Here is a 57,671-nt window from a genome sequence, read left to right on the forward strand (position 1 = left end):
CGGGAATCGCTGGCGGATATTTGGCAAAATATGTATTGGGTTCCAGCGTCAGATGATACAGCGACAAATGCGGCGGAGCGAACGACTGCGCGGTCGCAATATCCTGCCTGACTTCTGCCAGTGTCTGCCCTGGCAAGGCAAACATCAGATCCAGATTAAAATTTTCAAAATGGGTCTGTGCAATATCTATCGCACGTCTGGCCTGATCGCCATCATGAATTCGCCCCAAAGCAGACAAATGCCCCGAATGAAAACTCTGAATACCGATCGATAATCGGTTGATCCCGCTGTTCCGGAAAGCGCGGAATTTTTCTGCCTCAAAGGTTCCCGGATTCGCTTCCAGCGTAATTTCGGCAGCACTGTCTAAAGGAAGCAGGCTGCGGATATCCGACATCATCCGGTCAATGCCTGCGGCTGATAACAGGCTTGGGGTACCGCCCCCAATAAAGATAGTGTAAATTTTTCTCCCCCAGATCAGCGGCAAAGATGCCTCCAGATCTGTGCGCAGGGCATTCAGGTAGGCTTCTTCATCAAAACTGCCCTTCACTTCATGCGAATTGAAATCACAATATGGGCATTTTTTGACGCACCAAGGGAAATGCACATACAGAGACAACGGTGGTAAAGCGTTTAAATGCAGGTCACCGGGCGTCAGGAACTGGCTGGTAACAAGCTGGGGAATATCTGACAAACTGGTTGCCTGCTGTACTGATTCCGTTTGTGGTGATAAAGGTTTAATCGGAATCATTTTAATTTTTCAAACAGGGCTTTTAATGCTTGCCCGCGATGCGATTTCTGATTTTTTTGCTCTGGTGTTAATTGTGCGACAGTCATTCCCAATTCCGGAATCAGGAAATACGGATCATAGCCAAATCCGCCGCTCCCCCTCGGCTGATCGAGGATTTCACCTTTCCAGACACCGTCTGCAATCACTGGCTGCGGATCATTTTCTGAGCGAACCAAAACCAGTACGCAGTAGTAATAAGCAGTTTTATCGGTTTCGGATTGCAGTGCCGCAACCAGTTTCTGATTATTCCTGTCATCTGATTTCGGCTCTCCCGCAAATCTGGCAGACAATACGCCAGGTGCACCGCGCAGCGCATTCACGCAAATGCCTGAATCATCCGCCAATGCAGGCAAGCCCGTCAGTTTTGCCGCATGACGCGCTTTAGTTAGCGCATTCTCGATAAACGTACCATACGGCTCTTCTGCTTCCGGAACCTGAAATTCTGACTGTGCGTGCAGCTCTATTCCCAACGGCGAAAGTATTTGATAAAACTCTTTCAGCTTTCCCTGATTATTGGAGGCTAATACAATTTTTCTGCTCATGATGCTGTTCAGTTTCCGAGTAAGCCGAGTACCTGTTTTTGCAAATCAATCAGATCGCTGATGCCATTCTGCGCCAGATCCAGTAACTGATTTATCGTGTTGCGATCAAATGCCGCACCTTCCGCCGTGCCCTGCACTTCGATAAAATGACCTGCCTCAGTCATGACCACGTTCATATCGGTATCGCAACCGGAATCCTCAACGTAATTCAGATCCAGCACAGCTTGCCCCTGATATACCCCGACCGATACCGCCGCCACAAAATGCCGCAATGGTACCTGTCCGATAAGCCCACGCGCTTTCAACTGAGAAAAGGCATCGTAAGCGGCGACCATGGCGCCCGTAATCGATGCTGTGCGTGTTCCGCCATCCGCCTGAATCACGTCGCAATCCAGATGCAGCGTCCGCTCGCCAAAGGCTTCCAGATCAAAGGCGGCTCTTAAAGAGCGTCCAATCAGGCGCTGGATTTCCTGAGTACGTCCAGACTGCTTCCCTTTCGCGGCTTCACGATCCATGCGCGTATGCGTTGAACGCGGCAACATGCCGTATTCTGCAGTCAACCATCCCTGCCCTTTGCCTTTCAAAAAACCGGGCACTTTATCTTCGATGCTGGCGGTGCAGATAACCTGCGTGTCACCAAATTCAATCAATACGGAGCCTTCAGCGTGTTTCGTGAAATGGCGGCTGATCACGATGGGACGCAAAGCATCCGTTGCGCGCCCATCAGGGCGTTGGGTAATAGACATAAATTTTAAGTTTTTGAAGTAATACGGGAAGACTTGTGAATGGCATTGCGTATTTCAGCAATGGCTTTTTCAATCTCGGCATCGTTGAACATATCCGGCTCACCATTTTCAACCGGAATATCCGGATCAATCTGGGCCTGAATCGTCGTGGTGATAGAGCCGATTGGCAAGGTGTTGGTGGAAATAATGGATGAGTCCTCAAGGCGGTCATCTCCTTCCCACATCATGGCAAGCGCTGTCGTATTGTCACTCTGTTTGCCGGCAATACTGACGGCAGAACGAATCAGTTCAGGAATCGCACGGACAATCGTATTTTCGTGCAGTTTTTGCGCCAGCATATAATCTGGCAACATCGACCACAAACCATCAGAGCACAATAAAATCAGGTCGCCCGGTTGCAATGCCGCACGGCGGGATAATTCAACAATCGGGGAATTCGGCGCACCGAGACAATTGAACAGCTTGTTCCGGTCAGGATGCGTATGGCGCTCAGCCGGATCTACTTTTCCCTGCGTAATCAGCGTTTCAAGCCGGGAATGGTCTTTGGTACGCAACAGGATCTGCCCCTGGCGCATCCAGTACAAACGGGAGTCACCGCAATGCGCCCAGTATGCGTAACCATTCTGAATCAGGCAGGCGACAATGGTGGTTCTCGGTGTTTCAGGGAGATTATTCATCGCCCGGTAGCGATGGATTTCCTGATGCGCGGCTAAAAAACTATCTTCGAGAAAACGTTCCGGACGCGCAATGAATGGCTGCGCCTGCTGCTGGAATAAAGATCCGATCGTCTGCATAGCGATCGCCGCAGCCATTTCTCCCAGAATATGTCCGCCCATGCCGTCTGCCAGCAGCAGCAAAATAGCATCACGGGTAAAGCTGTACCCCATCCGGTCCTGATTGACTTTACGACCGCCGATGTGGCTCTCTTGATAAACGGAAAAACGCATGGATAATCAGACTGAAAACAATGGGGTCAAATTAAAAATTTCAGGATAATGATCTTTACAGTCATCCCGTACAACGGGAACCTCAATCTCATTTCAGTTCAGAGTGCTTTCCTGTATGGTTGTGTGATCGCCATCCTGTCTTTTCTTTTTGTCCCGGCGGAACAATGATGATACAGCGATCCTGGCTTTTTCCAGCATGCCTGGTTCGGGTTGAGGCTGCGCCTTGGTTGCCAGTGCTTTTTGCAGCGCAAAAACACTTTGCGGACGTTCAAGCGGATCCATCTTCAGGCACCAGCGGACCACTTCGATCAGCTCGGGCGAATACATCCCTTCCAATTTACGATAATGCGCCTCCATTTTATCCTGCGTCTTGCGCTGATCGGAGGGTTGCGGCGGAGCGCCTATCATACAGGCAAATATAGAAGCGCCTATGCTGTAAATATCCGTCCACGGTCCCAGATTTCCATTTTTTTGATATAGCTCAGGTGCGGCAAAGCCAGGAGTATACATGGGGTACAACTTGGGGATATCCGTTTTCAAAGTCTGGCGGGCAGCGCCAAAGTCGAGCAAAATCGGTGTTCCATCCAGGCGCAGATAAATATTCGCAGGTTTCAGATCAAGGTGAAGCAGTTTATTAGTATGCACTTCACGCAAACCGTTCATCACCTGATTGAACATCCTCCGGATAAAACGTTCTGACACTAGCGGCTTTTCGCCTTTATCGCGCCGGCGCAGGATGTGTTCCTGCAAAGAGCGGCCAGACTCGTATGCCATGACCATGTAAACAGTTTCGTTGGCGCGGAAGAAATTGATAACGCTCACAACGTTCGGGTGAGAAATACGCGCCAGTGCCCGTCCTTCCTCAAAAAAACATTTCAACCCGATCCGGTAAATCGGCAAATTTTCATTGGAAATAGCGGGAACCAGTTCCCCTTGCTGGCGCAGTGCGAGCGAGCTCGGCAGGTATTCCTTGATTGCCACCGCATTTCCATCTTCATCCGTCGCCAGATAAACGATACTAAAGCCACCGGAGGCAATTTTCTTTACAATGCGGTATCCGGCAATCTCCAGCCCATCTGGTAAAGGTGCGTTGTTTTGTGCGGCCATTGCTGTTCCAATCCTTTAGACAAGGGGGATTGTGTTGATAATTGGGGTATTTGTAAAGACTATATCTTGTTTTACAACAACTGCTTTCAATGCCTCTCCACTCTGGTCACTCATAAAATATTACACAAATTTCCAAAGGATACATTTTGAGTATTTACAGTATGACTGGTTATGCTACCAGCACCCGGGAAACCGAAGCGGGAACCATGACAATTGAAATCAAGAGCGTGAATTCCCGCTTCCTTGATCTGCAGTTCCGCATCAACGATGATTTCCGTTCTGTAGAAAATCTGTTCCGGGAAACCGTCTCACGGCGCGTCGTCAGGGGAAAAGTTGAATGCCGCTTCAGCTTTGGCAAAAAAAATAATGAAAATAACAATAAAGCACTCAGTCAATCCCTGCTGACGCAACTGGCCGCATTCCAGCAGGCACTGCAAGACCAGTTTCCACAGGCAACGCCATTGAGCGTGAATGAACTGCTGCGCTGGCCCGGGGTGATTGAAGAGGCTGAAATCAACACCGAACATTTGCAGCAGGCGATCAGCCAGACTATCCAGCAGACGCTTGATCAATTCATCATCAGCCGTGAGCGCGAAGGCGCGGCACTGGAGCAGGTTTTATTAAACTGCATCACCGCAATGGAAGCCATCGTCGAAAAAATCCGGCCATTGCTACCGCAGGTCTTGCAGCAGTTCCAGCAAAAATCCATTACTCGCCTTGAAGAAGCATTAGGATTAGCCTCCCTCGACGGTAACTCAGCCGCCATTTCGCGCGAAGAAGCGATGGACCGGATCCGGCAGGAAGTGACGCTGTACGGCATCCGCATTGATGTCGCAGAGGAGCTGTCCCGCTTGTCTGCTCACCTGACGGAAACCCGGCACATCTTGCAAAAAGGCGGGCAAGTCGGAAAACGCCTTGATTTCATGATGCAGGAACTCAATCGTGAAGCAAACACGCTGGGCTCCAAGGCAGCGCTGAAAGAACTCGCAGACGCCTCAATGGATTTAAAACTGTTGATAGAACAAATGCGTGAACAAGTGCAGAATCTTGAATAAGCGCGTACATTTGCTTATACTCCCGCCGATATTTTAACGGCGGAAATATTCCCCAATCCAGAGAAAGCGGACCATCCGGCCATTTTTCGCCGGAAACTATCGTTCCTCAAAGGTTACCTATGCTTCCCATCACTTCCACGCCCGGCAGTCTCTTTATTGTCGCTGCACCATCCGGCGCCGGCAAATCGACACTGGTCAATGCATTACTGAGCCAGGAACCGCAAATCAAGCTCTCCATTTCATACACCACACGCCCGCCCCGGCCTGGTGAGCAGAATGGCCGCGAATATCATTTCACCACCCCGGAAGACTTCCTGGCCAGAAAAGCGCAGGGAGAATTTCTGGAATCTGCCGAAGTACATGGCAATTATTACGGCACTTCCCGTCTGCAGATTGAAAAACAGATGCGTGCAGGCACCGATGTGCTGCTCGAAATCGACTGGCAGGGTGCGCAGCAGGTGCGCAAGCAGTTTCCGGATGCAGTTGGAATATTTATTCTCCCGCCATCGATTCCCGCACTCGAAGAACGTCTGAAGAAGCGCGGTCAGGACGAACCGCACATCATTACACGCCGGATTCTGGCGGCAGGCGGCGAAATGGCGCACTCTCCGGAGTTCGAGTATGTTATTATTAATCAAGATTTTGCCACTGCGCTCTCAGAGTTAAACGCGATTGTCAAAGCAACACGATGCCGCTTCACCCAGCAATCTGCCCGTAACAGCGCACTGTTTGCACAGCTCGGCATACATGCGAACCCCAATTAATTCATCCATATCAGTCATTAGGAAACATCATGGCACGTATTACTATTGAAGACTCTCTGAAACAGATCCCTAACCGCTTCCAGCTGACTTTGTGTGCGACTTACCGTGCACGCCAGCTGCTGCAAGGCCATACGCCGAAGGTGGAGTCCAAAGACAAGCCAACCGTGATCGCACTGCGTGAAATCGCGCAAGGTAAAGTCGGTATTGAAATGCTCAAGAAAGTCCCTGTTTAATCTGGCTGTAACCGAAGTACCGCATAGTATTACTGGCCGGGAGTCGCATCATGAACGTCGCCGAATCTGCTCCGTCGTTGACTGCCACTCCGGCTGCACCGGTGACTGCGTCTGCCGATCCGGATGCAGCTGAGGGTAACACCGCAAAGTCTGCCGCCCGTAGCTCTAAAAAATCCGTATCCGTTAGCTCCCCCGCTTCACCTTCTTCTCAATCTTCGTCTCCCATTGTTGGCGTTGCTTCAACCAGTGCGCTCAGCGCCCGGCTGGCAGAATATATGTCGCCGGCTGATCTGAAACTGGTCAAGGAAGCATATCGTTTTTCTGATGAAATGCACCTGGGGCAGGTCCGTAAATCCGGCGAACCTTATATCTCGCACCCGATCGCGGTTGCAGAAATCTGCGCTGAATGGAAGCTGGATGTGCAGGCCATCATGGCTGCGTTGCTGCATGATGTGATGGAAGATCAGGATGTCCAGAAGGAAGAACTGATTGAACGCTTTGGCGCGCCCGTCGCCACGCTGGTCGACGGTTTATCGAAACTGGAAAAAATTGAGTTCCAGAGCCAGATTGAAGCGCAGGCCGAAAATTTCCGCAAGATGCTGCTGGCGATGGCGCGCGATGTGCGGGTGATTCTGGTCAAGCTGGCCGACCGGTTGCACAATATGCGCACGCTGGCAGTCATGTCGCCGGAAAAAAAACGTCGCATATCACGGGAAACCATGGATGTGTATGTTCCGATTGCACACCGTCTCGGGCTCAATAATATTTACCGGGAACTGCAGGATCTCGCATTTTCACATCTCTACCCGATGCGCTACCGGACGCTGTCCAAAGCAGTCAAGGCAGCGCGCGGTAACCGGCGTGAAGTCGTCAATAAAATTCTGGAAGCAGTTAAAATTGCGCTGAAAGAAGCCGATATCCGCGCAGAAGTCTATGGTCGCGAAAAGACGCTGTACGGTATTTACCGGAAAATGCATGACAAACACCTGAGTTTTTCTCAGGTACTGGATGTCTATGGCTTTCGCATCGTGGTCGACAATTTCCGCGAAAGTTACTATGCGCTGGGAGCGCTGCATGCGCTGTACAAGCCTATGCCGGGCAAGTTCAAGGATTACATTGCGATTCCGAAAACGAACGGCTACCAGTCACTGCACACCACGCTGATCGGCCCTTACGGCACCCCGGTTGAATTTCAGATCCGCACTCAGGATATGCACCGCGTCGCCGAATCTGGCGTGGCCGCACACTGGCTGTATAAAGATGACGATGGCAGTCTGACCGATCTGCAGCAGCGCACCCATGCCTGGCTGCAGTCGCTGCTGGATATTCAGAAGCAGACTGGTGACTCGGCTGAATTCCTGGAGCATGTCAAAGTTGATCTGTTTCCCGATTCAGTCTATGTATTCACACCAAAATCCAAGATTATTGCCCTCCCGCGCGGAGCGACAGCATTGGACTTCGCCTACAGCATCCATACCGACATCGGGGATCAGGCGATCGCTACCCGCATCAATCATGAACCGGTACCACTCCGCTCTGAACTGAAAAACGGCGATATCGTCGAAATCATCACTTCGCCCAATTCACGACCGACACCCAACTGGCTGACCTATGTGCGTACCGGTAAAGCGCGCTCCGCAATCCGGCACTATCTGCGGACCATCAATCTGAGCGAATCCACCGAACTCGGCAAACAATTGCTGGCGCAGGCGATGGTAGCGGTCAGCCTGAACCCGGAATTGCCGACCACACTGATCGACAAATTGCTGAATGAATCGACTGCCAAATCGATGGATGAAATCTATACCGATATCGGCATCGGCAAACGCATGGCGGCACTGGTGGCACGCCACATTCTGGATCTGGTTGAGGATGATGCACCCTTCCCATTCCAGCAATTCGGAGACAAACACGCTTACAAACGTGATCCGGTCATCATTTACGGCAGCGAAGGTTTATCGGTGCAACTGGCTCCCTGTTGCCTGCCGATTCCCGGCGACGGCATTGTCGGCCAGCTGAAACGCGATCAGGGGCTGGTGGTACACAGCGACGACTGCGAACATGCGAAACGCCTGCACATTAAAGAACCCGATCGCTGGATTGATGTGACCTGGGGGGAAGAACTCAATCGCAGTTTTGACACCCGGATCGAGGTCACCGTGACCAATGAACGCGGCGCGCTGGCAAGGATTGCCGCTGAAATCGGCGAATCGGAAGCCAATATCAGCCATGTCAACATGGAAGATGGCGATGCCAACGACATGACCCATATCCACTTCACGATACAAGTTGAAGACCGCGCCCACCTCGCCCGCATCATGCGCAACATCAAGCACTTAAGCGGCGTGTCACGCATTCTGCGTGAACGGGGCTGAAGTCTGCTACCCGGTCAGGTCAGACCATCAACAATATACTCCCCTCGCTTTTAAGAAAAAACACCCTGATGCCCTGAAGAACAAAGGGCGTTTAAATATACTCCCGGGGAGTATATTTAAATGACTGGATACCATCCTCTCAGCATCGGCTCACAGATAGCCTCGCAACACTTAATGCAGACTTTTGTGCATTCTTCTCAAGCCCCACCAGACAGCCAGCGCAATCACAGGAATCAGCAAACCTGTCAGCAGATCTGGATTGATATTAACGCCCAAAGCTTTGAGTCCCTTCCCGGCGTAGGAAAATAATCCGGCCACGTAATAACTGATTGCCGCTACCGACAAACCTTCGACCGCCTGCTGCAAACGCAATTGCTGGGCTGCGCGCTGATTCATGCTTTGCAGAATTTTCCGGTTCTGCTGTTCCTGCACGATGCCGACACGGGTGCGCAGCAGATCATTGGTATGTGCGACCCTCGCCGCCAACGCCTCCTGCCTTCGCACAATCGCTTCGCAGGTGTGCATGGCCGGAGCCAGCCGCCGCTCCATAAATTCAGCAATCGTCGGAATTCCTTCAATCCGACTTTCGCGCAACTCCTCAATCCGCGCATTCACCAGACTGAAATAAGCTTTCGATGCGGAAAAGCGATAGCTGTTTTCCAGTGCCAGCTTTTCGATCCGGGCTGCCAGATCAATGATTTCCCGCAGCATTTTCTGCTCGGCATCCGTATCACTCAATTCGCCTTGCTGACCGCTCGCGACTGTCATCGCAGCAGTCAGCTGCACCAGTTCGTTCTCAATCGCACTGAGTACCGGCGCAGCGGCCTGCGCCTGCGGCAAACCGAGCAATGCCATCATGCGGTAAGTTTCAATTTCCAGAATACGTTGTATTGTCCGGCCCGGCTGCTGATCCAGAAAATCCTGATCACATACGATGAAACGGCTGAAGCCATCCGCCTGAATCAGGAAATCGGTCCAGACCTCACCACGCTCAATCACCTTGCTGCCGACCAGCACTCCTCCTTCGAACACACCGTGCAGCAGATTTGCCGGTCCGGCCCAGAATTTGGTCGCGGAAATCAACGCCACATGCGCCGCCACCATCACTTTCCCTTCCAGGGAAGCCAGCCATTGCTGCGGAACATGGCGCAACGGCACCTGATCGAAAATCCGGTCAACCTGCTTTAATGAGGGCGCCGCTTCAGCTCCGGATTCATCCGCATTATCCAGAAAGCTGTAGGTGGCAAATTCAGTATGACATTCCCACTTCAGCCGGAAGCGCCCAAAATCATGGAAAAAATATTTGGCACCGGCAGCCGGAGCGGCAACACCGAAATGCGTGCAAAAATCCGTCAGGATCGACAGTTGCTGCGACAGATTATCTGTACCACCTTCCCCCTCGCCCGGCGTGAAAATCGCAAAATGGGTCAGCAATTCGGGAGAGCGCAGACGCAACGATGGACGGGAATGAATCTCCGCTGCCAGCGGTATGCGCAAAGGATGATTGATATGCGTGTAATTCAGCGCCATGATGATCCGTTTCAAAATGAGAAATCAGCCCGGATAACTCACATCCAGTATCGTCAGTTCATCGGTTCCCAGCGGAGTTTTCAGCGTCACCACATCGCCGATGCGTGCTTTCGTCAGTGCCCGGGCGACTGGCGAAATCCAGCTGATTTTTCCCTGCAAAGGATCAAATTCATCCACGCCGACAATCGTCACACGCATCTCTTCTCCTTGCAGATTTTCATAAACCACGGTCGCTCCAAAGAAAATCTGATCTGATCCATGATGGACGCGCGGATCAACCACCTCTGCGATATCCAGACGCGTGCTCAGAAAGCGGATACGGCGGTCAATCTCACGCAAACGACGTTTACCGTAAATATAGTCGCCATTCTCAGAGCGATCGCCATTCGACGCTGCCCAGGAAACGATATTCACCACTTCAGGTCGCGCCACGTCAATCAGATGCAGAAACTCATCTTTCATGCGCTGATGTCCCTCCGGGGTCATGTAATTTTTGGAACCGGCCGGTATGGGCGGCGCGCCGGCTTCCTCATCCTCGTCCGCTTCCGTTTCTTTGATAAATGCTTTGCTCATGTTGATATTTTATCGGAGTCCGTCAAATTTATGAGTATCTTCTCACCACCACAATGTCATCCCTTATAAAATAAGCGATAAGGCGGCACCGATCAACGCGTGCAGCAACCGGCATGACCCGATCAGGATTGTTCACGCACCCTGTTGCGTCAAAACACTGCTGATCTGAAACAGAAATGGACCAGGCATGAATGAATATGCATCAATAAAAATCATTATTGCAGACGACTGCGCCATCGTCAGGGAAGGAATTAAAAGTATTATCGCAACAACCAGCGACATGACATTAACAGGTGAAGCCGGCTCAGGGGGTGAAGCGATTCGCCTGTCACGCCAAACGGATTACCAGGTTTTATTGCTGGATATTGCGCTGGCGGATAAAAATGGCATTGAAGTGCTGAAACAGATTAAAACAGAAAATTCCGCCATTCAGGTTCTCATGTTTTCGCACTATCGTGAAGATCAGTATGCCATACGTTGCCTGAAAGCCGGCGCATCGGGTTATCTGAATAAAAACTGCGCGATTACCGAATTACTGACGGCAATCCGGCAGGTGGCCGGCGGACTGAAATATATCGGTCCTCAGCTGGCGCAGGCACTGGCCAACAACCTGAATCAGGAACACGAAGACGAGCCGCACAAAACCTTGTCAGACCGAGAATTTCAGACCATGACAATGATCGCTTCCGGCAAATCTGTGAGCGACATTGCCAAAGAACTATCTTTATCCGTCAAAACCATCAGCGAATACCGTTCCAGAATTTTGCTGAAGATGAAATTGCGGCACAATGCAGAACTGACACATTATGCGATTAAAAATCAGCTTGTTGATTAATTCGATTCACGATGAATGGCAGGGCAACCATGTCCAATAAAATCCCACCTTCGCAATCCAAAAGCCCGACTGACATTGCCCGGGAAACCTTCCGCCAGCTCGCTATTCAGCGTATTGCGCCGACACCGGATGCCTATCGCAAACTGTATAACGAAATTGCCGGCATCCCGGATGAAAATCCGGCGACGGACACAGATACGACACAGCATGCAGACAACGGGCAAACAGAAAAAACCGTCTCCGAAGCTGAAAACCTGTTGAGCAGTTTTGCTGCCAGCCTGCAAAACTCGAATAGTGATTTATCCACCTTTGGACATCGTTTCAGCCGTGCCGTCAAAACAGGCAACTGGGAAGATTATGCCAAAGGTCTGGAACTGCTGACCCAGCACATCACCAACAGTAACAGTCCGGCAGCTTCCGGCACGGCAAATTCTGCTAACATCACGCCCCCTGTTTCTGCTGCGGTTTCCAGTGTGGCCGCTGCCGGCATATCGCTGGTCGATGCGCCGGCAGAAGACCCGCGCCAAAAACTGCTGAAAGATTTACTTTACCGGACGCTGACGCTGGCGCTGAGTTCTCTGCTGAAGCCCAATCCACCGCTGGCCAGCGAATCCGAAGCATTGGGACTCGCCGTCAGGGATGCCGACACCGAAGCAGCATTAAATCAGGTCGGCAGCCGTCTGAAGCAGCTTTGCTTTCAGATTGAACTGCAAAGTGGTGACAGCGCCGAACAGCATGAATTGCTGTTGCGTCTGTTCGATCTGCTGCTGACGAATATTCACGATCTGCTGGACAACGACAACTGGCTGCGCGGCCAGATAGAGGTCGTGCAAAACCTGATTTCCGGTCCAATCGACCACCGCGCATTGCAGGAAGCAACCCGCAGCCTGAAAGACGTCATTTACAAACAGGGTGTCCTGAAAAACAGCATTGCCGAATCCAAGACCTCCGTCAAAAACATGATGGAAGCCTTCATCGACAGGCTCAACACCATGGCGGCCAGCACCGGTGCCTACCAACAAAAAATGGATGCCTATGCCGGCAAAATCAGCGCGGCGCGCGATGCGAATGAAGTCACCAACCTGATCAGTCATATCCTGGCGGAAACCAGAGTCGTCCAAAATGAAACCATGCGCTCACGCGACATCATCATCGCGGCGCAGAAAGAAGTAACTGAAGCCGAGACCAGGATCAAGGAACTGGAAAACAAACTGGCGCACATGAGCGAACTCGTGCGCGAAGACCAGCTGACCGGCAGTCTGAACCGGCGCGGCATGGAAGATATTTTTGAACGGGAGGCAGACCGTGCCGACCGGCGTAATACACCGCTCTGCATCGCATTGCTGGATCTCGATAATTTCAAAAAACTGAATGACACCCACGGCCATTCGGCCGGGGACGAAGCGCTGGTGCATCTGGTCAGGATCGTGAAGCAAACCCTGCGCTCGATCGACGTCATTGCCCGTTACGGCGGCGAAGAATTTGTCATCATCATGCCGGAAACCGGCCTGGACGAAGCAGCACAGGCAATGACCCGCGTACAACGCGAGCTGACCAGACACTTCTTCACTGCGAACGACCAGCGCCTGTTCATCACATTCAGCGCCGGGGTTGCCATGCGCGCGCCAAGAGAACCTCAGGAAGTCTTACTGAAACGCGCAGACAAAGCCATGTATGAAGCTAAACAAACGGGTAAAAACCGGGTGGTGAAGGCCATATGAACAACGTCTTTCGATAAGCTTACTCCAACACCGCCCAGGCACAGTAAGGTTGATTCGGATCTCGCCGTAATCTGAGCTGATTTAATCCTATCGTTTCCATCAGGGCCAAGGTCTCCCCAGGGAAGCGCGGACAATTCAGTTCATCAAATACCAGCAACGACCCTTTAACCAGTCGCGGCAATATTTGCTGTAAAACATCTTTAGTCGGTTGATAAACATCCATATCAAAAATTGCCATAGAAATCACAGCATGCGGATTAGCTACCAACCAGTTTTTGATGGTAAGTGAGGCGTCGCCTTTAATCAGTTCAAATTTTTTAATATGGCTGATCGGTGATAAACTCTCATGCAGGTTAAGGATTTCCTCCAGTTGTTCTGCATAATCATCCATGCTGGAATAATCTCCTTTGGCGACAGCAACACCATCCTTTTCGTGCGGAGATTCAAAACCGGCAAAGGTATCAAAGCCAATGATTTTCCTGGAGTAGTTATACGGTTCGATAATTGCGCGCAAATTCGACAGCAGTGCCAGTGATGCTCCCCATTGCACGCCAAATTCGCAAATAATACCCGGCACATCCTTAATCAAGGAATACAGTTGATTGAAGTATAAAATCCGTGACAGTGAAATCCGCTTAATAAACAAATTGGAATGCAGATTCCAGTGTGGCCCCATGTGTGGGACAATCTCGTCGCGCAATACCTGCAAACGCTCATCCGAATTCTTTTCCAATTCACTACGATTTAAGGATTCACCGAGATTTGTTTTCATGTCGCACACTCAAAGGATGGATAAAGCCGGGGTAGCTCTGATAGAAAATATTTTTCTTGTCACCTGTCGGACACCCCGCCTCCAGAAATCCGGGGTACGCCAGATCAGAAATTCTGATCTGCGCAGTCCACCTGACTTTCCCTGACATATTTGGCAGACTTCGATGCAACATCATTTGCTTGAACAAAATGAGATCGCCAGGATCAGCCTCCACCGTTACAGGGGCAGATGTAACATCCTCATCAATCGATAAATCCCGTTGCAAAAACTGACGCTGCTCTTCAATTGCCTTGTCGGATATTTTTTTGTAAGGATGGATCCCAACCTGATGACTTCGGGGTATTAATTGCACAGTTCCGTGCTGCTCATCAACTCGGCTGAACGGTATCCAGGCTGTCACAGCATTAACGGAGCCAAGCAAATAGAGTGTATCTTGATGCCAGTCAAATAAATGTTTTACATCGTGTGGGCGGTCATAGCGCATATTGCAACACCCCATCAGTACGGGTAATGTCACACCCAGCTCCCGACATGCTGCAAGTAAGTCGAGATTCCCTGACAACCGACTGAGACAAGGTAAATAATGCAGGCGGTCATAGAGTTGTGACTGTTTTTCCGGAGTCATTATCTCTGGTTGATAGGTATCAAAATCAAACTCTTTTCCAATGATGAATTGACCGATTTGATTAATTTCCTGCCTGACTTCATGGAATAAATCGGTATTAAAAAATTGAGGCAAAATAATATAGCCATTTTCCTCAAAGAATTCTTTTTGTGAGATATCCATGTTTTACCCTACTTTTTCATCCTGGTATTGAATTGCGGAATAAAGCACTATCAATCTATCCGGTGCAATTAAGCAATCCGTTTCAGGAAACCATCCGGTGCGACGGTAATCTGCAATTTATGTTGCATTGCCTGGTCAATCATCCATTCAGGGTGAGACTGCAGATAGGCATGAACGGCTGATTTAGGACTATTGCCCGGATGCCACGGACGATCATCAAACACATCTGCCGGCACGTCCTCGACAAACGTATCAAATACTACGCAATAGCTGTCTTTCGTTACCAGCGGTGCATATGCATTCAGTTCCGCCAGTACATGTTCATGGGTGTGATTAGAATCGAGAAACACCATGATTTTCTGTTTGCCTTCAGCCATTTTCTTTACCTGCGCGACGATATCCTCTGCCACACTGGACCCTTGCAACATCGTGATGCGCCGTGACATCGGATGCTGCAAAATCGCCTGCCGGTTATGTTCGCGGATATCGATATCGATGCCGATCACTTTTGCATCAGGATTACCGCCGCAGGCAGCGATCAGCTCCAGCATAGAGGCGGAGAAAATAATGGAGCCGCCATGTGCAATGCCGGTTTCGATTACCAGATCCGGCTGCACCTGCCACAACAATTCCTGCATCGCGATCATATCAATCGGATTCTGAATAATCGGGCGGCCCATCCAGGAAAAGTTATACACGTACTGCCGGCGCATGCTCTGCTCAAGCCAGTCGCGTGACTGTGCCTGAAACGCCTGATCCTGTCCAAGTTTCTCGATACGCTGCGCTCTTTCGAGTTCGAATTGTTGCGTCGGATTATTGGGATTCATGATTCCTCGTGATAGAAAGAAAAAAGAGCCGGCAAGTCTTTCTCCAGCCCGTGTTGGGCAACACCGAATTCGGTGAATAATTTGCAGGTATCAATCACCGGGAAAGTCAGTACAGGAGCATCCGCAATAAATTCGCACCCGACACCCTGTGCTTCAAGAAACCCGGCAATACTGGCGTGCGTCATATTGCTGCCGCTCGCCAGATTGTAAATGGACTGGCTGCCATTCAAGGCAATTAACGGTAAATAACGAACCACATCCTGCACGGAAATATAGTCTTTTTGCGATTGCCTGGCGCTGCGGAACAACACTCTTCCGGTTTTGGCCGATTCGCGCAATATCTCCGCCAGAAAATTCTGTGCGGGCATCTGTGTGCCATAGACGTTCGACAAACGGACAATGCGCACGGGGCGCTGACTCGCAAGGCACAGGCTCTCCCCCATTAATTTAGAAAGGTTGTACAGGTCGCCCGGCACATCAGAGCGCACATGCAGGGTTGCATTTTCACGGGTGCTTTCCGCTCCGGAATAAACGCGGGTGCTCGACAGGTAAGTCAGGCTGGTAAATGTACAGCACTGTAATACCTGCGACAACAGGCTGACATGCGCCTCCACTGTTGCAAATGGATGCTGGCGAAAATTGGCAGTCAAGCCCGCACAATAAAAGACATGACCAAGATCTTCTTGTTGCGGGATAGGATCATTTTTCCCGCAGACCCGATAGTGCCATCCGGCCTGGGTCAGTGCCGTCTGCAAATGTCTGCCGACAAAGCCATGGCCGCCGATCAGCGTTGCCTGCGGTGATGCACTCATTGCCGCATTCCGATCTGACGCAATGGATTCCCGGCATGAACTGTGTATGCCGCAATCTCGCCACGGACAATCGCGCCGGCCCCGATAACGCATCCCTGCCGCAAAATAGCGCCATCAAGAATGACGCAATTTGCGCCGATCCACACATCATCTTCAATCACGATGCCGCCTTTACCCGGCAAGAAACCTTGTTGATTAATACGACGACTTTTATCCTGATAGGCATGGTTCACGGGAGCAAAAGTGCAGTTGGCAGCAATCGCCACGTCGCTACCAATACGAATGCCATTGCCAGTGTATAAAACACAGCCGGAATTGATCACGGTACGTTCACCGATCAGAACGTCTCCACTGCCACCGGCAGGTTTAAACTTAACGAAGCTATCAACCGCTGAACCAGCACCGATCAGTATCCGGGTTCCCCGGACCGAATCCTCGATATCTGCTAAAGGAGATATTCTTGCTTCAGGATGAATTTCTATCATGCCATCGACCTTATCATCCGCACATTTTTATAACAATCGCATTTCCGGTATGGCCACCGCAAAACGCCCGCCCCAACTGCTGATCTCTTGCAGGTCATGCCGGATTTCAGCTTCCAGATTCCACGGCAAGATCAGCACCACATCTGGTTGTTCACGCATCAGATGTGCCAGGCTGACGATAGGAATCCTGCTGCCGGGCATATACTTGCCCTGTTTATGCGGATTGATATCCACCACATAAGGAAGCAGGTCTGGCCGGATACCCGCAAAATTCAGAAAGGTATTCCCTTTTGCCGCAGCACCATAGGCGGCGACTTTGCGCCCCTCGCGCCGGCATTGAAGCAAAAACTCCAGCAAGGCGAATTTAGCCTGTTCGGCCGCCGCCTGCGCTCTGATATAAAACGCTGTGGTAGTGACTCCGGCGTCCTGCTCACGGACCAGCATCCGGGCGACAGCTTCAGTGACGGGGTGATTTCCGGTATCACTGCGTTGCGCCAGCACCCGCAGACTGCCGCCATGTGTTGGCCATTCCTGGACATCAAACACCTGCAGCCCCTGACCTGCAAAAATATGCTGGACAGCATGCAGCGACAAATACGAATAATGCTCGTGATAGGCTGTATCAAACTGGTTTTGCTGAACCATATTTAGCAAATGCGGAAATTCGAAACTGGCAACGCCATGCGGCTTCAGAATAGTCCGGAACCCCGACACGAAATCATTAATATCCGGTACATGCGCCAGTACGTTGTTAGCGACCGTCAGATCAGCCATCATCCCTTGTTCTGCAAAAGTCTTTGCTAAAGACTGTCCAAAAAATTCCTCATGAATCGTGAGCCCAATGGCACGCGCAGCTCCCGCAGTGCTGGCGGTCGGCTCAACGCCGTAACAGGGAATGCCAGCCTGCTGCACATATTGCAGCAAATAACCATCATTGGCAGCGACTTCCAATACCCTGCTTCCGGAATTCAGATGGAATCTTGTCTGCATTTCCTGCACAAAGCGCCGGGCATGCGCCAGCCAGCTGGATGAGCAGGAACTGAAATATGCATAATCGGCGTCAAACAGATTTTCCCTGCCGGTAAAATCCAGCGTCTGCACCAGCCAGCAATGCTGGCAAACCATCAGTTTCAGCGGCAGCCAGATTTCTGCCTGCTGCAATGCTTCAGGGCGCAAATAAGCATTCGATGGCGGTGCGCTGCCCAGATCAAGAAAACCTGCCGTTAATGGTTGCTGACAATGGCGGCATTTCATATGCTGACTCCTGCAAAATCATCAGGCAGCCACGCCGTTGCGGCATCCTTCTCAGACTGCACAGTAAATGGCAGCGGCCAGCTGATCGCCAGACGCGGGTCAAGAACATGTATTCCGACTTCACTCTGAGGCACATAAGGCTGGCTGTGGCAGTAAAGCATTTCCACATCGTCCGTCAGAGTCTGAAATCCATGCGCAAAACCGGCCGGAATCAGATACGAACAGGCCTGCTTTGCAATCAGATGCACGGCGTGCCACTGCAAAAATGTCGGCGACCCTGCCCGCATGTCAACTGCCACATCCCAGACTTCACCACGCAGGCAGGTAATCAGCTTGTCCTCGGCATGAGGCGCCTTCTGCATGTGTAAGCCGCGGACGCTGCCCCGTTCGCGGGTCAGCGTATGGTTGATCTGGGCGACGGGATGATTCCAGCCAAACATCTGCAGATCTTCTGCGCAGAACAGGCGTTGCAGAAAGCCGCGGCTGTCCCCGAGTAGCTGACGCTGTATCAGATGCAACCCTTTCATCGGTGTTTCAATCAGTTCAAAGCGTTCTGTCATCATCACCTTTCGCCCTGATACCTGGAGAAAATATCCGTTAAAATCAGATACTCCCCCCGCGGAACAGGATAACTCCTCTATCGACCAGATAAATCCAGAGCTAAAAAATATACTCCCCCGGAGTATTTCCGAGCATCAATTTGTCTCATAAGCGTCCAGATCACGTGCACACAGTACGGCAGCGGGGATGCCCTGCTCAAAATCACGATACCAGTGCATGCTCCGGGCTATCGATTCCTGCAAATTCCAGCGTGCGTAAATCTGTAATTCATCCCGTGCCTTGCGAACATCCAGCGCCAGCAGGCCTGCTTCATGCGGCCCCTCTGCCTGGGTGGCAAACTCGGTCTGCCCACGGCCATACGTCTGCGCGGCGAACTGAATCACCTCGCGCACAGTGGCAGCACCATCCGGCCCAAAATTCCAGGCGCAGGCATAAGCAGGGTTTTGCGGCAGTAATTCCGCCAGGCACAAATACGCCGAAAGCGGCTCCAGCACATGCTGCCACGGACGCACCGCATCCGGCCGGCGGATATGCAGCACATTATTCTGCTGCCAGGCACGCACCGCATCCGGCAACAGCCGGTCGCATGACCAGTCCCCGCCGCCAATCACGTTTCCTGCACGCGCAACCGCCAGCGCAATGCCTTGTTCGCGTAAAAATGCGTCGCGGTAACTCGCAATCACCAGTTCAGAAGCGGCTTTGCTGGCACTGTAAGGATCATAGCCCCCCAGTTCTGCCGTTTCCGGGTAAGGTGTCATCTGCTCCAGATTTTTATACACTTTATCAGTGGTGATCAGCACGACCGCACTTATCGATGCCACACCGCGCATCGCTTCCAGTAAATTCGCGGTACCCATCACATTCGTCGCAAAAGTCTCCAGCGGATGCGCATACCCCGGACGTACCAATGCCTGCGCCGCCAGATGAAATACCACCTCCGGCTGAATCCGCTGCAACGCCTGCTTTAATAGCCCGGCATCCCGGATATCCAGATACCGGCTGTCAATCTGCGTCGCCAGCCCCAAAGCCTCCGACAAATTAGGTTGCCCCTCTGGTGGCAGCGCAATTCCGAAAACGTGTGCCCCCATTTTTTGCAACCAGTATGCAAGCCAGGCACCTTTGAAACCGGTATGTCCGGTCAGCAGCACGCGCCGTCCCCGCCAGTGAACCGGATCTGGTCGGCGCGGCGCAGATCTCACCATTTTTTCCATGGCGCTTTTCCGCTCTGCCATAAATCTTCCAGCAGATTTTTTTCTCGCAGCGTGTCCATCGGCTGCCAGAATCCGCTGTGTTCATACGCCATCAGCTGTCCTTGCCCGGCAAGGCCATTGAGCGGCTCCGCCTCCCAGCTGACGCTGTCATTTTCAATGCGGTTCAGTACATTAGGCGACAAAACAAAATAGCCGCCATTAATCCAGCCGCCGTCGCCGCGCGGTTTCTCAATAAATCCGGCAACCTGGCTCCCCTCACGTTCGAGCGCACCGTAGCGGCCAGGCGGCAAGACTGCCGTCACCGTGGCATCCTTGCCATGCTGGCGGTGAAATGCAATAGAAGCAGCGATATCCACATCAGACACACCATCGCCATAGGTAAAACAAAATGCCTCGTCATTTTCAATATAACGGGATACGCGCTTGAGGCGACCGCCCGTCATAGTGTCCTCGCCGGTGTCCACCAGCGTCACCTTCCACGGTTCCGCGTGGCGTTCGTGCACTTCCATGCGGTTATGCTGCATATCGAAAGTCACATCCGACATATGCAGAAAATAGTTGGCAAAGTACTCCTTAATCATGTAGCCCTTATAGCCGCAACAGATCACAAACTCATTCACACCATGTGCGGAATAAGACTTCATGATGTGCCACAGAATCGGGTGCCCACCGATTTCTATCATTGGCTTTGGGCGCAAATGGGTTTCTTCAGAGATACGCGTTCCCAGACCACCGGCCAGAATCACTGCTTTCATGCCTGCTGTCCTTTGCAATAGATTTCCCACATCTGGCGATAGGCAGCTTCAACCGAACGTGCAAAAGCAGGTTCATTCATCACCAGGGATTGCTCCAGTTCCTGCCTGAGATTTTGCCGAATGTGTTTCAAACCGGGCAAGTCATGCGCCAGAATAACGCATTTCTGCGCGTATTCTTCCTCACTGTAAGCGATCCATTCCGGATGACCGGCGCCGGTCAGAATGGATGCGCCCAGTCTGCCGACAGAAGGTCTTCCCGCTAAGGTAATAAAAGGAACACCCATATAAAGAGACTCAATCAGCGTCATGCCTGAGTTATGTGGAAAACAGTCCAGGCTGATGTCAATATTGCGCAGCACATCCCATGGCGGAGTATGGAAACCAATATCAAGCCTGTCCCTCTGGATTCCATAGGCGGCAAAGCGAGACGCCATTTCCTCGCAGATTTGAGGGTCTTTAAAGTCACCGCTATCAATAATCAGTCTGGCCGTTGGCATCGCATCCAGAATTGCAGCCCAAATCCGGATCACCTTATGGTTAATCCGGATCGACCGGGATAAGCATCCAAAGGTCACGTACCCGTTACGCTCAGCCGGCAGCTGACCGGCTTCCCCCATAGAATTGACGCCAAAAGGACGATAAACAAAGAACGGGCCATCTAAAGGCCACAGTTTTTCAGAAAATAACTGGGCGCAATCCTCCGTGATCCCGGCATGGTCCGTCAGATAATAGTCAATCGCCGTTAACCCTGTGGTGTACCCAAAATCCAGCCAATGCAGAGATACTGGCGCAGGTTTGCGGGCCATGACCAGCAGCCGGTTATCACTCGTATGTCCGGCAACATCGATCAACACATCAATGCCGTCAGCCCGTATCCGCTCAACCATCTCATCATCACTCATGGCATTCGTGACAATCCAGTGATCCACCGCATTCCGGTACAAAGCGGTGTATTCATCATCCCTGACGGAATTGGAATAAGCATAAATTTCTACGTTGTCATGATTGTGATTTTCTATTAACGGCAATAGAAAATGTTTGCAGACATGGTTGTAAAAAGACTGACTGACGTAACCAATTTTCAGTTTTCTGGATAAAGACTGATCGTTCAAAAAAGGGCGCCAATGATCTCTGTAAGGCAAGCCATTTTTGACGTTATAGTCCTGATACACGCTATAAATCAGCTCTGCACTCAGATCAGGCTGGTAATTCAGGCAAAACAGCAAACTCGTATAAACCGCAGAATTAAACGACGTATTTCTCAGGTTCTGGTAAGACAAAGCTCGTATGTATGCCTCAATTGCCTCATCGATACGGCTGGCATCTCTTAGGGCGTTACCATATACCAGCCAGACCTCCTGAATATCGGGATGCTGATTCAATGCCGTTTCACATGCGGCAATTGCATCCTGTAATTGCCCCAGCAAACGAAACGCTTCTGCCCGGTTTGCATAGACCGGCAGCAATTGCGGGTTTAAATTTAATGCCCGGTCATAACAATCAATCGCATCCCGATATCGCTGAACCTGCGAATAGGCGACTCCCAGGTTTGCAATTAATTCTGCATAATCAGGTGCGATTTTTAAGGCATGCTCATAAATTTTGATCGCATCCGTCACGCGCCCTGCATATCGGTAAGCATTCCCCAGGTTATTACATGCCGGAACCAGATCAGGCTGAATCTGCAGCGCCTGCTCCAGATAATCGATTGCCGCACCATAGCAGGACATGGAAATCAGGACATTACCAAGATTAGACATCACATGCTTATTATTAGGCATCATTGCCAATGCCCGCTCCAGTGCCTGCCGCGCCTCGTCAAATCTGCCTAACTCAATATAGCTAATCCCCAGTAAATTCCACGCTTGTCCATCCGCCGAACGGCTTTGCGTCAACCAGGAAGCGGCTTCCAGCATCATCGAAAATTGGCGCTGACGGTGGAAATGATTGATCATTTCATGATAAGCCGCTTTAAATTCGGCCTGATACGGGGCAAGCTTTAACATTTTCTGCCCATAATCAATGGCATTTTGCGCATCTTCTTGCAAGAGAGCTATTTTTTGCATCACAAAAAATAAGTCGGGTTTATTCTGTGAATGCAACAACCGCTCCCCCAAAGACTTTGCAGCATCCAGATTTCCGGCATTCAGCAACGCCAGAACATCTTTAGCACCCTTGATTTGCCCTGCATTCATCTTTGCCATCATGCATCCCTTGCAAAAAAATATTCACCCAGCCTCATTCTAATAGGCAATAAGCAAAGTCAAGCATTAAAAAAAGCTGTAAAAATGCCCTAAATCACCCCTCAAGTTTTTAAAAAACCCGCCGATGAGCGGAATGACATTCAAAACTTGAGGAAAATATTTAATATTTATTTGCGGCAATTTCCTAAAAGTTTTTCCGAGACGTCCGTTACCCAAAACAACGGCGGTGCAACAGTCATCAAGACAGACCAAAGTTTGAGGCTCAAACGCCGAATTGAATAACTCTGAAGGAGAATTAACATGGCTTCATACATTAATACCAATATTGCATCTCTGAATGCTCAGCGCAATCTGAACATGTCTCAAGCTTCTTTGCAGACTTCGATGCAGCGCTTGTCCTCTGGTCTGCGTATCAACAGCGCAAAAGACGATTCCGCAGGTCTGGCAATTTCTCAGCGTATGACTTCGCAGATCGGTGGTCTGGATCAGGCTGTCCGTAATGCAAACGACGGTATCTCGCTGGCGCAGACAGCTGAAGGTGCATTGTCCCAGGTTACAGCCAACTTGCAGCGTATCCGTACACTGGCCGTGCAATCTGCCAACGCCAGTAACAGCGCTTCTGACCGCGCCGCGCTGAACAACGAAGCCAATCAGCTGGTTTCTGAAATTAACCGTGTCGCCAGCTCCACTAACTTTAACGGTGTGAATCTGCTGGATGGCTCCTTTACTTCCCAGGCATTCCAGGTGGGCGCAAACAGCACCGCCAACGACAGCATTTCCATCAGCAGCATTGCCAGCGCCAAAGCGAGCTCTCTGGGTGTAGGTTCCAGCTCAAGCTATTCGACAACCGTTACCGGTGCAACGATTACAAGCGGTGCGGCACTGACTGCCGGTGGTCTGACCATCAATGGTTTCAACGTCGGCGCAACTGCTGTCGACGGCGTATCCAGCACCAGTGCAGACGGTAGCGCGCTTGCCAAAGCCAATGCGATCAATGCAATTACTGGCTCCACTGGCGTGACAGCAACTGTGAATGCCACAACCACATCCAACTTCACCACAACATCAGCCGGTGGTGCAGTCAGCTTCTCGCTGAACGGCGTGAACATCTCGACAACGCTGACCGGTAACTCTGCGGTTGCTTCAACAGAAATGGCTGCCGCAATTAATGCCGTCAGCGCACAGACTGGCGTGACTGCGACCGCGAATGCTTCCACAGGTACTTACTCCCTGACTGCAACGGATGGCCGTAACGTGACACTGTCGGCAGCGTCTGGTGCTGGCTCTACCGCATCCGGCGTGTCTTCTGGCACAACTTTCGGCTCGATCACCCTGAATTCGACCAGCTCCACTGGCATCACTCTCGGTGGCACTCAGGCAACAGCGGCAATCATTGGTGCAGCAGCAGGTTATAATTCTGCTACAGCTACAGTGGGCGCAGGTGTTTCATCGCTGAATCTGTCAACAGCAGCGGGAGCACAGGCGGCGCTTTCAACGATTGATGCGGCGATCCAGCAGATCTCCACATCACGTGCATCTCTGGGTGCGTATCAAAACCGCTTCTCGTCTGCTGTCGTCAGCTTGCAAACTACTTCTGAAAACCTGACTGCTTCCCGCAGCCGTATTCAGGATGCAGACTTCGCGGCAGAAACAGCAAACATGACCCGTGCACAGGTCTTGCAGCAGGCTGGTACAGCAATTCTGGCGCAGGCTAACTCAGCACCAAACGGCGTTCTGGCGCTGTTGCGTTAATCACTGGGAATTTAACCCAATGATGTAATGTAGAAATCCCCCGGTCATGTTGGCCGGGGGCTATTCATTCAAGGGTATAGATCATGGATATCCGACAAATTGGAAGCGCTCCTCTTGCGCAACCATTCACAGACAGAGTCAGCAATACTGATGCTGCAAATCCCGAACATCTGACCACAATCCAAAACAACGGATTAATCACACCAGTCACTGCCGCCAGCAAAGCCACTGATATCAATGCCGTGGATAAGGCTGTGGCGGACATTAATAAAGTGATCCAGTCTTTATCGCAGAATTTACAGTTCAGCGTCGACAAAGATAGCAAGCGTGTCGTTGTTAAAGTGATTGATCAGCAAACCAATCAGGTTTTACGGCAAATTCCGAGTGAAGAAGCTCTTGAAATATCCAAATCTCTGGATAAATTGCAAGGATTACTGATCAGACAGCAAGTCTGATCCGTCGGGACTTTTTATAAATAGCCTATAAAAACCCTTCTGATAGCCGAATTGAAGTCGACTTTGGTTTGCTACAGTAACGGTTATGAAAGGAGAATGTAGTGGCTACCATACAATCAGCCGGTATCGGCTCTGGCCTGGATGTAAATAGCATTGTCAGCAAGCTAATGGCTATTGAAAGTCAGCCATTGCTGGATATTGCAAAAAAACAAGCCAGCTATCAGGCAAATCTGACTGCATTTGGCAGCCTGTCGGGTGCATTGAGCGCATTGCAGACTTCCCTTTCCGGATTAAACAGCCTTTCAACCTACAAAACACTGAACGCGACTTCGTCTGATACCACTGTCGCCACAGCGACTGGCAGCAGCATCGCAACGGCTGGCACATACAGCCTGAATGTCACTCAACTTGCACAGGCACAGACCATTTCAAGCGCCGGTCAGGTCAGCACAACAAACACAATTGGCACCGGTGCAGCGACAACCCTGAGCTTTCAGTTCGGAACCATTACAGGCACAGCAACCAACGGTACATATACAGGGGCAACGTTCCAGCAAGATGCGACTCAGGCCACGGGCACAGTCACCATTAACAGTTCAAATAATTCATTGCAAGGCATTCGTGATGCGATTAACAATGCCAATGTTGGCGTTCAGGCATCGATCGTTGGCGACGGAAGCGCCACACCTTATCATCTGGTGCTGAACTCCACCAAGACTGGCGTGACCTCCAGCATGAAAATCTCTGTGACCGGGGATGCCACACTGCAAAATTTATTGGCTTACGACCCTGCAGGCGTACAGAACTTAAAAGAACTCAAAAACGGGCAAAATGCCAGCTTAACTTTGAATGGCCTCGCTGTTACCAGTACCAGCAACACGGTTTCGAACGCAATTCAGGGCGTTAGCGTTAATTTATCGAAAATTGGCACTGCCAGCATTACCCTGGCAGCCAATACTGCTGCCGTACAAAGCGGGATTAATGGCTTCGTTACGGCATACAACAGCCTTAACACGACATTATCAACCCTGACCGCATACAATCCGGCAACAAAAGTTGGCGGACCGTTATTGGGTGACTCAACCACCCAGAGCATACAAAACCAGATCCGCAATGCCCTCTCCGGCGCAGTCAACGGCCTTGGCGGAGGGCTGATCAATCTCGAACAGGTTGGCGTCACCTTCCAAAAAGACGGTACATTAAGCGTTGACTCAACGAAGTTGCAAAATGCATTGAATACCAATTTCGGGGATGTTGCCGGTCTTTTCGCGGCGGCTGGCAAGGCAACCGATAGTCTGGTCAGCTTTGTCGGCTCAACCACCAAAACAACCGCCGGAAATTATGCGGTCAACGTTACCCAGGTTGCAACCCAGGGCTTGTTAACCGGAAATCAGAATCTGAATGCAGCTCCGGTAACAATCGCGGCAGGAACCAGTATTAACGTTACCCTGGATGGGACCACTGCAGCAGTAAACCTGACAGCCGGCACATATACCGCATCCGCATTGGCATCCTTAATTCAGTCATCCATCAATGGCAATACCACACTTTCCGGATTAGGCCTTTCTGTCACTGCATCGATTGATGCAAGCGGTTTTCTGAATTTGCAATCAGCGAGCTATGGCAGTAATTCGAGTGTCAGCATTGCCAATAACACAGGCACAACGATATCCAACTTCACAGGAACCGTCACCAGTGGCGTTAACGGCAAGAATGTCGCAGGGACGATCAACGGGATAGGCGCCACAGGTATTGGTCAAATCCTGACAGGTGCAACTGGTACCGGAGTCGAGGGCCTGCAAATTCTGGTGAATGGTGGTGCAACGGGCGCAAGGGGAAACATCAATTTCTCTCAGGGCTATGCGTATAAACTGAACACTGCAATAACCGGTTTTCTGGGCACATCCGGTGCAATCAACAATGCAACTGATGGTATCAACAGCACACTCAAAGATTTGCAAAATCAGACAACGGTGATCAATCAACGTTTAGTGACAAAACAAGCGCTCTACCAAAGGCAATTCTCTGCACTGGATACAGTGATTGCCAACCTGAACAGTACGCAAAGTTTTCTCACGCAGCAAATCAATGTTCTCAATGGCCTCTCTAATAAATAAGAGAAATTAAAGGAATCGTTATGTTTGGCTCATCACAATCCGGCGTCAATGCTTACCAGAAAATTGGAGTGGAAACTGGCGTCCTTGCAGCATCCCCACATAAACTGATTGTGATGCTGTTTGAGGGAGCAATTGTCGCGATTGGAAATGCTCGTCAGCAAATGCAAAATGGTGAAATTGCCAATAAAGGACGCTCTATTTCCAAAGCCATTTCCATTATCGAAAACGGCCTGCGTGCCAGTCTGAACAAACAGATCGGCGGTGAAATTGCAATCAACCTCGATAACCTCTATGAGTACATGAGCCGGCAACTTTTATTAGCCAATCTGAATAATGAAGAAAATACTCTGGCAGATGTCCAGAAACTGCTAACAGATTTAAAAGATGCCTGGGAAGCTATCGCCCCGCCCCCTGTGATTGTACAAGAACCTCAAAAAACAGGTTACGACCAATTACAACCACGACCAACTCACGCATTTGAGGCTTGATCCATGATGGAAAGTTTGGAAATTATTCACTTGTATGAAAATGTCGCCGTCATTACAGATCAGATGCTGCAGGCGGCACGTGAGCGGGATTGGGAATTATTAACGCAGCTGGAAACCCGCTGTACGACAACCGTGCAGAAAATCCGCGACAGCGAGCAACCTGCACCGTTAACTGCAGAACTCAAAGAACGTAAAATCAGCGTCATCAAAAAAATCTTGGCTGATGACCGGGAAATCCGGGATATTACAGAGCCCTGGATGGCAGAACTCGCCGAACTGATGAAGAATTCCAGCGTGACACAAAAGCTGAACCGTACTTATGGGGCCAGCCCGGCCTGAAATATATGCCCTACCGCCTCGATAATGCACTCAGGCCTAATATCAATATCGAGGCACCTGCTGCCATACAAGGGCTAGCGCCCATCAAACAAGAAGTTGCCTCCAAACTGGCGCAACTCGTGGTGGGACAGCAATTGACCGGGAAAATTCTGTCGCAGGCGTCCCCGGGGACGTTCAATATCAATCTTGCTGGCGCGAACATTCAGCTGTCTCTGCCCGACGGACTCAGAGAAGGTGATCTTGTTCAATTACGGGTTCTCAGCAATCAGCCACAGTTGACGTTTGCCCTGGAGAGCAAAGCCTCGCCCCCTTCACAACTCACGACACCTGCAACACTGAACGCAGCAGAAAATCTCTCTGTACCAGAGAAGTTGAGTGCATCAACAAGCATTCAGTCCGGCAGTCTTCATCCATCCACATTACCTAGCGCCCAATTTGCCACGGGCAGCAGCGTGATCGCTCTCAGCGACATCAGCAAACTCATCAACCTGATTGATCAGCAAAAAAATCCACTATTACAACAAAATGGAATTATTGCAAAAACACCTGTTTTAAATTCCCCGGATGATTTAAAGTCAATTAGCAAGACAGCACATCTTTTACAACAGCAAATCACGCGCAGCGGTTTATTCTATGAATCACACCTTACTGAATGGGCTGAAGGAAAAAGAAACCTGAATGATCTCCAACTCGAACCGCAATCGCAGCTCAACACCTTATCCGCAGAACAAACCGCGAATACTAATGCCATCAGCAGCAATAAAGAATTGACGCAACTGATACAACAACAGCTTCATACGTTGGAAAATCAGTCGGTTCAGTGGCATGGAGAAATTTTTCCAGGTCAAGTCATGGACTGGGTTATTAAAAGAGACAATCCGCACCAGGCAAAATATGGTTCTCAAGAAGAGCCCCTCCCTCAATGGAGTAGTGTCGTGCAGTTTAATCTGCCTGTACTGGGCGCAGTATCAGCAACGATTACGCTCCGCGGACAACACATCAATTTTGCGTTACAAGCAGAAAGTCCTGAAACTGCACATTTATTGACCCAGCACACCACCGATCTGGCATCTTCAATGAGCGCGGCAGGTGCGGTTGTTGATGGCATTCAGATCAAACGATGATGAATAACCCTCCTGATAAAAATGCCGTTGCCATTGCATATCAAAGTGGCGATAACGCTCCCCGCGTCGTTGCCAAGGGGAAAGGCCTGATTGCAGATGAAATCATTATGCGGGCCAAAGAACATGGCGTTCATGTACATGAATCCAGGGAACTGGTCTCTTTGCTAATGAAAGTCGATCTGGACACCCATATTCCACCCGCACTCTATCTCGCAGTTGCAGAACTACTCGCTTGGCTTTACCATATAGAAAATGAAAAGTCTGCAACAGATCGTAACCAGCACTCTGCGCAGCAAACTTCATCCATGAGATATACCGGTAAATAAAAGTCAATCATTAACATGCAAGCAACTCCTACACTCGGCACAGAAAATCAAAGCCCATTTCAGGTTGATTCACGCCGGGAAATTATCTCGTTGTTACGCGGATTAAAAGACCACAATCAATTAATCAGCATGCTGATTCACGAAGGAGCTGAAGTATTTATTACGTCCATTCTTGAAGTTGATGACGCAAATAATCTGGTCATTGTAGATAGCGCCCCCGGTTCACTGGCAAACCAGAAAATTATTGATGCGCAACGCGTATCCTTTGAAGGCTTATTGGACAAAATCGGTATTCAATTCTCAACGACAGGGATTGAAAGTACTGATTTTGAAAACAGACCGGCTCTTCAGTTTCATATTCCTCCCAGCCTGATCCGCTTGCAGCGCAGGGAATATTACCGTATCAACACGCCACTTTCGATACCGATCAAAGTAAGCTTTCCAGTCGAATTCGATGGCGGTATAGAAACCTTAAAATTAACACTGGTGGATATCAGTTGTGGCGGCATTGCTGTACTGGATGAAAAAAAGGTTCTCGATTGCAGTGTAGGTAAAACTTACGACCACTGTAAAGTGGATTTACCAACCATTGGTCTGGTCGATGTTTCTTTGCAAATCAGAAATTTCCAGGAGCTGGTGCTATTAAACGGCAAAACAAACCGCCGGGTAGGTTGCCAGTTCATTAATTTATCAAACTCGGTACTCGCAAGTATTCAGCGCTACATTATGAAACTGGAGCGTGAGCGAAATTCGAAAATGACAGGCATACGCTAAAGGCAGCAGCGCTGCCTCCTGCTTGATCCGCTATATCTGCATATTCATAATGTCGTGATAGGCAGACACCAGTTTATTTCTGACCTGAACCGCTGTCTGAAAAGAGATATTCGCCTTTTGCATGGATATCATCACATCCGACAGACTCACCTTATCATCCCCCATCGCAAATTGCTGCCCTAACTGCTGCGAATTCATCTGCACCTGATTCACCTGATCAAGCGACGCTTTAAGCGCATCCGCAAAATCAACTTTTGGCGGCGCAACCGAGCCGACCTGCTCCGCGCCATCCGACACACGCTTCAGTCCCGATCCGGCTTCCATTCTGGCAGCCGCGGCACTCAATTGCGCGACCATCGCGTCAATTCTGGTGCGATCTATTCCGTTAATCATTGATAGTCCTTCGCCATGATTCATGCCATCACAATAGCACTGTGGCAAACAGGCATTTCTCCGAGCAAAAGGGGAAAACTGCATTTACTCTCTGAATTGAATTTGCTAATACAGTACAAAATAGGCATTAAGGAAAAAACCAACTCCATTCAGAAATAACACTATGCAATCTTTTTACTTAGCACTGACCTCAGACAGGGTGAACTATGGCAACCGCTGAAAACGTCATCACCGGAACGGAAGGGGCAGAGATTCCCAGACTGTTTGGCCTGCCGCAAACACCGGGCATACGCACAGCCATGCTCTCCGCCGGTGCGGCACTGATCGTTGCCATCATGGTGGGAATCTGGCTCTGGAGCCAGCAACCGGATTACAAAGTCCTGTTCTCTAATTTCAACGACCGCGACGGCGGCGCTATCGTTGCATCACTGCAGCAGATGAATGTGCCTTATAAGTATTCAGATACCGGCAATGCAATTCTGGTTCCAGAAAATCAGGTTCACGACGCCAGATTAAAGCTGGCGGCGCAAGGTTTACCTAAGGGGGGAAATGTCGGTTTTGAATTAATGGAAAACCAAAAATTGGGGATTTCCCAATTTCTTGAACAGGTCAACTTCCAGCGTGCACTGGAAGGTGAACTGGCACGCTCCATTCAGGCGGTTTCTGCAGTCCAGTCTGCCCGCGTACATCTGGCGATTCCTAAATCCTCCGTATTCATCCGGGAACAGCAAAAACCGACTGCCTCAGTTTTATTGAATTTATACCCAGGTCGCATACTCGATACGCAGCAGGTCAGCGCAATCCTGCATCTGGTGGCCAGCAGCGTTCCTGAGCTGACCACGAAGAATGTCTCCATCGTTGACCAGAATGGCAACCTGCTATCAGAAACCAGCCGACAGGCCGGCAGCAATAATCTTGATCCCTCACAGCTGAAATACGTGCAGGATTTTCAACAGAATATCGTCAAACGCATTGAGTCGATCATTTCACCGATTGTCGGTCCCAATAATGTCCGGGCAGAAGCAACTGCCGATATCGACTTTTCCAGAAGTGAACAGGCAGCAGAAAGCTATCGCCCCAATTCACCACCGGAAGCCTCGACGATACGCAGTCAGCAGTCAAGTGAGAGCTACAATAAAAACAATGCCCAGTCCGGCATTCCCGGTTCGCTGACGAACCAGCCTCCGGTGCCGGTAACAGCACCAATCGTCGCTAGCGGCACCGCCGCCTCTGCGTCGGCAGCCAATACCGGATTAGTTCAAAAAGATTCCACCATCAACTATGAAGTCGATAAAACTATCCGCTACACCCAACAAAATATGGGGGGTGTCAAACGTCTTTCCGTTGCCGTTGTCGTCAACTATAAAACTGAAACCGATAAATCCGGTAAGGTTACTACCCGTCCTCTGACCGATATTGAAAAAAACCAGATTACTGATCTTGCCCGAGAAGCGATGGGGTTCAACAAGGATCGCGGCGATACCCTGAACGTTGTCAACAGCCCCTTTGCTGGTCCGGAAAAAGAAACTATAGTGGAGTTACCACTGTGGAAACAGCCTGAAACCATACAGTTAGCGAAAGAAATCGGTAAATATTTACTGATCGCAGCAATCCTTGGATATCTGTTTTTTGGCTATCTCAAACCCCTGTTGTACAAGATCATGGGGAAAGATGCAGAAGCTGAGAAAGCCAAAGCTGAAGAAGCGGAAAGACTGGCCGCAGCGGAACGCGCAATGGAGGAAAAAGAGGATGATGCCGCCATCGTGGAACTCTCCGGTGAGCATGAACCACACCTCAGAAATGGCACCAGCTATGAAATGAATCTCGAAATGGCCAGAGATCTGGCAAAAGAAGATCCGAGAATCGTTGCGAACGTAATCAAAAAATGGATAAACAATGAGTGACGAAGGCATACAAAAAGCGGCAACCTTCATGTTAACGCTGGGGGAAGACGGCGCCGCTGAGGTCATGAAATTTCTGGGCCCGCGGGAGGTACAGAAAATTGGCGCAGCCATGGCAACAATCGGCGCGATTCCCCATGAAAAAATTGCGAAAGTCCTGGAAGAATTTAAAGCAGAGGCCGATATCAATTCGTCCGTCGGGCTCGACTCGGACGAATACATCCGCAATGTGCTGACCAAAGCTTTAGGTGACGACAAAGCCTCTTCATTACTGAATCGCATACTCGGCGGCAAGGATGCCAGTGGCATTGAGAGCCTGAAGTGGATGGACTCCCCTTCCGTGGCCGATCTGATTAAAAATGAACACCCACAGATCATTGCCACGATTCTGGTGCATCTTGAAAGCGATCAGGCCTGCGAGATATTGAATAACTTCTCCGAACGTCTGCGCAACGATGTTGTTTTGCGTATCGCCACACTGGATGGTATCCAGCCAACGGCGCTCAGGGAATTAAACGATGTCCTGACCAAACTGCTGACCGGCAATGAAAGCCTGAAGAAAAAATCTATCGGCGGCGTCCGCGCTGCGGCTGAAATCCTGAACTTCATGAGCGGTGAAAATGAAGCGTCCGTCATGGATAATCTGCGTAAATATGATGGCGACATGGCAGAAAAAATCATGGATGAAATGTTCGTCTTCGACAACATCATGGAAATTGACGACAAGGGTATTCAGCTCTTACTGCGGGAAGTACAGTCAGATTCACTGATTATTGCGCTCAAAGGTGCCAACCAGGACATGCGTGAAAAAATCTTCAAAAATATGTCGCAACGTGCTGCAGAGATGATGCGCGAAGATCTTGATTCCAAAGGCCCTGTCCGGCTCTCGGAAGTAGAAGCGCAGCAGAAACAGATCTTGATGATTGTGCGTCGCCTGGCAGATGAAGGACAAATCATGCTCGGCGCCAAAGGTGAAGATGCTTATGTCTGATGCCCTTCAGAAACGCGATATGTCCGCTTATCAGCGCTGGGAAATGGCGTCGTTTGGAGAAACACGTCCGAGCCGCCTCAAAGAAATGACACCACCGCCACCGGTCTCTATTGTCGTACCGGCCATATCAGAAGCAGAGGCACGCCAGATCAGGGAAAATGCGCACCAGGAAGGGTATGCCCAAGGTTATCAGGAAGCCTATGAGCGTGGCTTGCGGGAGGGCCAGGAAGCCGGTCTGACCGAAGCTCAGGAAAGCATGCATCCGGACATTCAGAGTCTGCATGAACTCGCAGTCAATTTTTCTGCTGCAGTTCAGCATGTGGGGAAAAATACCGGCAAAGAATTGCTGGCACTGGCGATCAATCTGGCAGAAAACATCATTAAGATAAAAATTGAAGATGATGAGTCTGTGATTCTCCCCATCGTGGAGGACGCTATCTCCCAGCTGACAACTGTTACCTTGCCGGCGCAGATATTTTTACATCCGGCAGATGCCGCGATCGTCAGAAACGCCATCGGGGAATCTCTGCAGTCGAATGGCTGGCGCATCACTGAAGATACCCAGTTGAAGCGCGGTGACTGCCGTTTGGAGACGGCTCAGAATATCATCGATGCCAGCGTAGAAACCCGTTGGTCCAAACTCATCTCCGCCATGCGGTCACGAACGCTCTGAGCATGCGTATGGAATCAACACTCACAGAATCCTGGAAAACGCTGCTGACGGAAAGCAAAGAGCGCAGTCAGCATGCCGAGAGCGTGTCGACTGCTGGCCGCGTCACCAAGGTCACAGGTCTTGTGATGGAGGCAGTCGGTCTGCGCCTGCCAGTTGGCAGTGCCTGCTCGATTCATTTACAGAGCGGTGGAAAAATTGATGCAGAAGTAGTTGGTTTTGACGGAGAGCGATTATTTCTGATGCCGCATAGTGATCTGGAGGGCGTCACTCCGGGAGCTCCGGTTTACCCTGCAGAAATGCCAATGCAAACCCCGTTACCAGGACAACACCGGCGCCTGGCAGATCGCAGCCGCCGTTTGCCTGTCGGTTATCAGTTGCTGGGACGTGTTTTAGACGGTAATGGCCGGCCACTCGATACATTGGGTGCCTTGCACACTGACGAATCCGCTTCGCTGGGTGCCCGCATCTACAATCCGCTTGAACGGGCACCCATTGTCGACACGCTGGATGTCGGCGTCCGGGCCATCAATAGTATGCTGAGTGTAGGAAGAGGACAGCGCCTGGGTCTGTTTGCCGGATCTGGCGTTGGTAAGAGCGTCTTGCTTGGCATGATGGCCAGATACACCACAGCAGAGATCATCGTCGTTGGCCTGATTGGTGAACGGGGCCGCGAGGTAAAGGAATTCATCGAGCAGATACTTGGGCAGGAAGGTCTGGTCCGCTCTGTGGTGGTGGCTGCTCCTGCGGATTCCCCGCCACTGATGCGCTTGCAAGGTGCCACCTACGCCACGACGATTGCTGAATATTTCCGCGATAAGGGACACAATGTACTGCTGATTATGGATTCACTGACACGTTATGCGATGGCGCAGCGTGAAATTGCATTGGCGATCGGTGAACCCCCGGCAACAAAAGGATATCCGCCGTCCGTATTTGCCAAATTGCCTGCTCTGGTCGAGCGTGCCGGTAACGGCAAAGAAGGCGGTGGCTCAATTACCGCCTTTTACACGGTGTTAACCGAGGGCGATGACCAGCAGGATCCGATTGCGGATTCTGCCCGTGCCATTCTGGATGGCCACATCGTACTGAACAGGACACTGGCAGAAAGTGGTCACTACCCGGCAATTGATATTGAGCAGTCGATCAGCCGTGCAATGCACAGCATTACTACCCCAGAACACCAGCAACTCGCCAGAAAACTGAAGCAACTGTATTCACGCTATGAACGCAGCCGTGACCTGATCAGTGTTGGTGCGTATGCTCCCGGCAGCGATCCTTTACTGGATGAGGCAATCCGCCTGCACCCTCAGATCATTTCCTTTTTACAACAAGACATTCTGCAAAAATGCACCATATCCGAGAGCTTGGCCGGACTTCGGGCTCTATTCCAGGTTTAGAAATGATCCGTCCCGACTATACTTACTATAAATGGCTAAACATTCTGCAATCAGCACGCTCATCGAAATAGCGGAACGGGAAACCGACGATGCGGCAAAACGTCTCGGGAAAGCGATTAAGCATCATGAAGAAACCATCAGTAAATTAAATTTATTGATGCAGTACCGGGATGATTACGACGCGAAATTTCAGCAAGCGGCAAGAGCAGGAATCAGCGCAAGCCAGTACGCAAACTTTCTCGGCTTTCTAACCAAACTGGATCACGCAGTGGATGGACAGAAACAAGTCATCCGGGATGCGGAACATAAAGTCAATGCAGCAAAGACAGACTGGCAGGCATACGAGAAAAAGCGGCTTTCCTATAACACCTTGGATGAACGGGCAAAAATTGCACAGCAGCGCAAAGAATTGAAATCCGATCAAAAACAGACCGATGATTTTGCTGCACGTAACCATTTTTACAAATCACAGTCGTAACATCTGATCACAGAGCAAACGGAATAAGCGGAATATTTTATGCAACCAGTCAATATCATCACTATGTCTTCACCCGTGAACGCCTCGGGTCAGACAGCAAAAAATATGTCCGGCAACAGTGCTGACGGCACCTTTAATGCCTTGCTGCATAGAGAGATTTCCGGCAATCAAGCGGCCAGCAATATTCCCGCGCCGTCACCGGCCAATCAGGTTGCTGAGAATGCGTCTGCCGAGGAAAGTAACGATGCATCTCAGAAAACAGATACGACTGCGCCCCCAACGACAAGGATATCCTCCGGTACCGATCAGCCCCAAGTAAAGAAAAAAGCAAAAGCGGATCAGGATGATGACAAAAGTTCTGACGGCATTCAAAAAGATAGCAAACCCGATCAGTTAATTCAATTTTTCGGGGCGCTATCTGCACTGCCGAAAGCAGATCAATCCACCGCGGTTGCTGATAAAAATCAAACTGATGCCAATGCCGATGCCTCTCTTTCCGTATCAACCGGCCTCAGCACACAATCATCGGATGCCACGCTGCTTCAGCCTGCAACCACTCAGCAGCCTGATCCTGCCGCGCTCCAGGCAAGCTCATCTCAAAAATCTGATGTTGTCACAACGGATCTGAAAAAAATTTCGGTAACGGATCATTTGCCACGCGAATTCACTGCGTCTGACGCTGGCATTGAGGGCATCAAGGGAAAGAAGGAGGTTGGCAAGAAAGATATCATCACACCCTCAGATGTATCGAAAGCCATTACCACCGCAGCTGACGCAAAACTCCAGAAAACCGAAGCCCGGGGAGAACCGGCAACAGCTATCTCTGCCACCAAGGACAATGTGAAGTCCAGCGACAGCACTGGCAACTTCATCGATCATCTGATTCTCAAACAGTCTGAGGAAAAGCTGAACACTACAGTACCATCTCCTTATCTGCAGCAGGCGAATGTGATTCAGACTGCGACAATGACAGGAGTGGTGAGCAGTAATCAGATCACGCCCAATCTGAATTCTCCTATGTGGGATAAAGCGGTCGGGCAAAAAGTCATCTGGATGGTTGGTGAAAGCATGCAGTCAGCTGAGCTGACACTGAATCCACCCGACCTCGGACCACTGCAGATTGTTCTGAACGTGACGAATGATCAGGCAAATGCCACCTTCGTTTCAGCACACCCTGATGTCAGGGATGCACTTGAAGCTTCTTTGCCAAAATTACGGCAGATGATGAACGATGCCGGGGTACAGCTTTCCAATTTCTCAGTCCAGTCCGGAGCCGCCCATCAGGATCAAGCCGGCAGAGAATACCGGTCGCAGTCATCCCATCAGTCAGCCGGGGCAAGACACAGCAATACGCCAGCGATTGACAATGACGTGGCAATTCAAGCCACTACCGTCAGGATGATCACCCGTATCGGCGAGGTCGACACTTTTGCTTAAATTGCTTAAAGTTTCAGGCACTGGAAAAATCACTGTTCAAACAGGTAAAATGAGCGCAAGGCTAAAATTTGCATGCGCTTGCAAATCAGTAGGTGTTTGAAGATAACGGCAACACAATTGAAAAGGTGAACCTGATTTCCCTCTCTTTTCCTCAGTTATCAATCGCTTGTTTCATGGATAATGTAGAAAATCGTGGCTGAAGCAGCCCCTGGAGAAAAAGATATGGCGAAAAAACCTGCCCAAGCAGCCCCTGACAACGGTGAAGCAGCACCTGCTGGAAAATCAAAGAAAAAATTAATCATTATTATTGCCGCTGCAATTGTATTGCTGGCGGGCATAGGTGGTGGTGCCGCATTTTTTCTGTCCAAAAAGAATTCGGCGTCAAAAGACAAAGAGCATAAATCTGAGCCGGCAAAAGCACCGGTTTTTCTACCGATGGAACCTTTTACGGTCAATTTACAGTCGGACGGCGGGGATAAATACTTGCAGGTGACGATGACTTTGCAAGTCGAAAGCGATGAGCAATCCACCATCATCAAGGCCAACATGCCGCAGGTCAGAAGTCGTTTGCTGTTGCTGCTTTCCAGCAAAGAAGCAGGTGAAATTATTTCCACAGAAGGCAAAGACAAGTTGGTAGAAGAAATTATTGAAAAAATCAATCAACCTTTTTCTCCGAAAGGTGAACCACAAAAGGTCACTGGCGTTTTCTTTACATCTTTTGTCGTTCAATAAACCATGTCCGATAATTTTCTCTCCCAGGAAGAAGTCGATGCGCTATTAAAAGGCGTTACGGGAGATCAGGATGATTCGCAATCCCAGGAAGACACTTCCGGGGTTCGTCCTTACAATCTTGCTACTCAGGAGCGGATTGTCCGTGGGCGCATGCCTACGCTGGAAATTATCAATGAACGTTTTGCCCGTCTGTTGCGGATCGGGCTTTTTAATTTTTTACGCCGCAGTGCCGAAGTCTCCGTCGGAACGGTCAGAGTCTCAAAATACAGTGAATTCATCCGCAACCTGGTCGTGCCGACCAATCTGAATCTGGTTCACATGAAGCCGCTGCGCGGCACCTCATTGATTGTTCTGGACCCCGGACTGGTATTCCTATTGGTGGATAATCTGTTTGGTGGCGACGGCAGATTTCATACCCGTGTGGAAGGTCGAGACTTCACGCAAACCGAACAGCGCATCATTCATCGTATTCTGGAAATCGTTTTTGAGACCTATTCCAAGTCCTGGGAACCGGTTTACCCGATTGAATTCGAGTACATCCGTTCGGAAATGAATACGCAATTCGCAAATATTGCAACGCCAAATGAAGTCGTCGTATCCACCACATTCACCATTGAATTAGGCCCGGTCAGCGGGGAAATGCATATTTGCATGCCCTACTCCACCATTGAACCAATCAGGGACATTCTCACCAGCAGCCTGCAAGGTGAGACCCTGGAAGTCGACCGCCGCTGGGTACGTCTGATGACGCAACAGATTCAGATTGCCGAAATCGAAATCGTTGCCGATTTGGGTACAACCCGTGTCACACTGGGCGATATATTGAATATGAAAGTCGGTGATATTGTACCGATCAATATTCCTGAAATTATTTCAGCGAAAGTAGATGGTACGCCTGTTATGGAATGCAAATATGGTGTATTCAATGGTCAATATTCATTGCGCGTGGAAAAACTGATCAGTTCCAGCGTGCAGGAAGTCGCACAGGGAGAAAACAATGGATGAAAATTCAGAAATGCCAATCAGCGAGGATGATTGGGGTGCAGCGATTGCCGAGCAGGAAAAAGCAGAGGCCGCTGCCGCGGCAGCAAGCAATACAAAAAACGAACCTGCAGCAAGTCCGGCCATTTTTAAAGAATTCAGCGGCCGGGGAAGTACGACCGAAACACATAATGATATCGATTTCATTCTGGATATTCCGGTTCAACTGACGGTTGAGCTGGGCAGAACGAAAATTGCGATTAAGAACCTGCTGCAACTTGCGCAAGGTTCTGTCGTGGAGCTTGATGGTCTTGCGGGTGAACCTATGGATGTGCTCGTGAATGGCTGCCTGATTGCTCAAGGTGAGGTGGTGGTCGTGAACGATAAATTCGGTATTCGCCTGACCGATATCGTGACGCCGGCAGAACGTATTCGCAAGCTGAACAAATGACTAGGTTTTTCGGATATTCCCTTCTCTTTATCCTGGCAACGGCTGGCAGCAATGCTGCAGCTGAAACACCGGCAGTCACTCCGGCAACTGGCTTTTTACAGATACTACTGGCCTTATTCTTTATTCTGGCACTGATTTTCAGCGGAGTCTGGCTATTAAAACGCTTTAGCCCTGCGATCGCCGCAAACAGAATTCCACTCAAAGTATTGGGAAATCTGAGTGTCGGCAATAAAGAGCGCATCATGATTATCGAAGCCGGCGACCAGTGGCTGATTGTCGGCGTCACCGCGAACAATATTCAAACCTTAGGTACTTTACCCAAACAGGAAAGCCTTCTGTCAGCAGGAACTGCTGACTCCTCCACTTTTCAGGACTGGCTCAGACACACACTTGAAAAGAAAAAATCTGCAACTGCGGATCATTAACCCGGCATTTTCCCGCATGAAATCTTTCCGAATTCCATTGCTGATTATTTTTCAGTTACTGTTCCTGATCTGCAATCTCTTTCCTGAAACAGCATTCGCCCAGTCTCAGGGCGGATTACAGGCGATTACAAGCACTCCGGCATCCGGCGGTGGACAAAACTACTCCCTGAGCGTGCAGACCCTGTTATTCCTGACCGCACTGGGATTCATTCCTGCCGCGCTACTCATGATGACCAGCTTTACCCGGATCATCATCGTACTGTCACTATTGCGGCAGGCGCTGGGCACTCAATCGGCACCACCGAATCAGGTATTGGTCGGTCTGGCGTTGTTTCTGACCTTATTTGTCATGGGACCTGTTTTCGATAAAATTTATGCTGATGCTTATACGCCCTTTGCGGCGAACAAGATTTCGATGACGGAAGCATTGGACAAAGGTGCAGTGCCGCTGAAGCAATTCATGATGAAACAAACCAGGCAGGCGGATCTGGCCCTGTATGTCAAAATTTCAAATACACCGCAACTACAAGGTCCGGAAGAAGTGCCATTACGCATTCTGATTCCTGCCTTTATTACCAGTGAGTTAAAGACCGCATTTCAGATCAGCTTTGCGATTTTTATTCCGTTCCTCATCATCGATATGGTAGTTGCAAGCGTTCTCATGTCCATGGGTATGATGATGGTATCGCCATCCATTGTTTCGCTGCCGTTTAAACTGATGTTATTTGTTCTGGTCGATGGCTGGCAGCTGCTGATTGGCTCACTGGCACAGAGTTTTTACTAAGGAAAAACCATGACTCCTGATAGTGTGATGACACTCGGCAGGCAGGCAATTGAAGTAACGCTGATGGTCTCTGCACCACTGCTGCTGGTCGCTCTGGTGATTGGTTTGCTGGTCAGTATTTTTCAGGCAGCAACGCAGATCAATGAAACTACGCTGTCTTTCATTCCAAAACTGATCGGAATTTTCCTCACACTGATCATCGCAGGCCCATGGATGCTCGGCGTATTAATGGACTATATGCGACAGACCTTTACCAGCATCGCCACCATGGCAGGCTAACCGTTTGCTGACTGACTATGATTACCATCGCCAGCAGTCAGATAATCAGCCTGATCAGCGCTTTTATCTGGCCATTAACCCGGATTTTAGGATTAATTTCTATTGCGCCTCCGTTCGGCAATAACACCGTTCCGGTTCAGATCAAAATTGTTCTGGGCGTCATGATCGCCTTCATTGTCGCCCCCACCATTCCGGTACATCCTGCGAGTGACCCGGTCTCTCTGACCGGCATCATGATCCTGGCTCAGGAATTGGTGATTGGATTAGGAATGGGTTTTGTGATGCGTATTGTTTTTGCCGCAATAGAAATGGCCGGCGAAGTATCCGGCCTGACAATGGGGTTAGGGTTTGCCAGCTTTTTTGATCCCCAGACTCAGGGACGATCTTCCGCCATATCACAATTTCTGGTACTGACTGCCACACTGTTTTTTCTGACTTCAAATGGGCATCTGGCATTGCTGAGTGCATTGATAGACAGTTTTCAATCGATCCCCATCTCCCCAACACTGGAAAGCGGCTTTAATTTGCAGCGCCTTATGGTCTGGGGTGAACAGATCTTTATCACAGGCCTCCGGCTTTCTTTGCCCATCGTGGCTGCCTTGTTAATCACAAACGTTGCACTTGGCATCCTCACACGGGCTGCGCCGCAGCTGAATCTGTTTGGTATCGGCTTCCCGATCACGATCGGTGTCGGTTTCCTGATGCTCGAATTAATACTACCTTACCTCAGCGTACCTTTTGATCAGCTCTTCAGACAGGGTTTTGAAACTATTCAGTCATTGCATCGTCCTCTTGCACCATCTTCCACGTTACCTGCACGCTGACCGTCCATGACAACCCGCATATCTTCAGAGAGTCGCCCGCTTCTCTTTTCCTCACAGATCCGTGAACTGGAAAATTTTGGAGAAATGCAGCAAACAGAATACTCCCTGATGCAAAAAGCAGGAATAGCCGCAGCAACGCTGGCAGCGGGAATACTGCGGGAGAGACACTTACCGGTTTTGATCATTGCAGGTCCCGGTAATAATGGTGGTGATGCCTGCGAAACAGCAGCACGGCTCGCCATGATGGGCTGGCACTGCACATTGCTGATGTATGGCGAACCCGGAAAATATTCCGAGGATGCAAAAAAAAGCTACGCACTTGCCTCGGAACTGTCTGTTACGCTGCGAGGAGATCAAGATCTTCCGGAAATTTTATCTGCGCAATGGTCACTGATTATCGACGGGATATTCGGCATCGGGCTGACTCGGGATATGGATGAGCATTACGCTGAATTAATTCATGGCATCAATGAGCTGACTGCGCATGGCCAGACCGCGGTATTGGCACTTGATCTGCCAAGCGGCATCAATCCGGATACCGGGGATTTCACCAACACTCAAATGCTGGCAATCCGGGCAGACTACACGCTGACTTTCATCGCCAACAAACCCGGACTTCATACCGCCTATGGGAAAGATTCCTCAGGAATAGTATTCGTCGATGATCTGGATATACAGCCTGCCGTATTCCCTGACAGCAGATGTTTGCTAATCGAAGCCAATATGCTGCCATTGTCTGGCCTGCGGCGATTACCCAATACACATAAGGGACATTACGGCCATGTGCTGATCATCGGTGGTGCACAAGGCATGACCGGAGCCTGCCTTCTCGCAGGCCGGTCTGCATTATTAGCTGGTGCCGGCAAAGTGAGCATAGGGTTTCTGGATGCAGCAGCCAGCTTTGATGCATTACACCCCGAGATAATGTGTAAAAATATTCGTGACTTCACAGTTAATAATGAAGTTCTGGTTGTCGGCCCCGGCATGGGCACCAGTCATGATGCAAAAAAGATTCTGCAAGATATGCTGCGAAAAAACACCCCCATCGTTATAGATGCGGACGCACTGAACCTGATTGCAGCTGAACCGGAATTGCAGGTCATATTGAGACAAAAAACAAGCCCTGTCATGCTAACGCCGCATCCATTGGAAGCCGCGCGCCTTCTGGGGAAGTCAATCACTCAAGTTCAACATGACCGTCTGAGCGCCGCTAAGCAGCTCGCAACAGCATTCAACGCTATTGTGATTTTAAAAGGTGCAGGAAGCATTGTCAGTAACCCGGCTGGCGATATCTTTATCAACACAACCGGTAACCCGGGCTTATCCACTGGCGGGACTGGTGATGTATTGGCCGGACTTTGCGGTGCCTTGCTAGCGCAAGGCATGCAGACTATTGAAGCAGCTAAATTCGCCACCTGGATTCATAGCAAAGCAGCTGATGAACTGGTTGATTCTGGCATCGGCCCCATTGGATTATGCGCAGGAGAATTACCACCGGCAATCCGGAACATCCTGAACAGACTCGTCCGGCGACCGAATTTCCCCTTACCGACACAACAGTCAGTTTAACTACTCAACGAGACTGTTGATCTGTTCCGGATTGATTTTATCCTGTGCTTTCGTTTGCTCGCAAGCGATACCAGCACAAGAAATAGCTGCGGTGAGTTTTTCAATCTGCTCTTGCTGCGCAGCTGCATGATCAATCAGCTTATGCAAAACCTTGGATACCGGGTCATCATTGTTTTGCGTAACACCATATGCTGAAAAAAGATTCGTCTGCTGACTATCGGCGACATCATCTCTTCTGATCAGATGTGCAGGATTGCCGACTGCTGTTGCACCGGCAGGTACAGCCTTCAGGACAACTGAATTAGAGCCGATTTTTGCTCCCGCGCCGACCGTAAAACTACCCAGCACTTTAGCGCCTGCGCCTACAATGACGCCCGCCTCAAGGGTAGGGTGTCTTTTGGCACCACGCGATAAGGATGTCCCCCCTAGGGTGACACCTTGGTATATTGTGCAGTCATCACCAACCACTGCGGTCTCACCGATTACCACACCAAATCCATGATCAATAAAAACCCGGCGTCCTAAAGTTGAACCAGGATGAATTTCGATTCCGGTCAAAACCCGTGCCACATGCGATATAAATCGCCCGAGCCATTTCAACCCATGGCTCCAGCACCAGTTTGCCCAGCGATGCATCACAATTGCCTGAAATCCCGGATAACAGGTAATGACTTCCCAGGCATTGCGGGCAGCAGGATCTTTTTCAATAATACTGGCGATATCTTCGCGGAGACGACTCAACATGACAGGTAAGCAAAGAGAAAAACAAATTACATACTAACGTATCTGTAAAAAGTGCGCCGAAGCGCACTGATATTACCGAAACACCACCAACCGAAATATTCAGAAATTTCGATCAGACAGACCGCTGGCGCCTTGCTTCATAAAGACAAACACCGGATGCAACGGAGACGTTCAGGCTTTCTACGGTTCCCAGCATTGGGATACTGACCAGCTGATCACATGTTTCCCGCGTCAAGCGACGCATTCCCTCACCTTCTGAACCCATCACTACTGCACAACCGGATGTCAAGTCAACATCGTAAATTGTCTTGTCGGCCTCGTCAGAAGTTCCGACCAGTAGAATGTCGCGCTCCTTCAGCTCACGCAGAGTTCGTGCCAGATTGGTCACTGTAATGTATGGCACGGTCTCAGCGGCACCGCTTGCAACTTTAGCAGCTGTCGCATTTAATCCCACTGCGCGGTCTTTTGGCGCAATGACGGCATGCGCGCCGACACCATCTGCAACACGCAGGCAAGCCCCCAGATTATGCGGATCCGTAATGCCATCAAGAATCAGCAGTAATGGCGGACCTTCAATCGCATCCAGCAATTCATCCAGATTTCTGGCCAAAGACAGCTCGCCAGCCTTGGCAACAACCCCCTGATGCCGGCGGGTACCCACAATATTTGAGAGCCGCTGATCATCTGCCTGAATAATCCGGATACCTGCTGCTTTTGCCGTGTGCAGCAACTCTTGCATCCGGCGGTCACTACGTTCTGCATCCACATAAATTTCATCTACGGATGAGGCTTCATGACGAATCCTTGATGTGACTGCATGAAACCCAAAAATCATTTTACTTTTCATATAACTTTTCTTTATTTAACTTGGCGTCTTCTTTTGACCGGTTTTGATGGTTTTGCACCGGTGCTTTTCTTCCTGGCGGTGGATGTTTCCTTCTCTTTAACGCTGCTTGCGCTGACGGTATTTGACCGCCCCCGTTTTTTGGGCTGTCGCTCATTCCCGGCATTTCGGACATGCGCATCGTCCTGAGGAATTTGCCGTGCGGAAGAAGATGCTTTCTTTGCCTTCTCAGTTGCAGATACTCCTTTTTGATAAGCAGGAGTGGCAATGTTAGGCTGAACAATACTCAGATCAATCTTACGCGCATCCAAATCCACCCGGCTGACCTGAACTCTGACCTTGTCTGTCAACTGATAACGTTTTCCGGTCCGCTCTCCACGCAACTCATGCCGAGCTTCATCAAACTGGAAGTAATCAGGCCCCAGTTCTGTGATGTGAACCAGGCCTTCAATGTAAATATCATCTAACTGCACAAAAATACCGAACTGGGTTACTCCGGAAATGGTTCCGACAAATTCCTCTCCGAGCTTATTTTTCATGTAGTAACACTTCAGCCACGCTTCCACATCGCGTGAAGCCTCATCGGCACGACGCTCATTGGCCGAGCAATGTGTTCCCAACAAATCCCAGACCGTCTGATCTTTTTCAACAGCTTTTTTTCCGGCTGCTTTATCGGCGACCAATTGTTTGCGGGCAGCATTGGAAATTGTCGTATTCAAAACACTGAAATCAATTCCCTTTGGCTCATAAATCTTACCTTGCAATACCGCTTTAATTGCACGATGCGTTAACAGATCGGGATAACGTCGTATCGGGCTGGTGAAGTGCGCATATGCGTCATACGACAATCCGAAGTGACCAATATTGTCCGGACTGTAGACCGCCTGCTGCATCGAGCGCAATAGCATTGTCTGCAATAGCGGAGCATCGGGGCGACCTTTTATTTTTTCCATCAGCGCCGCGTAATCCGATGCCGACGGAGAATCACCGCCACCCAGGAACAGCCCGGTCTGCTTCAGGAAGTTACGGACTTGGACTAATTTCTCTTTAGTCGGCCCGGCGTGCACGCGGAATGTTCCTGGATGTTTATATGTCTCCAGCAAATTTGCTGCGCAAACATTTGCTGCCAGCATGCATTCTTCAATCAGCTTGTGTGCATCATTTCGGGTGCGAGGAATGATTTTCTCAATTTTCCCTGCATTATTACAAACGATGTAAGTCTCAGTCGTCTCAAAATCTATTGCGCCACGGGCATGCCGCGCTTTCAGCAGCGCCTGAAAAACCTCGTATAAATACAATAAATGGGGCACCAATGTGAGACGCTTTGCCGCCTCAGGTCCTTTGGTATTTCCAAGAATTGCAGCGACTTCGGTGTATGTGAAACGTGCTGCAGAATGAATCACTGCAGGATAAAACTGATATGCCTTTACTTCACCTTCTGCAGTGATCACCATGTCACACACTAGCGTCAGACGATCCACATCTGGATTCAGGGAGCACAAGCCATTTGACAGCTTCTCCGGCAGCATAGGAATGACGCGACGAGGAAAATAAACTGAGGTGCTGCGTAATAAAGCATCTGCATCCAGCGCATCATTCGGCATAACGTAATGACTGACGTCCGCAATGGCCACGATCAGACGATAGCCCTTGACCCTGCCGATTTTCACCGGCTCGCAATACACTGCATCATCAAAATCGCGGGCATCCTCACCATCAATGGTCACCAGAGGAATATCGCGCAAATCAACTCTGTCGTTCAGATCTTTAGGCTGCACTTCCGCAGGCAATTTTGCGGCCGCCTTTTTTGCCGGTTCCGAAAATTCATGAGGAACCCCAAATTTTCGGACAGCAATTTCAATCTCCATTCCGGGATCATCAACCTCCCCCAGAATTTCTACAATTTTGCCAGATGCCTGAGAATAACGCGTAGGCTGCTCGGTCAACTCTACACTCACGACCTGGCCAGCTCTGGCCTTGCCCGGAGACCCTGCCAGTAAAATATCCTGACTGAATCGCTTATCTTCCGGGGCAATAATCCACACGCCATTTTCGTTGAGTAAGCGGCCTATGACATGTGTGTTGGCGCGCTCCAGGATTTCAACGATACTGCCCTCCAGGCGACCGCGGCGATCGGTGCCGGTAACACGGGCAAGAACCCGGTCTCCATGCAATACCTTCTGCATTTCCCGTTCGGGTAAAAATAAATCTTCTGTATTATCGTCAGGGATCAGGAACCCGTAACCATCTCTATGGCTGCTGACTTTTCCAGAGATAAAGTTTTCATGGTTTGAAAGCTGATAATGACCAGATTGACTGATCTTCAGTTGGCCATCCCGCTCCATTGCACTTAATCGACGTGTCATGCCTTCAAGCTCCTCGGTTTTTGTGCCTAACTTCTCTGCAATCTCTGTAGCCGTCAGCTGAACTTTAGCCGTACGAAGGACGCCTAAAATTTCTTCCCTGCTGGGAATTGGATATAAATGTTTATTCAAATGGTGTCTATTTCTTTTAAATGTAAAACATGCTTCACGTTTAATATTGAAGCACGGCTATAGTTTACCGGAGCAATGACTAATCACCTAACGTTATTCAAGTATCACTCAGTAAAAATCTTGACATTCTCCAACAATAATCTATAATTGCTGTCTTCCGTAGCCCACGTGGCGGAATTGGTAGACGCGCATGGTTCAGGTCCATGTGCCGCGAGGTGTGGGGGTTCGAGTCCCTCCGTGGGCACCAAGCTTAAAGGAAAGCCCGTTGATTAATTTCAACGGGCTTTTTCCGTTAACGCATGTAAAAAATTTGCCAGAGCATTGTATAAAAAAATCCATCACATCAACACAGACCTGCATACTTCCTATATAATATTCCCTTCTGCAGCCCACGTGGCGGAATTGGTAGACGCGCATGGTTCAGGTCCATGTGCCGCGAGGTGTGGGGGTTCGAGTCCCTCCGTGGGCACCAAAAATACAGAAAGCCCGTTGATTAAATTCAACGGGCTTTTTCGTTTTTATCGCTCTGAAATCAATCATTCAATCTACCTTCATTTCTTTTTTGATGATTACGCATAATAAAAAAGGAGCAAAAAGCTCCTTTTTTATTATGCAACCTCGCCTTTTTTCAACCAGGCATTTAATTGGTGCGGTCTGATGCTGTCATATTCTTCAAACGGCTGATGAATCCATGGATTAGTTTGCAGGTAGTCCAGATAATAATCAGGTTTCACGGAAGAACAGGCTTTATACCAGATGACCGCAGACTTCGCCTCGCTGACCGATGGAAAATGCTCCCGCAAATGTTGCAGCACCCGCTCCAGAGTTATTCCCGAGTCCACCAAGTCATCCACAACGAGCACCCTGCCCTGCAAACTGCCCTTAGTCATGGAGATATATTTACCAATATCCAAAGAGCCTTGCACAGTACCGGCTTCTTCTCGATAAGAGCTGGTTGATAAGATAGCTAATGGGACGTCAAAAATCCGGGAAAAAATATCGCCCGGGCGCAAGCCTCCACGAGCAAGGCACAGCACCTGATCAAATTTCCAGCCGGACTCATGCACCTTCAGAGCTAACTGTTCAATTGACCGGTGATAAGCATCCCAGGAAACCCACAAATCTTTATCTGTCGACACTGGTGTATTCATATTCAACTAAATTCCTTCTTCAAACAAACGGGTGATGCAATACAATGGTTTCCTCCCGGTCTGGTCCTGTGGAAACCATATCAATGGGAACACCGACTAATTCCTCAATGCGTTTGATGTAATTGCGCGCGTTCACGGGCAGTGCATCCATGCTCTTCGCACCCACCGTCGACTCAGACCATCCTGGCATTTCTTCATAAACTGCTTCACACATGGAAGCCTCTTCCGCTCCCACCGGGAAAATATCTACGGCAACGCCATTGACCTTATAGCCAGTGCATAATTTCAATTTATCAAGGCCATCCAAAACGTCCAGTTTTGTCAGACACATTCCCGAAACACCATTGATTTGCACAGAACGCTTCAACAACGCCGCGTCAAACCAGCCACAGCGACGCGCACGGCCAGTGACCGTCCCAAACTCATGCCCAACGCTTGCCAGATGCTGACCAACACCCTGATCGGTAGGCAGCTCCGAAGGAAATGGCCCAGAACCAACCCTTGTCGTATAGGCCTTGGTAATACCCAAAATATAATGCAGCATGTTCGGCCCGACACCTGAGCCAGCTGCAGCATTTCCTGCCACACAGTTACTGGACGTCACAAAAGGATAGGTGCCATGATCGACATCCAGCAAACTGCCTTGCGCACCCTCAAACAACAAACTTGCCCCCGCTTTATGCGCCGCATACAGAGCTGTAGAGACATCGGCGACCATCGGCCGGATACGTGGCACCAAGGCCAGCGCATCATCCAGCGTCTTCTGGTAGTCGACTGCCGGCGCCTTCAGATAATTGGTCAGCACAAAATTATGGTAGTCCAGATTCTCTTTCAGCTTTTCGGCAAAACGTTCCGCATTCAACAGATCCGCTACGCGAATTGCACGACGTGCGACTTTATCCTCATAGGCAGGCCCAATTCCCTTCCCCGTCGTGCCAATTTTTGCAGCTCCGCGGGCTGCTTCGCGCGCGGCATCCAGCGCGGTATGGTATGGCAGAATAACTGGACAAGCTTCTGAAATTTTTAACCGGGAAACGACCTCAACGCCATTGGCCTGTAATTTATCAATCTCACGCAATAAATCAGGAACAGACAACACAACACCATTGCCAATATAGCAAGCAGTTCCTGCGCGCATGATCCCGGATGGAATCAGTTGCAACGCGGTTTTCTGACCACCGATCACCAATGTGTGTCCGGCATTGTGCCCACCCTGGAAACGGACAACGCCTTGCGCATGATCAGTCAGCCAGTCGACGATTTTTCCCTTACCCTCATCGCCCCATTGCGTACCGATAACGACGACATTTTTTGCAGTTTTATTGTTTGACATCACACTTAACCTACATTTTGAAGAATCCATTGTTGACCATCGAAAACCACTGTACGGCTACAGTCGAATTCGTCTTGTTCATTTTCGTGACCGGGGAAATTTTGAATCACAATTTCCCCCTCACTGCGCCACTGGGCAATTTTTGATAATAATTCCGGATCACGGCTCCACGGTGCACGTATAGCGCCCTTCCTATCAGCAACAGGCATCAACCGAGCCAGTTCACGCAAGTCCAGAGAAAAGCCTGTTGCTGGCCGTGCGCGACCAAATGCTTCACCAACATGATCATAGCGGCCACCGCGAGCTACCGCGTTAGGTAATCTCGGTACAAATGCACTGAACATGACACCGCTATGGTAGTGATACCCTCGCAGATCAGCCAGATCAATGGTGACCTGCGCAGTGCCCACCAGGGCCACCAGAGACTGCAGCTCATGCAACGCATTCCGTACGCCCGGAATATCCGGCAACTGCTGCTGCGCCCTCACCAACACAGAGGCATCGCCATACAAAGTCGGCAAAGCCATTAATGCCTGTCTTACCTGAGCGGAAAAATCACGACTTACCTGATCGATTGCGGGTATATCCTTCGCTTCAAGCAAAGAAAACAAAACATCCTCATGTTTTTTTGCAGCGTCATCAAGGTCGAGAATCGCTTTTAAGACACCGACATGGCAGAGATCGAGGCGAACTGCGCCAATACCAGCCAGATTCAGACAGCCTAAGACAATTTGCTGAATTTCAGCGTCCGCCTCCAAACCATTATGTCCGTAAATTTCCGCACCGATCTGAATTGGTTCCCTGGTTGCGTGCAAACCAGAAGGCTTCGTATGCAGAACATGTCCCGCATAGCATAGCCGGGTGACGGATTGACGGTTTAGCAAATGCGCATCTATCCGGGCTACCTGAGTCGTCATATCCGCACGGACGCCCATCGTACGACCAGACATCTGATCCACCAGCTTAAATGTACGCAAATCCATATCCTGTCCGGCACCGGTCAGCAAAGATTCTATATACTCCAGTAACGGCGGCATGACCAGTTCATAGCCATATAATCTGAAATGATCCAGAAAAACACGACGCAAATCTTCTATCTTGCGCGCCTCGGAAGGCAGCACATCGGCAATATTTTCAGGGAGAAGCCAATTAGGCATTGGTGCACAATCAAAAATATAAATTAAAAAACCACAAAAACGGCTTATATCCGGTCAACAGCGACCTGAACCATCATTGATTCAGATCGCTGCAGAAGAACAACCAGAAAGTGAATTACTTATTCCGGGATGAGGAATTATTACCTGCGGTACCAGGTGCTTTGAAATATTTAAAAAATTCTGAACTCGGATCAACGACTACAATATCGCTTTTACTTCTAAAGCTCGCCCGGTAAGCTTCCAGGCTGCGATAGAATTTATAAAACTCCGGATTCTGTCCAAACGCCTGCGCATAAATCTGCGACGCCTCAGCATCACCCGCACCGCGCATTTGTTCTGCTTCACGATAAGCCTCTGCCAGAATCACGATTCTTTGCCGGTCCGCATCCGCCCTGATTTTTTCAGACTCGGCCGCACCCGTGGAACGCAGTTCATTGGCTACCCGCAAACGCTCTGCCTTCATGCGATCATAAACAGAGTTATTTATCTGCTCGACATAATCAACGCGCTTTAATCTCACATCTACGATTTCAATGCCAATCTGTTTTGCTTCCTCTGCGACTTTACTCTTGATCGCTTCCATGACTTTGCCACGTTCGCCGGAAATCACCTCCCGGACGGTGCGCTTCGTAATTTCATCATTCAATGCAGCTTTGACGATCTGAGACAGGCGGTCTTTCGCGCGACGCTCATCCCCGCTGAAACTGACGTAATACAACTTCGGCTCAGAAATTTGCCACTTCACGTAAGAGTCAACCAGAATATTTTTCTTTTCAGCCGTGATAAATCTGTCCGCATCGGCAGAATCAATAGTCAGAATACGTTTATCCAAAAACAAGACATTCTGAAACGGTGGAGGCAATTTAAAGTGCAGACCTGGTTCACTAATAACAGACTTCACTTCGCCAAATGCAAAGACAATGGCATGGGATTTTTGGTCAACCACAAAAATTGTCGAATAAACGACCAGCAATCCAGCCGCAATTGCCAGAAAAAGGGAGAGTATTTTATTCATTATCTCGTCTCCCGATCACGAGAATCGCGCACATCTCTGCTCCGGCTATCTTTTCCATAGCGCATTTCAACTGTCGGAATTTGTTCACCCTGAACTTGGGCAGAATTAGGTGCAACAGCAGCTGCAGTTACCGGTTTATTTGCAGCAGGATCCCCCTGAGAAATCATTTTCTCCAGAGGTAAATAAATCATGTTGCCCGTTTGCCTGGTATCCATCAGTACTTTGCTGGTGCTGGTAAATATCTGCTGCATAGTTTCAAGATACATCCTGTCGCGCGTCACTGCAGGCGCTTTCTGATACTCGCTCAATACTTGCTTAAATCTGGACGCATTACCTTCTGCATTCGCCACGATGCGCGAGCGATATCCTTCTGCCTCCTGCAAAGTCCGCGATGCTTCACCACGGGCTTTAGGAATGATCTCATTGGCGTAAGCCTGTCCTTCATTTTTTTGACGCTCTTTATCCTGACCCGCCTTCACGGCATCATCAAAAGCTGCCTGAACCTGCTCTGGCGGCTGAACGCCCTGCATTGTGACATTCGTGATCTGCACACCGGCCTTATAGCGCGTCAGAATCTGCTGCATCAAACTTCCCACATCCAGCGCAACTTTCTCGCGGCCTTCGTACAAAACAAAGTCCATCTTGCTTTTACCAACAATTTCACGAATCGCTGTTTCAGCAACCTGGCGGATCATCTCCTCCTGATCCCGATTACTGTATAGCCATTCAGCAGCATTTTTTAATTTGTACTGAACAGCAAACTGAATATCAACGATATTCTCATCATCCGTCAGCATCAGGGACTCATTTGCCTGTTTGTTTTTAACGCTGGAGCGATAACCGACTTCGACTGTGCGCACCTGAGAAACATTCACAATCTCATGCCCCTGAATCGGATATGGCCACCGCCAGTTCATGCCGGCTCCTGTGACATGGCTATATTTACCAAAGGTTGTGATAACAGCCGTCTGGCCTTCCTGGACGATAAAAACACCACTGACCAGCCAGACAAATATAAAAATCAGGATCAGTGCCCCAATCCCCATCCTGGCACCGGCAGAGTCGGGATTAAAGTTACCTTTATCTCCGCCACCCTGCTGTCCCAAAAAGCGTGCAATACGCTGATTCAGATCTTTCCAGACCTGTTCCAGATCAGGTGGTGTGTCAGGTGTTTTTTTTCCGTCATTATCACCTTTAGCCCCCCGGCCCCACTGAGGATCATTTAAAGACAAAATAGCGCCTGCCCTCTTGAGAAGTGAACCTATCATTTCTTTTGATATCCGATCAATAGTACGCTGCATTAATGCGCATGAAAACGCAAATCATCAACACTGATGTCCGATTTTTCGTTTGATATACTGACTGCTTTAGATATGGCGTATTCAGCGACGACATCGCGCAAAATGCTCAGTCCGGCCCCAGTTTTGGCGCTCAGAAAAATCCGGTCAATTTTACCATATTCATTTTTGCCACTTGCCGGCTCCATACCGGCCAGATCAATTTTATTTAATACAATAATCTGCGGAATATGATCTGCACCAATTTCTTTTAACACGCTGTTGACCTGCTGAATCTGCTCCATACGTACCGGACTGCTGGCATCGACCACATGCAACAACAGATCGGCATGAATTGTCTCTTCCAGAGTTGCCCGGAATGCTGCCACCAACTGGTGCGGCAAATCCTGAATAAATCCGACCGTATCTGAAATCACCACACTTCCGGCATCACCCAAATACAGGCGTCTGGAAGTTGTATCAAGCGTCGCAAACAACTGATTAGCGGCATACGCACCAGCTTTAGTCAATGCATTGAACAGTGTGGACTTACCGGCATTCGTATATCCGACCAAAGATACTGAAAAAGTTTTACTTCTGTCACGGGAACGACGCTGAGTCTCCCTTTGCCGCTGCAACTTCTCCAGCTTTCCTTTCAGCATCTTGACGCGCTCCCCGAGCAATCGCCGGTCAGTTTCAAGCTGAGTTTCGCCTGGCCCACGCAGACCGATCCCTCCTTTTTGACGCTCAAGGTGAGTCCAGCCCCTGATCAGTCTGGTTGCCAGATGCTGTAACTGAGCCAACTCAACCTGAACTTTACCTTCATGGCTTTTTGCTCTTTGCGCAAAAATATCAAGAATCAGACTGGTGCGGTCGATCACCCGAACTTTCAGGTGGCGTTCCAGGTTGCGCTGCTGCGCGGGAGATAATGCATGATTGAAAATAACAAGATCAAGATGCCCGTCGGAAACTGCGGTCAATACTTCATCCGCTTTACCAGACCCTATGAACAAGGCCGCATCAGGACTGGATCTTTTGCAACTGATGGTTGTGACTGGCTGAGCCCCTGCAGACTGCGCAAGAAGTGAAAGCTCTTCCAGGCTAACAGCAAAATCGTCTTTACCAAAGTCAACACCGACTAATGCGGCGCGCATACTTAAAGACATTTTTCCAATTGAGAAAGAATCAAAATTTACTCTGCTGCTTCGGTATCGGAATTAATACTGACAGCACGTGCAGGAACAACCGTGGAAATAGCGTGCTTATAGACCATTTGGGTAACTGTATTTCTCAGCAACACGACATACTGATCAAAAGATTCAATATGACCTTGCAACTTTATTCCATTAACCAGATAAATAGACACTGGGATATGTTCTTTGCGCAAAGCGTTTAAAAACGGGTCTTGTAGTAATTGCCCTTTATTACTCATAACAGCTCCATGGTGTTGTTGTGATCAGGAGTTGGGGATTGTTTGATTATTTTCAAGCAACCCTGCTCTTTAAAAAACTGACTTGCTCTTCAATAGAATTTGAAAAAACGTTCAAAACTCTATTCTGAATACTTATTTTGATTTATCAAAAGGATTTTTGCCGGATCGCATTTCAATTCTCAGCGGAGTTCCCACCAATGAGAATGTTTCTCTGAAATGCTTTTCAAGATACCGCTTATATACATCGCCCACCGCATCCAGCGCATTTCCATGAATCACAATAATTGGCGGATTTTGCCCGCCTTGATGAGCATATCTTAATTTAGGCCGGATAGAACCTTTTCGCTTCGGTTGCTGATGCTCAACAGCCTCAATTAAAGCTCTGGTCAATTTGGGTGTTGACAAATTAACCATAGCAGCAGCATAAGCAGCATCGATCGACTTCATCAAAGGACCAATTCCAGTCGATTTTAATGCAGAAATGAAATGAAATTTTGCAAAAGTAAGGAAATTTAATTTCCGCTCAATATCTATTTTAATTTCATCCCGCCGGTCACTCTGCAATCCATCCCATTTATTGACGCCAACGACCAGGGCCCGCCCGGATTCCAGGATAAATCCGGCAATGTGGGCATCCTGTTCCGAAATATCCTGTTGTGCATCCAGCAGAAGCAAAACGACATTTGCCTCGGAAATAGACTGCAGTGTTTTGACAACTGAGAACTTTTCGATCGCTTCAAACACCTTGCCTCTGCGACGAATACCTGCAGTATCAATCAGAGAATAATGCTTACCATCCCGCTCGAAAGGAATCTCAATAGAGTCACGGGTCGTGCCTGGCATGTCAAACGCGATGACCCGGTCCTCTCCCAGCAAGGTGTTAACCAGTGTTGACTTACCCACGTTAGGACGGCCAACAATAGCAATTTTTATTCCTTTGACGACATTTTCAGGTTCATCCATTTCAGGTGGTCTCTGAGCAAAAGCAATATCAAGAGACTCTTGCACAAGATCAGCGACACCGTCGCCGTGAGCGGCAGAAATCACATAGGGATCACCAAGTCCCAGCTCATAAAAGTCAGCTGTTACCGAAGTGTATTTCATCCCTTCGGCTTTGTTGACCACCAGCATGACGGACCGGCCGGATTTTCGTAAAAAATCCGTAATCGTTTTATCATGCGGAGTCAGGCCCTGACGCCCGTCAACCATGAAAACAACGACATCAGCCTCTGCGACCGCCTGCTTGGTCTGTTTCGCCATTTCATGCAAAATACCCTCTTTGGCGACAGGTTCAAAGCCCCCTGTATCTATAACCAAGAAAGGTCTTTCGCCAATACGCCCTTCGCCATAATGACGATCCCGGGTCAATCCCGGTAAATCTGCTACAAGGGCATCGCGTGAACGTGTAAGCCGATTGAACAGCGTGGATTTGCCGACGTTAGGTCGGCCGATAAGTGCAATAACCGGCTTCATTGAATATTACTCGGTTGCCAATGCAACCACTAACCCTGATTTTGTTTGAATAATTAAATTGGAACCGGCAACAACGGGGGCTGCCAGTATCTGACTGCCGTCAGTAGCGATTCTTCCTATGAAAGAACCGTCCTCTCTCGATAAAAAGTGAACATAGCCAGCCAGATCACCGACTGCCACAGCTCTGCCAAAAGAAACGGGGGCGGAAAGTTTGCGATACGATAATTTATCGTTTTTCCAGACACTGCCGCCACCATTTCTGGAATAGGCATTGATTCCACCGTTCACATCTGCGGCGAAAACAAACCGTTCATCGCCACCGACACCAACTTCGCTGGATAATTTTTTGGCCCATCTTGCTGCACCGGTCTGGAGATCAAAACAACCAACTCTCCCCTGATAGGAAGTCGCGCAAACATCATTACCGACTACGACGGGCAGTCCAGACACATCAGCAACCCGTTCGAGTTCAGTTGAACCTTTAGGCTCACCGACCACGGCTTCCCATCTCAGACTGCCGTTCGCCATCGACAAAGCCGACATCCGTCCGCCTGGCAATGCAACAATGACCTGATCGCCAGCCACCACCATTCCCGGAACAGCACGCAATGTCAGCGGCGGTAACGGACGCTCAGCAGACCACTTACGCACACCTGACGCGACAGAATATGCGCTGATTTTATTATCAATGCTACGGACGATCACCTGATCATCAGCGACGACAGGAGCGGACAAAATTTCTGTTGTATCCTGAATTTTCCAACGCAACTGACCATCGCCGGAAAAGGATAATAAATGCCCTTTTTCACCGGCCACAAATATCTGCTCAGAACCCACACCCACACCGCCAGTCAGACGCATACCAGCATTGATCCGCCAATCCGTACGTCCACTTAAAGCATCTATCTTCAGTAAAGTACCATCAGCTGCAGCAACATAGATTTTTGTCCCGGAAACCGCCGGTGAAAACACGTAATTCGCTGCGCTGCCGACTTGAACAGTCCATACCTGTTTGACATTAAGGGATGGCTTAATATCAGTAAGTGCTGCAGGCGTATTTTTCACCTCAGTTTTAGATGAAAATGGATTCCAGGATGAACAACCAGCTAAAACCGATGCAACCAGAACTGCAGATAATTTGGTGGATAAACGCATAAACACACTCCTGTTATTTACT

Annotated in this window: 59 protein-coding genes and 2 tRNA genes (3 of these 61 running past the window's edge); 30 read left to right on the forward strand and 31 right to left on the reverse strand. The window is 49.6% G+C overall.

Annotated features, from left to right (window positions below; genetic code table 11):
* The 5 genes from hemW to H8K27_RS12565 form a co-directional block, all read right to left on the reverse strand.
* Positions 1-748: the 5' portion of a radical SAM family heme chaperone HemW gene (gene hemW, locus H8K27_RS12545; RefSeq protein WP_186863534.1), read on the reverse strand. 503 nt of this gene lie to the left of the window's left edge; 748 of the gene's 1,251 nt are visible here — the first part of the coding sequence; the start codon lies at positions 746-748; its stop codon lies beyond the left edge, outside the window.
* Positions 745-1,329 (reverse strand): RdgB/HAM1 family non-canonical purine NTP pyrophosphatase, encoded by a 585-nt coding sequence (gene rdgB / locus H8K27_RS12550; protein ID WP_186863535.1) that lies wholly within the window; start codon positions 1,327-1,329, stop codon positions 745-747. Before rdgB ends, hemW begins: the two co-directional genes overlap by 4 nt.
* Before the next feature lie 8 nt (positions 1,330-1,337).
* Positions 1,338-2,075: a ribonuclease PH gene (gene rph, locus H8K27_RS12555; protein WP_186863536.1), complete on the reverse strand. Its 738-nt coding sequence runs from the start codon at positions 2,073-2,075 to the stop codon at positions 1,338-1,340.
* 5 nt (positions 2,076-2,080) lie between these two features.
* Positions 2,081-3,022 carry a PP2C family protein-serine/threonine phosphatase gene (locus H8K27_RS12560; RefSeq protein ID WP_186863537.1) on the reverse strand — a complete coding sequence of 314 codons (942 nt, stop codon included), beginning with the start codon at positions 3,020-3,022 and terminating at the stop codon, positions 2,081-2,083.
* 93 nt (positions 3,023-3,115) lie between these two features.
* A complete protein-coding gene (locus H8K27_RS12565) occupies positions 3,116-4,129 on the reverse strand; it encodes a serine/threonine protein kinase (RefSeq protein ID WP_186863538.1) in 1,014 nt (337 codons plus the stop codon).
* A 146-nt stretch (positions 4,130-4,275) separates the two neighbouring features.
* Between H8K27_RS12565 and H8K27_RS12570 the strand changes: the two genes are divergently transcribed.
* The 4 genes from H8K27_RS12570 (at position 4,276) to H8K27_RS12585 (ending at position 8,556) form a co-directional block, all read left to right on the forward strand.
* Positions 4,276-5,184 (forward strand): YicC/YloC family endoribonuclease, encoded by a 909-nt coding sequence (locus tag H8K27_RS12570; protein ID WP_230419277.1) that lies wholly within the window; start codon positions 4,276-4,278, stop codon positions 5,182-5,184.
* A gap of 119 nt (positions 5,185-5,303) precedes the next feature.
* Positions 5,304-5,948 (forward strand): guanylate kinase, encoded by a 645-nt coding sequence (gene gmk, locus H8K27_RS12575; protein ID WP_186863539.1) that lies wholly within the window; start codon positions 5,304-5,306, stop codon positions 5,946-5,948.
* 29 nt (positions 5,949-5,977) lie between these two features.
* Positions 5,978-6,181, forward strand: a complete 204-nt coding sequence (gene rpoZ, locus H8K27_RS12580) for a DNA-directed RNA polymerase subunit omega (RefSeq protein WP_176803801.1) — start codon at positions 5,978-5,980, stop codon at positions 6,179-6,181.
* 50 nt (positions 6,182-6,231) lie between these two features.
* The gene (locus H8K27_RS12585) at positions 6,232-8,556 is read left to right on the forward strand and encodes a RelA/SpoT family protein (protein WP_186863540.1); all 2,325 of its coding nucleotides are present in this window, start codon (positions 6,232-6,234) and stop codon (positions 8,554-8,556) included.
* Between the two features lie 171 nt (positions 8,557-8,727).
* Here H8K27_RS12585 and H8K27_RS12590 read toward each other — a convergent pair whose 3' ends face one another.
* Complete coding sequence (locus H8K27_RS12590) at positions 8,728-10,086, reverse strand: DUF3422 family protein (RefSeq protein WP_186863541.1); 1,359 nt, start codon at positions 10,084-10,086, stop codon at positions 8,728-8,730.
* Between the two features lie 24 nt (positions 10,087-10,110).
* Complete coding sequence (greB, locus tag H8K27_RS12595) at positions 10,111-10,659, reverse strand: transcription elongation factor GreB (protein WP_186863542.1); 549 nt, start codon at positions 10,657-10,659, stop codon at positions 10,111-10,113.
* 187 nt (positions 10,660-10,846) lie between these two features.
* Here greB and H8K27_RS12600 point away from each other — a divergent pair, with 187 nt between their 5' ends.
* Positions 10,847-11,494, forward strand: coding sequence for a response regulator (locus H8K27_RS12600; RefSeq protein WP_186863543.1), 648 nt, complete (start codon positions 10,847-10,849; stop codon positions 11,492-11,494).
* Between the two features lie 29 nt (positions 11,495-11,523).
* Entirely contained in the window at positions 11,524-13,215 is a 1,692-nt protein-coding gene (locus tag H8K27_RS12605; protein WP_186863544.1) for a GGDEF domain-containing protein, read from the forward strand.
* Between the two features lie 19 nt (positions 13,216-13,234).
* On the opposite strand, the gene H8K27_RS12610 is transcribed toward H8K27_RS12605, so the two are convergent.
* The 10 genes from H8K27_RS12610 to H8K27_RS12655 form a co-directional block, all read right to left on the reverse strand.
* A complete protein-coding gene (locus H8K27_RS12610; protein WP_186863545.1) occupies positions 13,235-13,987 on the reverse strand; it encodes a TylF/MycF/NovP-related O-methyltransferase in 753 nt (250 codons plus the stop codon).
* A complete protein-coding gene (locus H8K27_RS12615; protein WP_186863546.1) occupies positions 13,968-14,774 on the reverse strand; it encodes a phytanoyl-CoA dioxygenase family protein in 807 nt (268 codons plus the stop codon). Before H8K27_RS12615 ends, H8K27_RS12610 begins: the two co-directional genes overlap by 20 nt.
* 68 nt (positions 14,775-14,842) lie before the next feature.
* Positions 14,843-15,601, reverse strand: a complete 759-nt coding sequence (locus tag H8K27_RS12620) for a cephalosporin hydroxylase family protein (protein ID WP_186863547.1) — start codon at positions 15,599-15,601, stop codon at positions 14,843-14,845.
* Positions 15,598-16,413 carry an NAD-dependent epimerase/dehydratase family protein gene (locus H8K27_RS12625; RefSeq protein WP_186863548.1) on the reverse strand — a complete coding sequence of 272 codons (816 nt, stop codon included), beginning with the start codon at positions 16,411-16,413 and terminating at the stop codon, positions 15,598-15,600. The genes H8K27_RS12620 and H8K27_RS12625 overlap by 4 nt, the downstream gene beginning before the upstream one ends.
* Positions 16,410-16,898: an acyltransferase gene (locus H8K27_RS12630; RefSeq protein ID WP_186863549.1), complete on the reverse strand. Its 489-nt coding sequence runs from the start codon at positions 16,896-16,898 to the stop codon at positions 16,410-16,412. The genes H8K27_RS12625 and H8K27_RS12630 overlap by 4 nt, the downstream gene beginning before the upstream one ends.
* Positions 16,899-16,925: 27 nt before the next feature.
* Entirely contained in the window at positions 16,926-18,152 is a 1,227-nt protein-coding gene (locus H8K27_RS12635; RefSeq protein ID WP_186863550.1) for a class I SAM-dependent methyltransferase, read from the reverse strand.
* Positions 18,149-18,715, reverse strand: coding sequence for a dTDP-4-dehydrorhamnose 3,5-epimerase family protein (locus H8K27_RS12640; protein ID WP_329604396.1), 567 nt, complete (start codon positions 18,713-18,715; stop codon positions 18,149-18,151). Before H8K27_RS12640 ends, H8K27_RS12635 begins: the two co-directional genes overlap by 4 nt.
* Before the next feature lie 132 nt (positions 18,716-18,847).
* Positions 18,848-19,924 (reverse strand): CDP-glucose 4,6-dehydratase, encoded by a 1,077-nt coding sequence (gene rfbG / locus H8K27_RS12645; protein WP_186863551.1) that lies wholly within the window; start codon positions 19,922-19,924, stop codon positions 18,848-18,850.
* Positions 19,909-20,679 (reverse strand): glucose-1-phosphate cytidylyltransferase, encoded by a 771-nt coding sequence (rfbF, locus tag H8K27_RS12650; protein ID WP_186863552.1) that lies wholly within the window; start codon positions 20,677-20,679, stop codon positions 19,909-19,911. Before rfbF ends, rfbG begins: the two co-directional genes overlap by 16 nt.
* The gene (locus tag H8K27_RS12655; protein ID WP_186863553.1) at positions 20,676-22,874 is read right to left on the reverse strand and encodes an O-linked N-acetylglucosamine transferase, SPINDLY family protein; all 2,199 of its coding nucleotides are present in this window, start codon (positions 22,872-22,874) and stop codon (positions 20,676-20,678) included. Before H8K27_RS12655 ends, rfbF begins: the two co-directional genes overlap by 4 nt.
* A 309-nt stretch (positions 22,875-23,183) precedes the next feature.
* On the opposite strand from H8K27_RS12655, the gene H8K27_RS12660 reads away from it, so the two are divergent.
* The 8 genes from H8K27_RS12660 (at position 23,184) to H8K27_RS12695 (ending at position 30,258) form a co-directional block, all read left to right on the forward strand.
* Complete coding sequence (locus tag H8K27_RS12660; protein WP_186863554.1) at positions 23,184-24,635, forward strand: flagellin N-terminal helical domain-containing protein; 1,452 nt, start codon at positions 23,184-23,186, stop codon at positions 24,633-24,635.
* A gap of 83 nt (positions 24,636-24,718) precedes the next feature.
* Complete coding sequence (locus H8K27_RS12665) at positions 24,719-25,090, forward strand: flagellar protein FlaG (RefSeq protein WP_186863555.1); 372 nt, start codon at positions 24,719-24,721, stop codon at positions 25,088-25,090.
* 101 nt (positions 25,091-25,191) lie between these two features.
* Positions 25,192-27,207, forward strand: coding sequence for a flagellar filament capping protein FliD (fliD, locus tag H8K27_RS12670; RefSeq protein WP_329604397.1), 2,016 nt, complete (start codon positions 25,192-25,194; stop codon positions 27,205-27,207).
* A 20-nt stretch (positions 27,208-27,227) separates the two neighbouring features.
* A complete protein-coding gene (gene fliS / locus H8K27_RS12675) occupies positions 27,228-27,695 on the forward strand; it encodes a flagellar export chaperone FliS (RefSeq protein WP_186863556.1) in 468 nt (155 codons plus the stop codon).
* Positions 27,696-27,698: 3 nt separating this feature from the next.
* Entirely contained in the window at positions 27,699-28,034 is a 336-nt protein-coding gene (locus H8K27_RS12680; protein WP_230419279.1) for a flagellar protein FliT, read from the forward strand.
* 5 nt (positions 28,035-28,039) lie between these two features.
* Positions 28,040-29,158 carry a flagellar hook-length control protein FliK gene (fliK, locus tag H8K27_RS12685; RefSeq protein WP_186863557.1) on the forward strand — a complete coding sequence of 373 codons (1,119 nt, stop codon included), beginning with the start codon at positions 28,040-28,042 and terminating at the stop codon, positions 29,156-29,158.
* Complete coding sequence (locus H8K27_RS12690; protein WP_186863774.1) at positions 29,158-29,484, forward strand: EscU/YscU/HrcU family type III secretion system export apparatus switch protein; 327 nt, start codon at positions 29,158-29,160, stop codon at positions 29,482-29,484. Before fliK ends, H8K27_RS12690 begins: the two co-directional genes overlap by 1 nt.
* Positions 29,485-29,499: 15 nt before the next feature.
* Entirely contained in the window at positions 29,500-30,258 is a 759-nt protein-coding gene (locus tag H8K27_RS12695; RefSeq protein WP_186863558.1) for a flagellar brake protein, read from the forward strand.
* Positions 30,259-30,288: 30 nt separating this feature from the next.
* Here H8K27_RS12695 and fliE read toward each other — a convergent pair whose 3' ends face one another.
* A complete protein-coding gene (gene fliE, locus H8K27_RS12700) occupies positions 30,289-30,651 on the reverse strand; it encodes a flagellar hook-basal body complex protein FliE (RefSeq protein ID WP_186863559.1) in 363 nt (120 codons plus the stop codon).
* A 206-nt stretch (positions 30,652-30,857) separates the two neighbouring features.
* Here fliE and fliF point away from each other — a divergent pair, with 206 nt between their 5' ends.
* The 14 genes from fliF to H8K27_RS12770 all read left to right on the forward strand — a co-directional run bounded on the left by fliF (position 30,858) and on the right by H8K27_RS12770 (position 43,573).
* Positions 30,858-32,555: a flagellar basal-body MS-ring/collar protein FliF gene (gene fliF, locus H8K27_RS12705; protein ID WP_186863560.1), complete on the forward strand. Its 1,698-nt coding sequence runs from the start codon at positions 30,858-30,860 to the stop codon at positions 32,553-32,555.
* Positions 32,548-33,543, forward strand: coding sequence for a flagellar motor switch protein FliG (gene fliG / locus H8K27_RS12710; RefSeq protein ID WP_186863561.1), 996 nt, complete (start codon positions 32,548-32,550; stop codon positions 33,541-33,543). Before fliF ends, fliG begins: the two co-directional genes overlap by 8 nt.
* On the forward strand, positions 33,536-34,216 hold the full coding sequence (locus H8K27_RS12715; RefSeq protein WP_186863562.1) for a flagellar assembly protein FliH: 681 nt from the start codon (positions 33,536-33,538) through the stop codon (positions 34,214-34,216). The genes fliG and H8K27_RS12715 overlap by 8 nt, the downstream gene beginning before the upstream one ends.
* 2 nt (positions 34,217-34,218) lie before the next feature.
* Entirely contained in the window at positions 34,219-35,613 is a 1,395-nt protein-coding gene (gene fliI / locus H8K27_RS12720; RefSeq protein WP_408058451.1) for a flagellar protein export ATPase FliI, read from the forward strand.
* A 31-nt stretch (positions 35,614-35,644) separates the two neighbouring features.
* Complete coding sequence (gene fliJ, locus H8K27_RS12725; RefSeq protein WP_186863564.1) at positions 35,645-36,091, forward strand: flagellar export protein FliJ; 447 nt, start codon at positions 35,645-35,647, stop codon at positions 36,089-36,091.
* A gap of 39 nt (positions 36,092-36,130) precedes the next feature.
* The gene (locus H8K27_RS12730; RefSeq protein WP_186863565.1) at positions 36,131-37,528 is read left to right on the forward strand and encodes a flagellar hook-length control protein FliK; all 1,398 of its coding nucleotides are present in this window, start codon (positions 36,131-36,133) and stop codon (positions 37,526-37,528) included.
* A gap of 222 nt (positions 37,529-37,750) precedes the next feature.
* A complete protein-coding gene (gene fliL, locus H8K27_RS12735; RefSeq protein ID WP_186863775.1) occupies positions 37,751-38,260 on the forward strand; it encodes a flagellar basal body-associated protein FliL in 510 nt (169 codons plus the stop codon).
* Between the two features lie 3 nt (positions 38,261-38,263).
* Positions 38,264-39,265, forward strand: coding sequence for a flagellar motor switch protein FliM (gene fliM / locus H8K27_RS12740; protein ID WP_186863566.1), 1,002 nt, complete (start codon positions 38,264-38,266; stop codon positions 39,263-39,265).
* A complete protein-coding gene (gene fliN, locus H8K27_RS12745) occupies positions 39,258-39,692 on the forward strand; it encodes a flagellar motor switch protein FliN (protein WP_186863567.1) in 435 nt (144 codons plus the stop codon). Before fliM ends, fliN begins: the two co-directional genes overlap by 8 nt.
* Positions 39,689-40,117 (forward strand): flagellar biosynthetic protein FliO, encoded by a 429-nt coding sequence (gene fliO, locus H8K27_RS12750; protein ID WP_186863568.1) that lies wholly within the window; start codon positions 39,689-39,691, stop codon positions 40,115-40,117. Before fliN ends, fliO begins: the two co-directional genes overlap by 4 nt.
* Positions 40,118-40,133: 16 nt before the next feature.
* The gene (fliP, locus tag H8K27_RS12755) at positions 40,134-40,901 is read left to right on the forward strand and encodes a flagellar type III secretion system pore protein FliP (RefSeq protein ID WP_186863569.1); all 768 of its coding nucleotides are present in this window, start codon (positions 40,134-40,136) and stop codon (positions 40,899-40,901) included.
* A 9-nt stretch (positions 40,902-40,910) separates the two neighbouring features.
* Positions 40,911-41,180 (forward strand): flagellar biosynthesis protein FliQ, encoded by a 270-nt coding sequence (gene fliQ / locus H8K27_RS12760; RefSeq protein ID WP_186863570.1) that lies wholly within the window; start codon positions 40,911-40,913, stop codon positions 41,178-41,180.
* Between the two features lie 17 nt (positions 41,181-41,197).
* Complete coding sequence (gene fliR, locus H8K27_RS12765; RefSeq protein ID WP_186863571.1) at positions 41,198-42,004, forward strand: flagellar biosynthetic protein FliR; 807 nt, start codon at positions 41,198-41,200, stop codon at positions 42,002-42,004.
* Positions 42,005-42,088: 84 nt separating this feature from the next.
* Positions 42,089-43,573 (forward strand): NAD(P)H-hydrate dehydratase, encoded by a 1,485-nt coding sequence (locus H8K27_RS12770; RefSeq protein WP_186863572.1) that lies wholly within the window; start codon positions 42,089-42,091, stop codon positions 43,571-43,573.
* Here the strand turns inward: H8K27_RS12770 and cysE are convergent, their stop codons facing one another.
* The 3 genes from cysE to rnr all read right to left on the reverse strand — a co-directional run bounded on the left by cysE (position 43,574) and on the right by rnr (position 47,656).
* On the reverse strand, positions 43,574-44,317 hold the full coding sequence (cysE, locus tag H8K27_RS12775) for a serine O-acetyltransferase (RefSeq protein WP_186863573.1): 744 nt from the start codon (positions 44,315-44,317) through the stop codon (positions 43,574-43,576).
* A gap of 112 nt (positions 44,318-44,429) precedes the next feature.
* Entirely contained in the window at positions 44,430-45,164 is a 735-nt protein-coding gene (gene rlmB, locus H8K27_RS12780) for a 23S rRNA (guanosine(2251)-2'-O)-methyltransferase RlmB (RefSeq protein ID WP_186863574.1), read from the reverse strand.
* Between the two features lie 11 nt (positions 45,165-45,175).
* A complete protein-coding gene (gene rnr / locus H8K27_RS12785; protein WP_186863575.1) occupies positions 45,176-47,656 on the reverse strand; it encodes a ribonuclease R in 2,481 nt (826 codons plus the stop codon).
* A gap of 162 nt (positions 47,657-47,818) precedes the next feature.
* On the opposite strand from rnr, the gene H8K27_RS12790 reads away from it, so the two are divergent.
* Positions 47,819-47,903: transfer RNA gene (locus H8K27_RS12790), tRNA-Leu, on the forward strand.
* A 140-nt stretch (positions 47,904-48,043) separates the two neighbouring features.
* Positions 48,044-48,128: transfer RNA gene (locus tag H8K27_RS12795), tRNA-Leu, on the forward strand.
* A gap of 136 nt (positions 48,129-48,264) precedes the next feature.
* Here H8K27_RS12795 and H8K27_RS12800 read toward each other — a convergent pair.
* The gene (locus tag H8K27_RS12800; RefSeq protein WP_186863576.1) at positions 48,265-48,807 is read right to left on the reverse strand and encodes a phosphoribosyltransferase; all 543 of its coding nucleotides are present in this window, start codon (positions 48,805-48,807) and stop codon (positions 48,265-48,267) included.
* 19 nt (positions 48,808-48,826) lie between these two features.
* Positions 48,827-50,140, reverse strand: coding sequence for an adenylosuccinate synthase (locus tag H8K27_RS12805; protein ID WP_186863577.1), 1,314 nt, complete (start codon positions 50,138-50,140; stop codon positions 48,827-48,829).
* Positions 50,141-50,145: 5 nt separating this feature from the next.
* Positions 50,146-51,297, reverse strand: coding sequence for an ATP phosphoribosyltransferase regulatory subunit (locus H8K27_RS12810; protein WP_186863578.1), 1,152 nt, complete (start codon positions 51,295-51,297; stop codon positions 50,146-50,148).
* A 115-nt stretch (positions 51,298-51,412) separates the two neighbouring features.
* A complete protein-coding gene (gene hflC, locus H8K27_RS12815; RefSeq protein ID WP_186863579.1) occupies positions 51,413-52,312 on the reverse strand; it encodes a protease modulator HflC in 900 nt (299 codons plus the stop codon).
* The gene (hflK, locus tag H8K27_RS12820; RefSeq protein WP_186863776.1) at positions 52,312-53,580 is read right to left on the reverse strand and encodes an FtsH protease activity modulator HflK; all 1,269 of its coding nucleotides are present in this window, start codon (positions 53,578-53,580) and stop codon (positions 52,312-52,314) included. Before hflK ends, hflC begins: the two co-directional genes overlap by 1 nt.
* Before the next feature lie 32 nt (positions 53,581-53,612).
* Complete coding sequence (gene hflX, locus H8K27_RS12825; protein ID WP_186863777.1) at positions 53,613-54,743, reverse strand: GTPase HflX; 1,131 nt, start codon at positions 54,741-54,743, stop codon at positions 53,613-53,615.
* Between the two features lie 38 nt (positions 54,744-54,781).
* A complete protein-coding gene (gene hfq, locus H8K27_RS12830) occupies positions 54,782-55,021 on the reverse strand; it encodes an RNA chaperone Hfq (protein WP_176803757.1) in 240 nt (79 codons plus the stop codon).
* A 132-nt stretch (positions 55,022-55,153) separates the two neighbouring features.
* Complete coding sequence (der, locus tag H8K27_RS12835; RefSeq protein WP_186863580.1) at positions 55,154-56,494, reverse strand: ribosome biogenesis GTPase Der; 1,341 nt, start codon at positions 56,492-56,494, stop codon at positions 55,154-55,156.
* Between the two features lie 6 nt (positions 56,495-56,500).
* Positions 56,501-57,671, reverse strand: the 3' portion of a protein-coding gene (bamB, locus tag H8K27_RS12840; protein WP_329604399.1) for an outer membrane protein assembly factor BamB. It continues 17 nt past the right edge of the window; 1,171 of the gene's 1,188 nt are visible here — the last part of the coding sequence; its start codon lies beyond the right edge, outside the window; its stop codon occupies positions 56,501-56,503.
* On the reverse strand, positions 57,663-57,671 hold the 3' portion of the coding sequence (locus H8K27_RS12845; RefSeq protein WP_186863581.1) for a YfgM family protein. 642 nt of this gene lie beyond the right edge of the window; only the last 9 of its 651 coding nucleotides appear in the window; its start codon lies off the right edge, out of view — the gene reads right to left on this strand; its stop codon occupies positions 57,663-57,665. The genes bamB and H8K27_RS12845 overlap by 26 nt, the downstream gene beginning before the upstream one ends.

The organism is Cognatundibacterium griseum, assembly GCF_014284195.1.
GTDB classification, from domain to species: domain Bacteria; phylum Pseudomonadota; class Gammaproteobacteria; order Burkholderiales; family Burkholderiaceae_D; genus Undibacterium; species Undibacterium griseum.

Excerpts from the sequence above, each read along its gene's own strand:
- rdgB (WP_186863535.1), bottom strand. The coding sequence starts at position 1,329 with ATGAGCAGAAAAATTGTATTAGCCTCCAATAATCAGGGAAAGCTGAAA.
- rph (WP_186863536.1), bottom strand. The coding sequence starts at position 2,075 with ATGTCTATTACCCAACGCCCTGATGGGCGCGCAACGGATGCTTTGCGT.
- H8K27_RS12560 (WP_186863537.1), bottom strand. The coding sequence starts at position 3,022 with ATGCGTTTTTCCGTTTATCAAGAGAGCCACATCGGCGGTCGTAAAGTC.
- H8K27_RS12565 (WP_186863538.1), bottom strand. The coding sequence starts at position 4,129 with ATGGCCGCACAAAACAACGCACCTTTACCAGATGGGCTGGAGATTGCC.
- gmk (WP_186863539.1), top strand. The coding sequence starts at position 5,304 with ATGCTTCCCATCACTTCCACGCCCGGCAGTCTCTTTATTGTCGCTGCA.
- rpoZ (WP_176803801.1), top strand. The coding sequence starts at position 5,978 with ATGGCACGTATTACTATTGAAGACTCTCTGAAACAGATCCCTAACCGC.
- H8K27_RS12585 (WP_186863540.1), top strand. The coding sequence starts at position 6,232 with ATGAACGTCGCCGAATCTGCTCCGTCGTTGACTGCCACTCCGGCTGCA.
- H8K27_RS12590 (WP_186863541.1), bottom strand. The coding sequence starts at position 10,086 with ATGGCGCTGAATTACACGCATATCAATCATCCTTTGCGCATACCGCTG.
- greB (WP_186863542.1), bottom strand. The coding sequence starts at position 10,659 with ATGAGCAAAGCATTTATCAAAGAAACGGAAGCGGACGAGGATGAGGAA.
- H8K27_RS12600 (WP_186863543.1), top strand. The coding sequence starts at position 10,847 with ATGAATGAATATGCATCAATAAAAATCATTATTGCAGACGACTGCGCC.
- H8K27_RS12605 (WP_186863544.1), top strand. The coding sequence starts at position 11,524 with ATGTCCAATAAAATCCCACCTTCGCAATCCAAAAGCCCGACTGACATT.
- H8K27_RS12610 (WP_186863545.1), bottom strand. The coding sequence starts at position 13,987 with ATGAAAACAAATCTCGGTGAATCCTTAAATCGTAGTGAATTGGAAAAG.
- H8K27_RS12615 (WP_186863546.1), bottom strand. The coding sequence starts at position 14,774 with ATGGATATCTCACAAAAAGAATTCTTTGAGGAAAATGGCTATATTATT.
- H8K27_RS12620 (WP_186863547.1), bottom strand. The coding sequence starts at position 15,601 with ATGAATCCCAATAATCCGACGCAACAATTCGAACTCGAAAGAGCGCAG.
- H8K27_RS12625 (WP_186863548.1), bottom strand. The coding sequence starts at position 16,413 with ATGAGTGCATCACCGCAGGCAACGCTGATCGGCGGCCATGGCTTTGTC.
- H8K27_RS12630 (WP_186863549.1), bottom strand. The coding sequence starts at position 16,898 with ATGATAGAAATTCATCCTGAAGCAAGAATATCTCCTTTAGCAGATATC.
- H8K27_RS12635 (WP_186863550.1), bottom strand. The coding sequence starts at position 18,152 with ATGAAATGCCGCCATTGTCAGCAACCATTAACGGCAGGTTTTCTTGAT.
- H8K27_RS12640 (WP_329604396.1), bottom strand. The coding sequence starts at position 18,715 with ATGATGACAGAACGCTTTGAACTGATTGAAACACCGATGAAAGGGTTG.
- rfbG (WP_186863551.1), bottom strand. The coding sequence starts at position 19,924 with ATGGAAAAAATGGTGAGATCTGCGCCGCGCCGACCAGATCCGGTTCAC.
- rfbF (WP_186863552.1), bottom strand. The coding sequence starts at position 20,679 with ATGAAAGCAGTGATTCTGGCCGGTGGTCTGGGAACGCGTATCTCTGAA.
- H8K27_RS12655 (WP_186863553.1), bottom strand. The coding sequence starts at position 22,874 with ATGAATGCAGGGCAAATCAAGGGTGCTAAAGATGTTCTGGCGTTGCTG.
- H8K27_RS12660 (WP_186863554.1), top strand. The coding sequence starts at position 23,184 with ATGGCTTCATACATTAATACCAATATTGCATCTCTGAATGCTCAGCGC.
- H8K27_RS12665 (WP_186863555.1), top strand. The coding sequence starts at position 24,719 with ATGGATATCCGACAAATTGGAAGCGCTCCTCTTGCGCAACCATTCACA.
- fliS (WP_186863556.1), top strand. The coding sequence starts at position 27,228 with ATGTTTGGCTCATCACAATCCGGCGTCAATGCTTACCAGAAAATTGGA.
- H8K27_RS12680 (WP_230419279.1), top strand. The coding sequence starts at position 27,699 with ATGATGGAAAGTTTGGAAATTATTCACTTGTATGAAAATGTCGCCGTC.
- fliK (WP_186863557.1), top strand. The coding sequence starts at position 28,040 with ATGCCCTACCGCCTCGATAATGCACTCAGGCCTAATATCAATATCGAG.
- H8K27_RS12690 (WP_186863774.1), top strand. The coding sequence starts at position 29,158 with ATGAATAACCCTCCTGATAAAAATGCCGTTGCCATTGCATATCAAAGT.
- H8K27_RS12695 (WP_186863558.1), top strand. The coding sequence starts at position 29,500 with ATGCAAGCAACTCCTACACTCGGCACAGAAAATCAAAGCCCATTTCAG.
- fliE (WP_186863559.1), bottom strand. The coding sequence starts at position 30,651 with ATGATTAACGGAATAGATCGCACCAGAATTGACGCGATGGTCGCGCAA.
- fliF (WP_186863560.1), top strand. The coding sequence starts at position 30,858 with ATGGCAACCGCTGAAAACGTCATCACCGGAACGGAAGGGGCAGAGATT.
- fliG (WP_186863561.1), top strand. The coding sequence starts at position 32,548 with ATGAGTGACGAAGGCATACAAAAAGCGGCAACCTTCATGTTAACGCTG.
- H8K27_RS12715 (WP_186863562.1), top strand. The coding sequence starts at position 33,536 with ATGTCTGATGCCCTTCAGAAACGCGATATGTCCGCTTATCAGCGCTGG.
- fliI (WP_408058451.1), top strand. The coding sequence starts at position 34,219 with ATGCGTATGGAATCAACACTCACAGAATCCTGGAAAACGCTGCTGACG.
- fliJ (WP_186863564.1), top strand. The coding sequence starts at position 35,645 with ATGGCTAAACATTCTGCAATCAGCACGCTCATCGAAATAGCGGAACGG.
- H8K27_RS12730 (WP_186863565.1), top strand. The coding sequence starts at position 36,131 with ATGCAACCAGTCAATATCATCACTATGTCTTCACCCGTGAACGCCTCG.
- fliL (WP_186863775.1), top strand. The coding sequence starts at position 37,751 with ATGGCGAAAAAACCTGCCCAAGCAGCCCCTGACAACGGTGAAGCAGCA.
- fliM (WP_186863566.1), top strand. The coding sequence starts at position 38,264 with ATGTCCGATAATTTTCTCTCCCAGGAAGAAGTCGATGCGCTATTAAAA.
- fliN (WP_186863567.1), top strand. The coding sequence starts at position 39,258 with ATGGATGAAAATTCAGAAATGCCAATCAGCGAGGATGATTGGGGTGCA.
- fliO (WP_186863568.1), top strand. The coding sequence starts at position 39,689 with ATGACTAGGTTTTTCGGATATTCCCTTCTCTTTATCCTGGCAACGGCT.
- fliP (WP_186863569.1), top strand. The coding sequence starts at position 40,134 with ATGAAATCTTTCCGAATTCCATTGCTGATTATTTTTCAGTTACTGTTC.
- fliQ (WP_186863570.1), top strand. The coding sequence starts at position 40,911 with ATGACTCCTGATAGTGTGATGACACTCGGCAGGCAGGCAATTGAAGTA.
- fliR (WP_186863571.1), top strand. The coding sequence starts at position 41,198 with ATGATTACCATCGCCAGCAGTCAGATAATCAGCCTGATCAGCGCTTTT.
- H8K27_RS12770 (WP_186863572.1), top strand. The coding sequence starts at position 42,089 with ATGCAGCAAACAGAATACTCCCTGATGCAAAAAGCAGGAATAGCCGCA.
- cysE (WP_186863573.1), bottom strand. The coding sequence starts at position 44,317 with ATGTTGAGTCGTCTCCGCGAAGATATCGCCAGTATTATTGAAAAAGAT.
- rlmB (WP_186863574.1), bottom strand. The coding sequence starts at position 45,164 with ATGAAAAGTAAAATGATTTTTGGGTTTCATGCAGTCACATCAAGGATT.
- H8K27_RS12800 (WP_186863576.1), bottom strand. The coding sequence starts at position 48,807 with ATGAATACACCAGTGTCGACAGATAAAGATTTGTGGGTTTCCTGGGAT.
- H8K27_RS12805 (WP_186863577.1), bottom strand. The coding sequence starts at position 50,140 with ATGTCAAACAATAAAACTGCAAAAAATGTCGTCGTTATCGGTACGCAA.
- H8K27_RS12810 (WP_186863578.1), bottom strand. The coding sequence starts at position 51,297 with ATGCCTAATTGGCTTCTCCCTGAAAATATTGCCGATGTGCTGCCTTCC.
- hflC (WP_186863579.1), bottom strand. The coding sequence starts at position 52,312 with ATGAATAAAATACTCTCCCTTTTTCTGGCAATTGCGGCTGGATTGCTG.
- hflK (WP_186863776.1), bottom strand. The coding sequence starts at position 53,580 with ATGATAGGTTCACTTCTCAAGAGGGCAGGCGCTATTTTGTCTTTAAAT.
- hflX (WP_186863777.1), bottom strand. The coding sequence starts at position 54,743 with ATGCGCGCCGCATTAGTCGGTGTTGACTTTGGTAAAGACGATTTTGCT.
- hfq (WP_176803757.1), bottom strand. The coding sequence starts at position 55,021 with ATGAGTAATAAAGGGCAATTACTACAAGACCCGTTTTTAAACGCTTTG.
- der (WP_186863580.1), bottom strand. The coding sequence starts at position 56,494 with ATGAAGCCGGTTATTGCACTTATCGGCCGACCTAACGTCGGCAAATCC.